The organism is Rothia sp. HMSC062H08 (genome assembly GCF_001810775.1).
Lineage (GTDB): Bacteria > Actinomycetota > Actinomycetes > Actinomycetales > Micrococcaceae > Rothia.
This window is the reverse complement of sequence record NZ_KV802665.1, coordinates 63,419-121,089: the sequence shown is the minus strand read 5'-3', so window position 1 is coordinate 121,089 and position 57,671 is coordinate 63,419. Positions and strand designations below refer to the sequence as shown.

General features: G+C 60.4%; 37 protein-coding genes (1 of these 37 cut by a window edge). 18 read left to right on the top strand and 19 right to left on the bottom strand.

The annotated features are described in order from the left end of the window. Together HMPREF2765_RS03215 and HMPREF2765_RS03210 are read left to right on the top strand one after the other, a co-directional pair. A protein-coding gene (locus HMPREF2765_RS03215; protein WP_070604243.1) for a DEAD/DEAH box helicase crosses the window boundary here: on the top strand, positions 1-1,220 show its end. The gene continues 1,381 nt to the left of window position 1, outside the view; only the last 1,220 of its 2,601 coding nucleotides appear in the window; the start codon falls outside the window, past its left edge; the stop codon is at positions 1,218-1,220. A 93-nt stretch (positions 1,221-1,313) separates the two neighbouring features. Next, a complete protein-coding gene (locus HMPREF2765_RS03210; protein ID WP_070604242.1) occupies positions 1,314-2,765 on the top strand; it encodes an alpha/beta fold hydrolase in 1,452 nt (483 codons plus the stop codon). 112 nt (positions 2,766-2,877) lie between these two features. Here the strand turns inward: HMPREF2765_RS03210 and HMPREF2765_RS03205 are convergent, their stop codons facing one another. From HMPREF2765_RS03205 to uvrB, 3 genes are all read right to left on the bottom strand, one after another. After that, the gene (locus HMPREF2765_RS03205; RefSeq protein ID WP_070604241.1) at positions 2,878-4,083 is read right to left on the bottom strand and encodes a TerC family protein; all 1,206 of its coding nucleotides are present in this window, start codon (positions 4,081-4,083) and stop codon (positions 2,878-2,880) included. A gap of 434 nt (positions 4,084-4,517) precedes the next feature. Continuing rightward, on the bottom strand, positions 4,518-5,297 hold the full coding sequence (locus HMPREF2765_RS03200; RefSeq protein WP_246824912.1) for an ornithinee aminotransferase: 780 nt from the start codon (positions 5,295-5,297) through the stop codon (positions 4,518-4,520). Positions 5,298-5,472: 175 nt separating this feature from the next. Then, positions 5,473-7,641: an excinuclease ABC subunit UvrB gene (uvrB, locus tag HMPREF2765_RS03195; RefSeq protein ID WP_070604239.1), complete on the bottom strand. Its 2,169-nt coding sequence runs from the start codon at positions 7,639-7,641 to the stop codon at positions 5,473-5,475. Positions 7,642-8,028: 387 nt separating this feature from the next. Here uvrB and HMPREF2765_RS03190 point away from each other — a divergent pair, with 387 nt between their 5' ends. The 3 genes from HMPREF2765_RS03190 (at position 8,029) to HMPREF2765_RS03180 (ending at position 11,388) form a co-directional block, all read left to right on the top strand. After that, positions 8,029-9,123 (top strand): FecCD family ABC transporter permease, encoded by a 1,095-nt coding sequence (locus HMPREF2765_RS03190; protein ID WP_080975265.1) that lies wholly within the window; start codon positions 8,029-8,031, stop codon positions 9,121-9,123. A gap of 3 nt (positions 9,124-9,126) precedes the next feature. Beyond that, the gene (locus HMPREF2765_RS03185; RefSeq protein ID WP_053090096.1) at positions 9,127-10,074 is read left to right on the top strand and encodes an ABC transporter ATP-binding protein; all 948 of its coding nucleotides are present in this window, start codon (positions 9,127-9,129) and stop codon (positions 10,072-10,074) included. 171 nt (positions 10,075-10,245) lie between these two features. Beyond that, positions 10,246-11,388 (top strand): ABC transporter substrate-binding protein, encoded by a 1,143-nt coding sequence (locus HMPREF2765_RS03180; protein ID WP_083303608.1) that lies wholly within the window; start codon positions 10,246-10,248, stop codon positions 11,386-11,388. 250 nt (positions 11,389-11,638) lie between these two features. On the opposite strand, the gene HMPREF2765_RS03175 is transcribed toward HMPREF2765_RS03180, so the two are convergent. Together HMPREF2765_RS03175 and HMPREF2765_RS03170 are read right to left on the bottom strand one after the other, a co-directional pair. Next, positions 11,639-12,892 carry a 2-oxoglutarate dehydrogenase gene (locus HMPREF2765_RS03175; RefSeq protein WP_070604238.1) on the bottom strand — a complete coding sequence of 418 codons (1,254 nt, stop codon included), beginning with the start codon at positions 12,890-12,892 and terminating at the stop codon, positions 11,639-11,641. A gap of 182 nt (positions 12,893-13,074) precedes the next feature. Further along, a complete protein-coding gene (locus HMPREF2765_RS03170; RefSeq protein ID WP_049342862.1) occupies positions 13,075-13,761 on the bottom strand; it encodes an IMPACT family protein in 687 nt (228 codons plus the stop codon). 58 nt (positions 13,762-13,819) lie between these two features. Here HMPREF2765_RS03170 and coaE point away from each other — a divergent pair, with 58 nt between their 5' ends. Next, the gene (coaE, locus tag HMPREF2765_RS03165) at positions 13,820-14,455 is read left to right on the top strand and encodes a dephospho-CoA kinase (RefSeq protein ID WP_070604237.1); all 636 of its coding nucleotides are present in this window, start codon (positions 13,820-13,822) and stop codon (positions 14,453-14,455) included. Between the two features lie 223 nt (positions 14,456-14,678). Here the strand turns inward: coaE and rpsA are convergent, their stop codons facing one another. The 10 genes from rpsA to HMPREF2765_RS03115 form a co-directional block, all read right to left on the bottom strand. Beyond that, complete coding sequence (gene rpsA, locus HMPREF2765_RS03160) at positions 14,679-16,133, bottom strand: 30S ribosomal protein S1 (RefSeq protein ID WP_005506223.1); 1,455 nt, start codon at positions 16,131-16,133, stop codon at positions 14,679-14,681. 778 nt (positions 16,134-16,911) lie between these two features. Then, on the bottom strand, positions 16,912-18,417 hold the full coding sequence (gene gatB / locus HMPREF2765_RS03155) for an Asp-tRNA(Asn)/Glu-tRNA(Gln) amidotransferase subunit GatB (RefSeq protein ID WP_005507019.1): 1,506 nt from the start codon (positions 18,415-18,417) through the stop codon (positions 16,912-16,914). Further along, the gene (gene gatA / locus HMPREF2765_RS03150; protein ID WP_070604236.1) at positions 18,417-20,021 is read right to left on the bottom strand and encodes an Asp-tRNA(Asn)/Glu-tRNA(Gln) amidotransferase subunit GatA; all 1,605 of its coding nucleotides are present in this window, start codon (positions 20,019-20,021) and stop codon (positions 18,417-18,419) included. Before gatA ends, gatB begins: the two co-directional genes overlap by 1 nt. A 15-nt stretch (positions 20,022-20,036) precedes the next feature. After that, complete coding sequence (gene gatC / locus HMPREF2765_RS03145) at positions 20,037-20,333, bottom strand: Asp-tRNA(Asn)/Glu-tRNA(Gln) amidotransferase subunit GatC (protein WP_005507016.1); 297 nt, start codon at positions 20,331-20,333, stop codon at positions 20,037-20,039. Between the two features lie 215 nt (positions 20,334-20,548). Beyond that, on the bottom strand, positions 20,549-21,313 hold the full coding sequence (locus tag HMPREF2765_RS03140; protein ID WP_070604235.1) for a transglycosylase family protein: 765 nt from the start codon (positions 21,311-21,313) through the stop codon (positions 20,549-20,551). A gap of 697 nt (positions 21,314-22,010) precedes the next feature. Next, positions 22,011-24,254, bottom strand: a complete 2,244-nt coding sequence (ligA, locus tag HMPREF2765_RS03135) for an NAD-dependent DNA ligase LigA (protein WP_049355978.1) — start codon at positions 24,252-24,254, stop codon at positions 22,011-22,013. A gap of 223 nt (positions 24,255-24,477) precedes the next feature. Beyond that, positions 24,478-25,371, bottom strand: a complete 894-nt coding sequence (locus HMPREF2765_RS03130; protein WP_012903977.1) for a PP2C family protein-serine/threonine phosphatase — start codon at positions 25,369-25,371, stop codon at positions 24,478-24,480. Next, positions 25,368-26,519 carry an adenylate/guanylate cyclase domain-containing protein gene (locus tag HMPREF2765_RS03125; protein WP_049345199.1) on the bottom strand — a complete coding sequence of 384 codons (1,152 nt, stop codon included), beginning with the start codon at positions 26,517-26,519 and terminating at the stop codon, positions 25,368-25,370. Before HMPREF2765_RS03125 ends, HMPREF2765_RS03130 begins: the two co-directional genes overlap by 4 nt. 290 nt (positions 26,520-26,809) lie before the next feature. Next, on the bottom strand, positions 26,810-27,298 hold the full coding sequence (locus HMPREF2765_RS03120; RefSeq protein ID WP_005508853.1) for a hypothetical protein: 489 nt from the start codon (positions 27,296-27,298) through the stop codon (positions 26,810-26,812). 107 nt (positions 27,299-27,405) lie between these two features. Continuing rightward, entirely contained in the window at positions 27,406-28,362 is a 957-nt protein-coding gene (locus tag HMPREF2765_RS03115; RefSeq protein WP_070604234.1) for a biotin--[acetyl-CoA-carboxylase] ligase, read from the bottom strand. Positions 28,363-28,582: 220 nt separating this feature from the next. Here HMPREF2765_RS03115 and HMPREF2765_RS03110 point away from each other — a divergent pair, with 220 nt between their 5' ends. From HMPREF2765_RS03110 to HMPREF2765_RS03085, 6 genes are all read left to right on the top strand, one after another. Continuing rightward, entirely contained in the window at positions 28,583-28,864 is a 282-nt protein-coding gene (locus HMPREF2765_RS03110) for a YciI family protein (RefSeq protein ID WP_005507003.1), read from the top strand. A gap of 317 nt (positions 28,865-29,181) precedes the next feature. Next, positions 29,182-30,783, top strand: a complete 1,602-nt coding sequence (locus tag HMPREF2765_RS03105) for an acyl-CoA carboxylase subunit beta (RefSeq protein ID WP_070604233.1) — start codon at positions 29,182-29,184, stop codon at positions 30,781-30,783. A gap of 66 nt (positions 30,784-30,849) precedes the next feature. Beyond that, entirely contained in the window at positions 30,850-31,245 is a 396-nt protein-coding gene (locus HMPREF2765_RS03100; protein ID WP_371326374.1) for an acyl-CoA carboxylase subunit epsilon, read from the top strand. A 299-nt stretch (positions 31,246-31,544) separates the two neighbouring features. Then, complete coding sequence (locus HMPREF2765_RS03095) at positions 31,545-32,633, top strand: restriction endonuclease (RefSeq protein WP_246824911.1); 1,089 nt, start codon at positions 31,545-31,547, stop codon at positions 32,631-32,633. A 477-nt stretch (positions 32,634-33,110) separates the two neighbouring features. Continuing rightward, entirely contained in the window at positions 33,111-35,564 is a 2,454-nt protein-coding gene (locus HMPREF2765_RS03090) for a restriction endonuclease (RefSeq protein ID WP_070604232.1), read from the top strand. Positions 35,565-35,796: 232 nt separating this feature from the next. Next, entirely contained in the window at positions 35,797-37,557 is a 1,761-nt protein-coding gene (locus HMPREF2765_RS03085; RefSeq protein ID WP_049358767.1) for a DUF885 domain-containing protein, read from the top strand. Between the two features lie 139 nt (positions 37,558-37,696). Here the strand turns inward: HMPREF2765_RS03085 and HMPREF2765_RS03080 are convergent, their stop codons facing one another. Both HMPREF2765_RS03080 and HMPREF2765_RS03075 read right to left on the bottom strand, forming a co-directional pair. Then, positions 37,697-38,989 (bottom strand): glutathionylspermidine synthase family protein, encoded by a 1,293-nt coding sequence (locus HMPREF2765_RS03080; RefSeq protein WP_070507805.1) that lies wholly within the window; start codon positions 38,987-38,989, stop codon positions 37,697-37,699. Positions 38,990-39,089: 100 nt separating this feature from the next. After that, positions 39,090-40,031, bottom strand: coding sequence for a hypothetical protein (locus HMPREF2765_RS03075; RefSeq protein ID WP_070604231.1), 942 nt, complete (start codon positions 40,029-40,031; stop codon positions 39,090-39,092). 482 nt (positions 40,032-40,513) lie between these two features. Here HMPREF2765_RS03075 and HMPREF2765_RS03070 point away from each other — a divergent pair, with 482 nt between their 5' ends. The 4 genes from HMPREF2765_RS03070 to HMPREF2765_RS03055 all read left to right on the top strand — a co-directional run bounded on the left by HMPREF2765_RS03070 (position 40,514) and on the right by HMPREF2765_RS03055 (position 46,827). Next, positions 40,514-41,923, top strand: coding sequence for a dicarboxylate/amino acid:cation symporter (locus HMPREF2765_RS03070; protein WP_044150697.1), 1,410 nt, complete (start codon positions 40,514-40,516; stop codon positions 41,921-41,923). A gap of 423 nt (positions 41,924-42,346) precedes the next feature. Then, positions 42,347-43,060: a Maf family protein gene (locus tag HMPREF2765_RS03065; protein WP_070604230.1), complete on the top strand. Its 714-nt coding sequence runs from the start codon at positions 42,347-42,349 to the stop codon at positions 43,058-43,060. 150 nt (positions 43,061-43,210) lie between these two features. Next, on the top strand, positions 43,211-45,031 hold the full coding sequence (locus HMPREF2765_RS03060) for an acetyl/propionyl/methylcrotonyl-CoA carboxylase subunit alpha (protein ID WP_070604229.1): 1,821 nt from the start codon (positions 43,211-43,213) through the stop codon (positions 45,029-45,031). A gap of 395 nt (positions 45,032-45,426) precedes the next feature. Continuing rightward, complete coding sequence (locus HMPREF2765_RS03055) at positions 45,427-46,827, top strand: MFS transporter (RefSeq protein WP_070604228.1); 1,401 nt, start codon at positions 45,427-45,429, stop codon at positions 46,825-46,827. 143 nt (positions 46,828-46,970) lie between these two features. On the opposite strand, the gene HMPREF2765_RS03050 is transcribed toward HMPREF2765_RS03055, so the two are convergent. Both HMPREF2765_RS03050 and mfd read right to left on the bottom strand, forming a co-directional pair. Beyond that, on the bottom strand, positions 46,971-48,389 hold the full coding sequence (locus HMPREF2765_RS03050; RefSeq protein ID WP_070604227.1) for an NAD(P)H-quinone dehydrogenase: 1,419 nt from the start codon (positions 48,387-48,389) through the stop codon (positions 46,971-46,973). A gap of 154 nt (positions 48,390-48,543) precedes the next feature. Next, complete coding sequence (gene mfd / locus HMPREF2765_RS03045) at positions 48,544-52,290, bottom strand: transcription-repair coupling factor (protein ID WP_070604226.1); 3,747 nt, start codon at positions 52,288-52,290, stop codon at positions 48,544-48,546. Between the two features lie 557 nt (positions 52,291-52,847). Between mfd and HMPREF2765_RS03040 the strand changes: the two genes are divergently transcribed. Both HMPREF2765_RS03040 and HMPREF2765_RS03035 read left to right on the top strand, forming a co-directional pair. Next, positions 52,848-55,214 (top strand): fibrinogen-like YCDxxxxGGGW domain-containing protein, encoded by a 2,367-nt coding sequence (locus HMPREF2765_RS03040; RefSeq protein ID WP_049352018.1) that lies wholly within the window; start codon positions 52,848-52,850, stop codon positions 55,212-55,214. 528 nt (positions 55,215-55,742) lie between these two features. Next, positions 55,743-57,671: fibrinogen-like YCDxxxxGGGW domain-containing protein (locus HMPREF2765_RS03035; RefSeq protein ID WP_070604225.1), on the top strand; the 1,929-nt coding region annotated here is incomplete at its 3' end.

The window sequence follows — 57,671 nt, the reverse complement described above, 5'->3', positions numbered from 1 at the left end:
TGCTGAACCTGATGCACCGCCCGGAGAACCCGGTCATTGCCGCATACCGCATCATTCAGGAGAATCACGAGAGCCCCGCGCGCCGCCGCGAGCTGCTGCGCAAGGCAATCGGCATCTACAAGGAGCTGCTGACCGGCGGCGTGATTGAGCGAACCAACACCCCGGACGAGCACGGCTCCTACCTGCGCCTGACCGAGGACCTGCAGGATAACTTTGCCCTGAACCAGCCGCTGTCCGCTTTTGCGGTCGCCGCGCTGGAATTGCTCGACCCCGAATCCCCCAGCTACGCACTGGACGCGCTCTCCCTCATCGAGGCGACCCTGGAATCACCGAACCAGGTGCTGTACGCGCAGGAACGCAAGGCGAAGAACGAGCTGTCGGCACAGTTGAAGGCGGACGGTGTGGACTACACCGAACGCATGAACGAGCTGGACAAGGTCACCTACCCGCAGCCTCTGGCGGAGCTCATTGATCAGGCGTACACGACCTACAAGCAGTCCGCGCCGTGGGTTGCACGTTTTGAGCCGCGCCCCAAGTCGATTGTGCGTGACATGTACGAACGCGCGATGGGCTTCAACGACTTCGTGCAGTACTACTCGCTGGAACGTGCCGAGGGCGTGCTTCTGCGTTACCTCTCTGACGCGTACAAGGCGCTGCGCCACACCATCCCCGATTCTGCCGTGACCGACGAGCTTGACGACATTATCGAGTGGCTCGGCGAGCTCGTGCGCCAGACCGACTCCTCCCTGGTGGACGAGTGGGAGAAGCTGGCTGCCGGCGAAGACACCGCGACCATTGCCGCCGAGCACGCCTCCATCGAGGAGGAAGAGCCTCCCGCCGTGACGAAGAACCTGCGCGCCTTCCGCGTGATGGTGCGCAACGCCCTGTTCCGCCGAGTGGAGCTCTTCGCCGACGAACGCGACCGTGCCCTGGGTGCCCTGGATGAGTGGTGCGGCTGGGATGCCGACCGCTGGGCGGACGCCATGGACGACTACTTCGACGTCTACGACGACATCTACACGGACGCCGACGCGCGCTCGCCTCGCCTGGTCAGCATGGATGAGGACACCGCCGCGCATCCGGGCGTGTGGAAGGTTCAGCAGAGCTTCGCCGACCCCGAAGATAACTTTGACTTCGGTATTCGTGCCGAGGTTGATTTGGCGGCATCCGATGAGGCGGGGTACCCGGTGCTGAAGATTCTGAGCGTGGGCGAGTTCTAAGGCTCCAACTGAGACTCCGATTGAGACTCCGCCCGAGGCTCTGCCACGATGTTGCCCGTAGTGGGCTAGAATACAGAGTATCTATCTATTTGAATGAAAGAAGGTTCACCGTTGACCGTTTCTTCGCTTCCCAAGGTTGAGTACCGCAAGGGTTCGGTCGTCAAGCACGACGGCTACGAGATTACCGACCACTGGTTCCAGGTTCCCCTGACCCACGGTCTGATTTTCTCCAAGGGCAAGGATGCCGCTCTCTCCTCCCGTTTCGCGGACCAGACCATCACCGTGTTCGCCCGCGAGGTTGTGAACACCAACGAGACTCTGACCGTTTCGGCTGATAAGCGTCCTTACATTGTGTACCTGCAGGGCGGCCCCGGTTTCGGTTCGCCGAAGACCGGCTCCATTGGCGGCTGGATTGCTGAGCTGGCGAAGACTCACCGCGTGGTTCTTCTGGATCAGCGCGGTACCGGTATGTCTTCCCCGCTGTCTGCTCGCAACATCACCGCTGTGGGTGACGCGCAGGTTCAGGCTGAGTACACTGAGCTGTTCCGTGCGGACTCCATCATCGCTGACGCGGAGGCTGTCCGCGAGGTGCTGCTGGCTGACCGTGCAGACAAGCGCTGGTCCACCATTGGTCAGTCCTTCGGTGGCTTCCTGACCCTGTCGTACCTGTCGTTCGCGCCTCAGTCGCTGCGTGACTGCCGCATCACCGCGGGCCTGGCGCCGATTCGTACCTCCGTGGACAACGTCTACCAGCACACCTTCGACCGCATGAAGGAACGTAACGAGGAGTACTACAGCTGGTTCCCCGAGGACGCTGAGCTCGCTACCCGCATTGCTGAGCACCTGCGCACCCACAAGGAGTACCTGCCCACCGGTGAGCGTCTGACCGATCACCGCTTCCAGATGGCTGGTCACTTCCTGGGTGGCCGCTGGCGCGAGCGCGGTCTGCACTACTTCCTGGAGACCGCTTTCGCTGAGGGTAACGACCACCTGTCCGATCAGTTCCTGACCGCTATGGGTGCCGAGGTGACCTTCCAGGCGAACCCGCTGTACGCCCTGATGCACGAGACCATTTACGCTGACGGCCCCGCTGACGGCGTTCTGCCCGGCATCCCCGGCTACGAGCTGTCCCCCTCCCCCGCGCCGACCAACTGGTCTGCTGCTCGCGTGGCGGCTTCCCGTCCCGAGTTCGCACCGGATGCGGACCGTCTGCTCTTCACCGGCGAGCACATCTTCCCCTGGTACTACGAGGAGGATCCCTCGCTGCGTCCGCTGGCTGAGGTTGCAAACATCCTGGCTGAGAAGAAGGACTGGGGCCGCCTGTACGACCACGCACAGCTGCACAAGAACGAGGTTCCCGTGGTGGCTGCGGCGTACAACCCGGACGTGTACGTGGACTTTGAGCACTCCATGGAGACCGCTCGCTGGGTCGGCAACACTCAGGTGTGGACCTCGAAGACCCACCACCACGACGGTTTCGGTTCTGACTCGCTGACCATTCTGGGTCACCTGAAGAACATGCTGGCTGAGGTTCACAACCAGTAATTCTTCTGAAATATCTCTGATATAGCTAAAGCCCCTCACCCCGGTTGATCCGGTGTGAGGGGCTTTCGTGTGAGCGCTTAGCCTGGTGAGGCTGCACGCTCAGTAGCTCAAACTACTTCGAGGAGGAAGCGTGCGCATCCTGTGCGGTGCGGGCACGCATCACGAGGGCGTGGTATTCGTCTTCCTTCTCAATCAGCTCTTCACGCAGCTTGGCGGGAATGGCGTTGAGCTTCTCGGTTTCTCGCTGCCAGCGGGCGGTGATGTCCGCACGCTCGGCGGCGGATGCATCCTCGGGCAGTGCCAGGTACTTCTCGGAGAGCGCCTGAACACGCTGGATGGTCTGCAGTGCGCGGCCCTTGGGGCTGAGCAGCGAGGCAAGCACGGTAATAATCAGAACGCCCACAATAACCATCAGCGACATTTCGGTGGTAATCTCCACAACGTGCACGGGCTCGCCGTGGTTGATGAACGGCAGGTTGTTCTCGTGCATTGCGTGCAGGATGAGCTTCACACCAATGAACGCAAGGATGGTTGCCAGGCCGTAGGAGAGGTAGACGAGGCGGTCCAGCAGGCCGTCAATGAGGAAGTACAGCTGGCGCAGACCCATGAGGGAGAACGCGGTCGCGGTGAACACAATGTAGACGGACTGGGTGAGGCCGAAGATCGCGGGGATCGAGTCGAGCGCGAAGAGCAGGTCGGAACCGGCGATTGCGACCATGACGAGCATCATGGGGGTCATGACGCGCTTGCCGTTTTCGATGGTGAAGAGCTTGTCGCCGTCGAAGTGGTCGCTGGTCTTCAGGTACTTCTTGGCGAGGCGGACCATGATGTTGTCTGCTTCGTCGTCGCCGTCACCTTCGGTGAGTTCGTCCTTGAGCAGGTTACCTGCGGTCATGAGCAGGACCAGACCAAAGATGTAGAACACCCAAGCGAAGGAGTTGATGATTGCCGCGCCGGCGAAGATGAAGGAGCCGCGCGCCAGGATCGCGAAGACGATACCGAAGAGCAGGACCTTCTGCTGATTCTCACGGGCAACGCGGAAGGTGCCCATAATAATCATGAAGACGAAGAGGTTATCAACCGAGAGAGCTTCTTCGGTGATGTAGCCTGCATAGAATTCGGTGGCAGCGGAGGGGCCGTTCGTCACGAAAATATACAGACCGAACAGCATCGCGATGCCGATGTAAATACTCGACCAGATGGCCGCTTCCTTGACGGAAGGTTCGTGCGCCTTACGAACGTGGAACACGAAATCGAAGGCCAACAGACCCGCGATGATGAGAATAGTAACCAACCATTGCAACCCGGTAACTTCCATGGGGAGCCTTTCTTGTGGTGTGCGTACAGGACCACAAGTCTCTCCCGCCGGCCTGAATGGAGGTCGGCTCGATTCACCGGTTAGGCGCCTTCGGCTAACGTGCTGACGATGAGTCGATTGGTGGGATACTCCCTTGCTCGGTGAACGATTATACAGCAGGTTGTGGTTTTCGCACAGGAGCCCCTCCGGGAGGACTTTCAGGAGCGAGGTGTGCCGAAACGCCGCATCCGGCAGGGTTAACCTGTCGGATGCGGCGTTTCGGGTGATGAATACGCGCTGTCTAGTTGGGGGTCTAGCTGGCGACGCTATGAGTTTGACAACATGTAGAGCGGCACGGTGTAGATCGGCACCGCACAGATCAACACCGCGCAGCAAGCCCACATCAAAGTAGCCCTCCCCGTGAACTATTACGGGGAGGGCTACTTTTCATTCAGTTAGGAGACCATGTTGAAGGTCGGCGGGGTGAACGCAATCGCATTGACCTGCTTGTTCGTATCAAGCGTGCCGTTCTCCTGAATCGTCGGGACGGTAATAACCACCTCGAACTGGTACATGCCTTCCATGAGCGTATTGCCACGCAACGCAAAACGCGCGGAGATGCCGGTCGCCTTATCATTCACGCTCGACGCGAAGGGAATGACCTGACCCTGAACGGTCTGAGTCTTGCCGTTGCGGGTCATGACGGTTGCCTTGCCGGTCGGGTCAGTCGTGAAGACCTGACGGTCAATGATTTCACCCTCGGGCGAGAAAAGGTAAATGTCCATGGACGGGTGCAGGTGCGTGGTGCCGGTCGTCGCCTCCAGGGCGGAGACGTTGTAGGTCATCACGAACTCACCGCAGTTCAGGTTGAGGTCGCCCTCGGGGCCGTGAGTCGCCTCGTACACGGACATGAGACGGATCGTTGCGGGATTCGGTGAGGTTGCATTCTCCATGGACCACCACGCCTGACCGGTCTCCGGCGCAGTCACGGGCTTGTTCTTGGTGCGCGACTGCAGGGCGCCACTGGCGGGGTTGGTAATCATCCAGCCGCCGACCTGGGTGAAGTCCGGGCCGTGTACCGTCTTGCAATCATCAGCCGAGGCAGCGAATGCGGGCACCGCCGTGGAGGCGGCAATAGCGGGCACAGCCCAAAGCGCGCCGCGGGTGAGGTTGCGGCGGGTAACGGAACGAGCTCCCGTAGTGTGTGCGTCTGAAGAGTTATTCGAAATAGTCACAGATTTTTCTTTATCGTTCGGAAGCATCAAGGTGTTATTTGACACGTAAAACACCTTGATAGTGTACAGCATGTATCTGCACTCAGTAGAACTTCATGAACAATGAGTTACCTCATGGCGAAAAACCCACGTCGGCCCCTAAACGCTGGGTTTAGAACACCTTAGAACACCGGGTTTAGGCGTGACCCGCCTCCTTCATCAGACGCAGCTCCTTCTTCAGGTCGGCCAGCTCGTCGCGCAGGCGCGCCGCCAACTCAAACTGCAGGTTCTCCGCGGCCAGGCGCATCTGCTCGTTCATTTCCTCGATGAGGTCCAGCAGGTCCTCGGCGGGTGCCGCCGCCAGGCCGTCGGCACGAACGCGCGCCTCCGCACGGGCGAGAAGCTCCTCCGACTCCGGGGTGCTCGTGGCAATCTTCGAGGAGGTCGCAGAACCGGTCTTTACCCCCGCACTCACCGTGCGGGCACCCTTCTTACCGCTCTTACGCTGCTGCAGAAGCTCGCGGGTATCCTCTTCCTCGCGGGCGAGAACATCCGTAATATCGGCAATCTTCTTACGCAGCGGCTGCGGGTCGATGCCGTGCTCGCGGTTGTACGCCTGCTGAATCTCGCGGCGGCGGTTCGTCTCATCAATCGCCACGCGCATAGAATCCGTAATCTTATCGGCGTACATGTGCACCTGGCCGGACACGTTACGCGCCGCACGACCAATCGTCTGAATCAACGAAGTGGTCGAACGCAGGAAGCCTTCCTTATCGGCATCCAGAATCGCAACCAAGGACACCTCGGGCAGGTCCAGGCCCTCACGCAGCAGGTTAATACCGACCAGCACATCGAAGGTGCCCAGGCGCAGCTCACACAGAAGCTCCACACGGCGCAGAGTGTCAACGTCAGAATGCAGGTACTGCACCTTCACGCCGTGCTGTAGCAGGTACTCGGTCAGATCCTCCGCCATGCGCTTGGTGAGGGTCGTGACCAGCACACGCTCATCACGCTCAACGCGCACGCGAATCTCCTCAAGCAAATCATCAATCTGCCCCTTGGTCGGCTTGACCACAATCTCCGGGTCAATCAGGCCGGTCGGGCGAATAATCTGCTCCACATAACCATCAGCCTGCGACAGCTCATACTTACCGGGGGTCGCCGAAAGGTAAATCGTCTGACCGATACGCTCCAGGAACTCCTCCCACTTCAGCGGGCGGTTATCCATCGCCGACGGCAGACGGAAACCGTGCTCGACCAGGGTGCGCTTACGGGACATATCGCCCTCATACATGGCACCAATCTGCGGGACCGTCACGTGCGACTCGTCAATAATCAGCAGGAAGTCATCCGGGAAATAATCCAGCAGACAGTTCGGGGCGCTACCGGGGGCACGACCGTCAATATGGCGCGAGTAGTTCTCAATGCCATTGCAGAAGCCCATCTGCTCCATCATTTCCAGGTCGTAGGTGGTGCGCATACGCAGACGCTGCGCCTCCAGCAGCTTGCCCTGGGATTCGAGGGTCTGCAGGCGATCGCGCAGCTCATCCTCAATGGAGGTAATAGCCTTCGCCATGCGCTCCGGGCCAGCAACGTAGTGACTTGCGGGGAAGACATACATTTCTTCTTCCTCGCGAATTACCTCGCCGGTCAGCGGGTGCAGGGTGTAAATCGCCTCAATCTCATCACCGAAGAACTCAACGCGGATCGCGTTCTCCTCGTACATGGGGATGATTTCGACGGTATCGCCGCGCACACGGAACGTGCCACGGTGAAAGTCCATGTCGTTACGCGCGTACTGCATCGCCACGAACTGGCGCAGCAGCTCGTCGCGGTCAATCTCCTCACCGCGACGCAAGGTCACCATCTGCTCAATGTACTCCTCGGGCGTGCCCAAACCATAAATGCAGGACACGGTCGCAACCACCACCACGTCGCGGCGAGTCAGCAGGGAGTTCGTTGCCGAGTGGCGCAAACGCTCCACCTCCTCATTGATGGAGGAGTCCTTCTCAATGAACGTATCGGTCTGCGGCACATACGCCTCAGGCTGGTAGTAGTCGTAGTACGAGACGAAATACTCCACCGCGTTATTTGGCAGCAGCTCGCGCAGCTCATTCGCCAGCTGCGCCGCCAGGGTCTTATTCTGCACGAGCACCAGGGTAGGACGTTGCACCGCCTCAATCAGCCAGGCTGCGGTCGCGGACTTACCGGTACCGGTAGCGCCCATCAGCACAATATCCTTCTCGCCGTTCTGCACGCGCTCGGTGAGCTCGGCGATAGCCTTCGGCTGGTCGCCTGCGGGCTGGAAGGGGCTGACCACCTCAAAGGGGGCGACGACGCGGTTAATCTGGGGTGCGTAACTCATGTATCCATCCTAATGGAGGGCTCAGTTTCAGGCTTCGAGTAAGGTCATTCTTTTCTTCCAGCGCAACGTGAGGGAGTGTTTATCAAGATAAACCAACCCCAGAAAACGTAGTCAAAATCACAAAAATCGAACACCAAAAGATAAGGGGTGGAACATATCGGTTAATTACACAGCGCTGAAGACATTGCATACCTAAATTCTGCCCCCGGCATGCCGAAATAGCGTCTGTCGCCCCTTTCACAATCATCCCGCTCAAGATAAGAACCCTAATACAACGACTCACTAGCTGCCCAACCACCCCAGTCCTTTGCCTCTCTTTGAGGCACACTACTATGTTTAGAACACACGACACACAACATATCGCATCTTCAGGAGCACCAGGAATCTATGAGTAGCACTCCGGACGTGCCCACCACGCCCTCTGTTTCCGAGGCCCGCGCCGCGGAACGGAAGACTCGTAACTCCCTCTACCGGTCTACCTACCCCATCGTCATGCTGGTCGCCCTCGTCATTCTTGTGGGCGTCACCTATCTCTCACTTATCACCGGCAGGTACCCGCTCGAACTGGACGAGCTGTTCCGAATCCTCGGCAAGAACTGGTTCGGCATGGACCTGAAGGTCTACAAGCCCGCAGAAAACATGCTGCTCACCGTGCGTATTCCGCGCCTGCTGGCAGCCGGCCTGATCGGTGCCGCCCTGGCTATTGCCGGTGCCACCTTCCAGGCGGTCTTCCGCAACCCCCTGGTTTCCCCCTACCTTCTGGGTGTTTCTCAGGGGGCGTCCGTCGGTGCCGCAACCGCCATTCTGCTGGGAGTGGGCACCACCATCGCCATTCAGGGTTCCGCCCTGGCCGGCGGCCTGATTGCCGTACTGCTGACCGTCACCATCCCGCGCCTGCTGCGCAACGAATCCACCCTGATGCTCGTGCTCTCGGGCGTGATCGTGGGCGGCTTCGGTACCGCGGCCCTGGGCGCGCTGAAGTTCATCGCAAACCCCGAAACCCAGCTGGCTCAGATTGTGTTCTGGCAGATGGGCTCCCTGCAGGACGTACGCGTCGATACGCTCACCCAGTTCGCCCTCGTGGCCGGCCCCTGCATCCTGCTGCTGCTGGCGATGCGCTGGCGCGTGAACATCCTGTCGCTCGGCGACGATGAGGCACGCACCCTCGGCATCAACCTGAGCCGTACCCGTGGCGTCACCATCCTGCTGGCCACCCTGATTACCGCGACCAGCGTGTGCATCGGCGGCCCGATTTCCTGGGTTGGCCTGGTTATTCCGCACCTGTGCCGCCTGCTGGTCGGTAGCGACACCACCAAGCTCATGCCGCTGTCCATCCTGATGGGTGCTTCGTTCATGATGTTCGTCGATACCCTGGCTCGTAGCCTCACCAGCGCCGAGGTTCCGCTGAGCGTTCTGACCGGTTTCATCGGCACGCCGCTGTACGTGGCACTGCTGCTGCTCGGAAAGGTTCGAGTGAAGTAACCCATGTCTACCGCACAGAACTCCGCTAACGCAGCTAACACCGCGCATGTAGCTAACGCCCAGCCCGCTCAGGCGCTCCTCGAGCTGAAGGGCGCGGGCTTCCACTACGGCCACCAGGGCGAGCGCATCAAGCACACCCGCGCGGGCCGCCGCTCCGACCGCTGGATTTTCCGCAACGTGAACCTGACGGTGCACCGCGGCGAGGTCCTCGCCATTCTGGGCCGCAACGGCGTGGGTAAATCCACCCTGCTGAACTCCCTGATTGGTCTGCTTTCTCTGACCGAGGGCACCGTTCACCTGGGCGGTGATCCGCTGGATTCACTGACCGCGACCGAGCGTGCCCGCCGCATCGCCTACCTTCCGCAGATGGAGGGTAGCGGCATCTCCTACACCGTGACCGAGTACCTACTTATGGGTCGCGCGCCCTACATCGGCCTGTTCTCCTCCCCCTCGCGCCAGGACCGCGACAAGGTACAGGAAATGATGGAGGAACTGGGTCTTATCGACTTGGCGTACTCCCCGCTGGATCAGCTCTCCGGCGGGCAGCGTCAGCAGGTGGGTATTGCCCGAACCCTGGTTCAGGATGCTCCCCTCATCGTGCTGGACGAACCGACCAGCGCCCTTGACGTGGCGAATCAGGCCAAGGTTTTGCGCAAGATCCGCCAGCTCCGCGATGCCGGGTACGGTGTGATTTTCACGACCCACAACCCCGACCACGCCCTCATGCTAGATGCGACCATCGCCCTGCTCGGTGCGCATGACGAACCTGACGCACAGGCTTCGAAGGATTCATCAGTTTCGGGGGATACACCGGCTCACCTGTTGATTGGTCAGGCTTCGGAGGTGCTGACGAGCGAGGTTCTCTCGCGCACCTTCAACACCGATCTGACGGTGACCTACTCCCCCGAGCTGGACCGCTCCAGCGTTCACATGACGAGCCTCGATACCTGAGAGAATCCGCAGCCCCTAATCTTCCGGTGGCGGTGCGGGCCAGGCCCCGTCGGGGATGCGGTAGAGGTGCCGCATCCGCGACGGTGGCGTACCCCTAGCACGCTTGTCCTCTCTCGTGCCGCCTCCGGTTTATTCATCAACTATCCGTTGTACGACAAAGAAAGACACACCATGAAGATTACGAAGTTCCACTCGGGCCTTGCGCTGACCACCTCCCTGCTGCTGGCAGCCCTGACCGGTTGCGGTGCCGCTAACACCGCTTCTTCTTCCTCCTCCGCTGCCGCTTCCTCCTCGGCTTCGGCATCGAGCAGCTCCGAGCAGAAGCACACCAGCTTCTTCGTGAAGGACAACGGTGACGGCACCAAGGTCATCAAGGATATTGATGGCAAGGAGGTCACCGTCCCGACCCACCCCGAGCGTATCGCTGACCTGTGGCACGCTAACAACCAGATTATTCTGCTGTTGGGCGGCGCCGACAAGCTGTCCGCTACCACCACCGCTGTGAAGTCCCTCGAATGGTTCAAGCAGGTTTACCCCGGTATTGAAAAGGTCGACGCCCCCGTGAAGGGCACCGACGTGAACATGGAACAGCTGCTGGCTGACAAGCCCGATGTCGTGTTGGCTTCCTCGAAGGACCAGATTTCCAAGACCTCCGCAGCCGACATCCCCTCCGTGCACGTTGAGTTCCAGAACTTCGCAGACCTGAAGCGTACCGTTGAGCTGACCGCCGAGGTTATCGGCACCAACGACGCCATCGACCGCGCGAACAAGTACCTGGTGTACCTGGAGAAGAACGAGAACCTGATCAAGGAACGCCTGAAGGACGTCAAGGAGAACCCGAAGGTTCTGCACATCTCCGGCGGCTCCGACCTGACCAAGGTGGACGGCTCAAAGTCCCTGATTGGTGAGTGGATGAAGCTGGCGGGCGCCACCAACTCCCTCGACGGTGTGGAGAACCTGAAGAACGTCTCGATCGAGCAGATTATCGCTTCTCAGCCCGACATCATCATCATTGGTGGCTCGGACGCTCAGAAGGGTGTCGACGCCATCAAGGCTGACGCGGCGTGGGCTGACGTTCCCGCCGTCAAGAACGGCAAGATCATCAAGAACCCCGTGGGTACCTTCAACTGGGACCGCTACTCCGCTGAGGAGGCTCTGCAGATTCTGTGGGCCGCAAAGCAGTTCCACCCCGAGCAGTTCCAGGACGTTGATCTGGTCAAGGAGACCCGCGAGTTCTACTCGACCTTTTACGGCTACAACCTGACCGAGGATGAGGCTCAGCGCATCATCAACGGCGAGGGCCCCGCAAAGTAGCCCTGTAGCTCGCTAGTTTTGTAGCTACCCCCGCCGGCTCTGCTTGCCCAGGTTCTTCTACCGAGGCTCTTCATCTGGAGCTCTTGTGGAGCCTCTGGACTCTCAGCGGAACCGGCGGGACCCCAAGATTTTCACTCTTCTTCTCTCTATTAATTCCTGTGTGCGAATACCGCCCGGTATCGCGGCTACGGCCGTGATACCGGGCGGTATTTTATGGTCTTGATACGAGGGTCTTCTGCGAGGAACGTGGTTAACGGATTTCCACGGTGGCGCCGGCGAGGCTCATCAGCGCCCGGTTCGTCAGCGGCAGGTAGCCGTTCAGGGTGCTCAGGATCAGCTGCATTGTGCGTTCTTCGTCTTCCACGCTCAGGCCCGCGGGAATACCCACCCCCGGGGTGTTAATGCGGTGCTTGTACAGGTCGATCACCGCGCATACGGTGCGGCCGGGGGCGCGCAAGACCGGAAGCATGCCGCTGTGGGTGAGGGTCCGCAGGCCTCCGGCGGAGGTCACCTCTGCCGTGCGTACATCGGGCAGGACGAAGCGTCCACCCACGAAGGGGCTCAGGGAGGCCGCGTCCGAAGGCTCAGGAACATCCAGCGAGGTTGGGAGGGGTTCTCCCGTTTTCGCGGTCACGGCCACGTAGCGCACCTGCCGGTCCATGGCGTTCAGGTAGTCCAGCTCGGCAAACTCCTCGATGCGGTAGTTCTCGGTGACCCCGGAGGCATCCACGGTGCGGCTGGTCAGCTCCTCGTCGTAGAAGCTGGCCACGCATACCTGCGGGGCGCCTCGCTCCACGCGGGCACGGCATCGGTAGTCGTCGTCGAGGAGCCAGAGGGACAGCTCGTAGCCGTCGGGGATATCGCGCACGCCGGAAGCGAGCAAAACATCGCTGCCGTCTAGGGAGAAAGGCTCCCACCCAATCGGTTCAAAGGCGTTGAGGGCACCGTTCAGGGCGGGGTTGCAGGAGCCGAGGCTCGAGGATTGTTCGGCCGGAGCAAACGCCTCGGTGGAGGGCATGGAGACGGTCAGGCCGCGCAGGCGACCGGCCATGCAGAGTTCGATGGCCATAAGCAGGTGCCCGGCCCCCTCACGGTTGAGCGCCGGAGCCTGGATGAGGTGCAGCACCCGCGAGTTGTCGAGGCTGAGCTTCTCCCCCACCCCGCGGGCGGCGTTTGAGTAGCGGTTGTGCAGGCGCACGAGCTCGTCAAGGGGTAGCGTTCGGCCCACGGAGACGAAGGCCTCGGCGATGGCCGCCACGTGCTGGGGGAAGAGGCGGCTGAGCCGGCCTAGCTGGCGGGCGAACTCGCCGGGGCGGCGGGTGAGCACGCCCAGGAGGGTGCCGAGGTTCTGCTGACGGTAGGCGTCGAGGAGCTGCGCGACGGTTGCCGGCTCAAGCTGGGCGGCAGCTCCCGCGCTCCCCTGCCGACGGGTGAGGGTTGCCGCCCCTCCCATTGCGTTAGCGGGTTCCTCTACTCCATTGGGGATGATGCCCTGCTGCGCCACACTATCACGACCTCAGATATTGGATGAGTTTTTAGCACTCCCTCTACCCTATCAACAACGACGGGCAATTACTAGGGCTAGAGTAACCATTAACTAAGGTTTGGCTATCTTTTGGGTTTTGAGGGCTTTATACGGGCGCTCTAGCTCGGAAATCTAAGACCGGGAATCTAGGGAGCGGCAACCTAGACCGGCAGATTCACCCACTGCGTGTCACCCCAGGTCACGCTCGCCGCACCCGAGCTGAGGCTCACCACCAGCTCCTCCGCACGCGACAGCTCCTCAGCGCGGTCAAACACGCCCACCGAGATGACCGCGCCCTCCGCACCGTACTCGGTACCCAACACGTTCAGGCCCGCGGCGCGCATCTCGTTCTCCAAGCGGCCCGCCTCCGCGTGCGAGCTAGGAACCTCACCCACGCGCAGACGCTCACGCGAATCGAATAGCGCACCATCCAGGGTCTGTACTACTGAATCGGTGTAGGCACGCACCAAACCGCCCGCGCCAAGCTTAATGCCACCGAAATAGCGCACGACCACGGCCACCACGTCGGAGAGGTCGGTCGTGCCGTCCTCGCGGGTCTGGCGCGCCAGCAGCGCCTGCATCATGGGCACACCCGCGGTACCGGCGGGCTCGCCGTCATCCGAGGAACGCTGCACGTCGCGGTCGGCACCAATCACGAACGCCGAGCACACGTGGCGGGCGTCGTGGTAGGTCTTGCGCACCGACTCAATGTAGGCGCGGGCCTCCTCGACGGTGCTCACGCGCTTGATGTGACCAATAAATTCGCTACGCTTAATCTCGAGGAGGCTCTCGTAGGGCTCATCGCCGCGCGGCACAAGGTAGCGGTTGGCGCGAGTTTCTTCCTGCATGTGTCCTCCTCTAATCAGTACCTATCTATTGTGGCACAGCCCGTCAGGAGCACCGTCCATGTCCCAGTCTTCTCCCCCCGCCTCTACTGCCCTGCGCCGTTACGCCCTGACCGGCGGTATCGGCAGCGGCAAGAGCACGGTCGCCTCCCTCTTCGTTGAGTGGGGCGCATTCCTGGTGGATGCGGACGCCATCTCCCGCTCCCTCATGGAGCCCGGCGAGGCGGTGCTCGCCCGCACGGTCGCGGAGTTTGGCGAGCACCTGCTCGACGAGGACGGCCGTCTCAACCGTCCCGCCCTGGCGCGCATCGTGTTCCATGATGAGCAGGCGCGCCTGCGCCTAAACGCAATCGTGCATCCGGCCATTCGTGAGCGCGCCGCGCAGCTGGTGGAGCAGGCGCAGTCCGCACCCGAGTTCAGCGGCGTGGTGCTGGAGGATATTCCCCTGCTCGTGGAGACCGGCGACCCGTCCGCCTTTGAGGGCGTGGTCGTGGTGCACGCTCCCCTGGCGACTCGCCTGCAGCGCCTCGTGTCTTCGCGCGGCATGAGTGAGGAGGATGCGCGCGCCCGCATCGCCGCGCAGGCTACCGACGAGCAGCGTGAGGCGGTCGCAACCTGGATCATTGATAATGGCGGCTCGCTGGAGGAAACCGCCGAGCAGGTGCGCGCCGTCTGGGAGCAGATGACCGCCGCCTAAGATCCTCCCCAGCAACACGGGGCACAGCAACAGCGGGCATAGCAACACCGGGCGCGTACTCCGGATCCCAACGCCCCCAACCCTGACTCACCTAAACCCCCAATAACGCAAAGAACCCCCTCCCCTCCCAAACGGGAGATGAGGGGGTTCCTCTGCTCTAGGCACCCCACGCGGGGTTACCTATCGGCTATTACGCCTGATGAGTGCTCATCTGAGCGGCAGATTAGTTGCCGGTCAGCTTCTTGCGGAGCTCAGCCAGTGCCTCATCCGATGCGAGGGTACCTGCGGAAGCGGGCTCCTCGGAGGAGTAAGAGGTCGGTGCGGGCTCAGCTGCTGCGGGAGCTGCTGCTGCAGCCTCTGCGTCAGCCTCGAGAGCCTTAGCAACCTGAACCTTGTGAGCCTCGAAGCGAGCCTGTGCCTCTGCGTACTGTGCTTCCCAAGCCTCGCGCTGTGCGTCGAAGCCTTCCAGCCACTCGTTAGCCTCGGGGTCGAAGCCCTCGGGGTACTTGTAGTTGCCAGCCTCGTCGTACTCTGCAGCCATGCCGTACAGAGCGGGGTCAAACTCGGTAGCGTTGGGGTCAACGCCCTCGTTTGCCTGCTTGAGGGACAGGGAGATGCGGCGGCGGTCCATGTCGATGTCGATGATCTTAACGAAGACCTCTTCACCAACGGAGACGACCTGCTCAGCCAGGTCAACGTGGCGGGTTGCCAGCTCGGAGATGTGGACGAGGCCCTCGATGCCGTCCTCAACGCGCACGAATGCACCGAAGGGAACGAGCTTGGTGACCTTGCCGGGAACGATCTGACCCAGAGCGTGGGTGCGAGCAAATGCCTGCCACGGATCTTCCTGGGTTGCCTTGAGGGACAGGGACACGCGCTCGCGGTCCAGGTCCACCTCGAGAACCTCGACGGTAACGGGCTGGCCAACCTCGACAACCTCGGACGGGTGGTCGATGTGCTTCCAGGACAGCTCGGAAACGTGAACCAGACCGTCCACGCCACCCAGGTCCACGAATGCACCGAAGTTGACGATGGAGGAGACAACGCCCTCGCGGACCTGACCCTTCTCCAGCTCGTTGAGGAAGGAGGAGCGAACAGCGGACTGAGTCTCTTCCAGGTATGCACGGCGGGACAGAACAACGTTGTTGCGGTTCTTGTCCAGCTCGATGATCTTAGCTTCGATCTGCTGACCGATGTAAGGTGCGAGGTCGCGGACGCGGCGCATCTCAACGAGGGATGCGGGCAGGAAGCCACGCAGACCGATGTCGAGGATAAGGCCACCCTTGACAACCTCGATAACGGTACCGGTAACGACGCCGTCGTTTTCCTTGACCTTCTCGATGTCGCCCCATGCACGCTCGTACTGTGCGCGCTTCTTGGAGAGGATCAGGCGACCTTCCTTGTCCTCCTTGGTGAGGACGAGTGCCTCAACCTCGGAGCCGAGCTCGACAACCTCAGAGGGGTCGATGTCGTGCTTGATGGACAGCTCGCGGGAGGGGATGACGCCTTCGGTCTTGTAACCGATGTCGAGCAGAACCTCATCGTGGTCGATCTTAACAACCTGGCCGGAGACGAGATCGCCGTCGTTGAAGACCTTGATGGTCTTCTCGACTGCCTCGAGGAATGCCTGCTCGTCGCCGATGTCGTTGATTGCGACCTGAGGGATGTTGGTGCTCATGTAGTGAGGGCTCCAATTGGATTTCTAATAGGTCGACGCTGCCGGTTCACCGTTCAACACCTCCGGGTGGAGGCGCCGACCGGCTCACTGTTTCACCCCGGCGCGCACGGCATAGGGCCGCTAACGCCTTTGAACGAGGTGAGGAAACGTCGAGCTGACGGATACTTACAATGTGTACCACCCACCGGAAGCAGATGCTTTTAGCAGGGTGTGCGAGCGGTCTGTGCCCGTTTTCTCCCCGTTTTCTTAAGGAGAAAAAAGAGCATAGAAAACCCGTACGTTGGTACACGCGATTAATAGTGTACGGGAATCCCGGGCGTGTCGTCAATGGTTACGCGCCCGGGATTCCCGTACTTATTTGCGGTTTTAGTAACGCTGGGATGCGAGGGGCTGTGCTCGTCCTCGTTCCTACAGGGGCACCCGCCCTCGCTTCGCTTCGGGCACCCTGATGTCACTTTCGGACGACACCGCCCCTCCACGCGACGTGCCAAACCTAGCCGGAGCGGGGTAGCTATACCCTCCGGAAGCGACATCAGGGTACCCTCTCGGGTGCTCTCCGCAGCGAAGCAAGGAGAGGGCGGAGCGCCCGAGAGGGTGGGTTCCCCTGCAGGAGCGGAGGAAGGGTATAGCGTACCCACCCGCCCTGTAGGAACGAGGACGATAGCCGCTTTCCGCGCGGAACCGCGCATCTCGTGCAGAACAAGAGAGTACGAAAGAGGCGCGCCTCCCACACGGGGAGACGACGCCTCTTTCGTTAGAGCCGGGTCAGCAGAAAAGCTTAGCCTTCCACGCCGCACTCAGCCAGAATCAGCTCACGCACGCGGGCGGCGTCAGCCTGACCGCGGGTAGCCTTCATGACCTGACCGACGATAGCGCCGGCAGCCTGAACCTTGCCGGCACGGATCTTGTCGGCAACGTCGGGCATTGCTGCCAGTGCTTCCTGAACGGCTGCGGTGAGCGCGCCGTCGTCGGAGACTACGGCGAGGCCGCGTGCCTCAACGATTTCGGCGGGGGTGCCTTCACCGGCGAGGACAAACTCGAGCACCTGGCGGGCAATCTTGTCGTTGATCTTGCCTTCGGAGATGAGCGCTTCGAGGGCGACCACGGTTGCGGGCTCCACGCCGAGGGCGGTGAGCTCAACTTCAGCCTGCTTTGCGCGGCGGGCGATCTCGCCCATCCACCACTTGCGGGCGGCTGCTGCGGTTGCGCCTGCGGCGACGGTCTCTTCGATAACGTCGAGTGCGCCAGCGTTGACGACGTCGCGGAACTCTTCGTCGGAGTAGCCCCACTCGCCCTTGAGGCGGCGGCGGCGTTCTGCCGGGGGTTCGGGCAGTTCGGCGCGCAGACGCTCAATCCATTCGCTGTTGGTGACGACCGGTACGAGGTCCGGTTCGGGGAAGTAACGGTAGTCGTCAGCGTCGGACTTGGGGCGGCCCGAGGAGGTTTCGCGGGTGTCTTCGTGCCAGTGGCGGGTCTCCTGGGTGACCTTTTCGCCGCGTTCGAGGATTGCTGCGTGGCGGCGAATCTCGTAGCGGACGGCGCGCTCAACGGAACGGAGGGAGTTCACGTTCTTGGTTTCGGAGCGGGTGCCGAACTTCTCTGCGCCCTTGGGCATGAGGGAGACGTTGGCGTCGCATCGGACGTTACCGCGTTCCATGCGGGCGTCGGAGATGCCGAGGGAGCGTACGATGTCGCGGATTGCGGCAACGTAGGCGCGTGCCAGTTCGGGTGCGCGCTCGCCGGCACCGACGATGGGTCGGGTGACGATCTCGATCAGGGGCACGCCTGCGCGGTTGTAGTCGACCAGGGAGGAGGTTGCACCCTGGATTCGGCCGTCTGCGCCGCCGACGTGGGTGAGCTTGCCTGCGTCTTCTTCCATGTGGGCGCGCTCAATTTCGACGGTGAAGATGGTGCCGTCTTCGAGCTCAACGTCCAGAGAGCCGTTTTCCGCGATGGGGCCGCCAGCCTGGGAGGTCTGGAAGTTCTTCGGGGAGTCCGGGTAGAAGTAGTTCTTGCGGGCGAAGTAGGACTTGTCTGCAATGTCGCAGCCCAGTGCCAGGCCGAGCTTGATGGCGGACTCAACAGCAGTCTTGTTCACCATGGGCAGCGCGCCGGGCAGGCCGAGCGATACGGGGGTGACGTTGGTGTTGGGTTCGTCGCCGAACTCGTTGGGTGCGGAGTCGAACATCTTGGTCTTGGTGTTCAGTTCGACGTGCACCTCGAAGCCGAGGACCGGGTCGTACTTTTCGATGGCTTCTTCGAAGCTGAGGACTTCTTCACTCATTACTTGGTTCCCCCAAAGTCAAAGTCGCGGATCAGAGTTTCGGTGTCGGGCAGGCTCTTGTAGAGCGGTGCGCCCCATTTTGCGGTGAGCAGTTCTTCCAGTGCTGCGCCGACGCGGTACAGGCGTGCGTCTTCGCGTGCGGGTGCGGTGAACTGGATGCCGACGGGCAGGTTGTTCTCTTCGGAGAGGCCGCCGGGCAGGGAGAGCGCCGGGACGCCTGCCAGGTTGACGGGCACGGTTGCGACGTCGCCCAGGTACATTGCCATGGGGTCGCCTTCGGTTTTCTCGCCGAGCTTGAACGCGGTGGAGGGCGCGGTCGGGGAGATGAGCACGTCGCACTTTTCGAATGCTGCTGCATAGTCGCGCTGGATGAGGGTGCGTACGCGCAGTGCGGCGCCGTAGTAGGCGTCGAAGTTACCTGCGGACAGTGCGTAGGTGCCGAGGATGATGCGGCGCTTGACCTCGTGGCCGAAACCTGCGGAGCGGGTTGCGGACATGACGCGTTCGATGGTGACGGGGCCGTCTTCGGGTACGACGCGCAGGCCGTAGCGGACGCCGTCGTAGCGTGCCAGGTTGGAGGACACCTCGGAGGACATAATCATGTAGTAGGCGCTGATGGCTTCGGTGACGGAGGGCAGGGAGACCTCGATGATCTCTGCGCCTGCGGCACGCAGCTCTTCGACGGATTCGCGGAAGCGTGCGAGGACGCCTGCTTCGAAGCCTTCGCCGTTGCCGCCGCCGAGTTCCTTGATGACGCCGATGCGCAGGCCGGACAGGTCGCCCTTGCGTGCGGCTTCGGCACCTGCCTTGGCTTCTTCAACGAAGTTGCCGGGTTCATCGGGCAGGGAGGTTGCGTCGAGCGGGTCGTGGCCTGCGATTGCTTCGTGGAGCAGTGCGGTGTCCAGGACGGTGCGTGCGACGGGGCCTACCTGGTCGAGGGAGGATGCCATGGCGATGACGCCGTAGCGGGAGACGGAGCCGTAGGTGGGCTTGACGCCGACGCTACCGGTCAGTGCTGCGGGCTGGCGGATGGAGCCGCCGGTGTCGGTGCCGAGCGCCAGGGGTGCCTGGAAGGCGGTGACGGCTGCTGCGGAGCCGCCGCCGGAGCCACCGGGTGCGCGGTCGAGTGCCCAGGGGTTGCGGACTACGCCGAATGCGGAGTGCTCATTGGAGGAGCCCATTGCGAATTCGTCGAGGTTGGTCTTGCCGAGGATGGGCATGCGTGCTTCGCGGACCTTGCGGGTGACGGTGCCGTCGTAGGGGCTCATCCAGCCTTCGAGCATGCGCGATGCTGCGGTGGTGGGCTGGCCCTTGGTAACGATGAGGTCCTTGACGGCGATGGGTACGCCTGCGAGCGGGGGCAGTTCCTTGCCTGCTGCGCGGTCTGCGTCCACTGCTGCTGCGGTGGCGAGTGCTTCTTCGGCGTTGATGTGCAGGAAGGCGTTGAGGCCGCTCTTACCGTCTGCTCGGTTGTCGCTCAGGGGTGCGCCTTCGGTGGCTGCGATGCGGTCCAGGTGTGCCTGGGTGAGCTCGACGGAGGTGATTTCGCCGGATGCGAGCTTTTCTGCTGCTTCTGCGGCGGTGAGCTGGATCAGTTCGTTCACTTGGTTGTTCTCCTCTTAGTCTTCGTCGAGGATTGCCGGCACGCGGAACTTGCCGTCCTGTGCGTCGGGGGCGCCGGAGAGCGCCTCTTCCTGGGTGAGGGTGGTGACGGGTACGTCTTCGCGGAAGACGTTCTCGAGGGGGATGGGGTGGCTGGTCGCGGGGATGTCGGCAGTTGCTTTCTGCGACATGGTCTCAACGGATGCGACGATGACGTCCAGCTCAGACGCCATCGCGGTGAGTTCTTCATCGGTCATCTCAATGAGTGCCAGCGATGCCAGGTGCTTTACCTGTTCAAAGGTGATGGCAGACATGGTTCTCCCGTAGTTTGTTTTCTTGTCTCTTCTCTAGTGTAGTGGAGGTTGCGTTTTCCGTCTCATTGGGGGTTGGAGGGTTTACCTGCTGGTTTGTGTGATTATGCGGTGATCCTCTCCCCTGTTTTCGGGTTAAATGCTCAACGCCCCGCTCCTCGTGTGAGGTGCGGGGCGTTGGGCTACAACGTGTCCACGTTACGCTTGGGGGTTAATCCTTAGGCGGGGATGGTCAGAACCTGGCCGGGGAAGATCAGGTCAACGTTGTAGATGATGTCGGTGTTCGCAGCTGCGATTGCCTGGTAGCCACCTGCAACGCCGAGCTTTGCAGCGATCAGCGAGAGGGAGTCACCGGGAACCACGGTGTAGGTGCCTGCTGCAGCCTTGGGAGCTGCAACAGGAGCTGCTGCTACGGGAGCCTCAACTGCCGGTGCTGCTGCGGGAGCTGCGGGAGCCTCAACTGCGGGTGCAGCGGGAGCTGCCGGTGCAGCGGGTGCTGCTGCGGGAGCCTCAACTGCTGCGGGTGCAGCCTGAGCTGCAGGAGCTGCGGGTGCAGCCTGTGCCGCGGGTGCGGTGTAGGTCTGCTGGGTCTGCGACTGTGCAGCCACGGTGGTGGTGGGCTCGGTGTAGGTGGGAGCTGCGCCGGTCTTGCCGTAGAGGCCAAGCTTAGCGGAGCATGCGGGCCATGCGCCCCAGCCCTGGATAGCGAGCAGACGCTCGCCAGCCTCGATCTGCTGTGCACGGGTAGCGGTCGCGGGGGAGCCGGACATGCCGACGCCGTTCCAGGACTGCTGGGTGAACTGCAGACCGCCGTAGAAGCCGTTACCGGTGTTGATGGACCAGTTGCCACCGGACTCGCACTGTGCCAGTGCGTCCCAGGTAGCACCGTCTACTGCGTTTGCAGCGGGCATCGACATGGTAGCTGCTACAGCGCCACCGATGGCGAGAGCTGCTGCGGTACGACGAATGGAAGTGTTCTTCATAATGCTCCTTGGGGCCGTCCCCGCTCGTTCCGTCCCCGGAACTCTAGCGCGCCGCCGCTCACCCTTTGATAACGAAGTAGGTTACTCATATTCTGGCTCTACCATGTGAGCGGCTCTCCACCGATTTCATGTCACCGTGAGCGATTCTGCACTTGTGTGCGGAATCCGGGTGGCACTTCCTCGATGGGGACGTGCGGTAGAACCGGGCATCGTTTCAAGCATTCCAAGCTTGAAACCACACAGGTGATTCTCTTGCGAGAATCCATCTGGTCTCAAAGATAGCCGAGGTTTTTTATGATTCCAACCCGATTTCAAGTTCACAGCGAACGTCCCGGGTTCTCCCAGGGTTCTTTCAGGTTAAAAGTGCAGGAAACATTAATCAAGACCTAGAACCCCGCGTATCTTAAGGGTTTCACCCCGGAATTTCGGGGTTTTCTAGGGACTTAACCCCGAGTGCACTCCCCCACTGAGCTTTCCGAATCGGGGTGAATGAGCACCACCTTTAAGGGTTTTGAACGGCGTGTAAATATTTTTTAAATATTTCTTCGCTTTGGGAGTGTTTTAAGGCGCTTCCACCTTAAAAGCTGTGGTAATTACAAATACCAAAAATTGGCATTCAGGCTCTGAACCACGCGCTTCAGAGCCTGAATGCTCTATATATTGCAGGGGTCAGATTCAGATGACCCCGCTACCGGGTCTACTCGGCGGTAGCCTCAACCGCCTCCGGGCCACCCTCGAGCAGGGCGGTAAAGCCCTCCTCATCCAGCACCTTCAGACCCAGCTGCTGAGCCTTATCCAGCTTTGAGCCGGCGTTCGCGCCAGCGACCACAAAGTGGGTCCTCTTAGATACAGAACCGGATGCCTTACCGCCGCGAGAAATAATGGCTTCCTTCGCACCGTCACGGGTGTAACCGTTCAGCGTGCCGGTCACGACCACGGTCAGGCCCTCCAGGGTGCGCTCTACGGACTCGTCACGAGTATCTTCCATGCGCACACCGGCGGCAGCCCAGGAGTCCACCACCTCGGCGTGCCAGTCCTCAGCAAACCATTCAATAATCGAGTCGGCAATCGTGGTGCCCACACCGTCCACAGCGGCAAGGCGTTCACGGTCAGCCTCGCGGATCGCCTGCATCGAACCGAACTCCGCGGCGAGCGCGCGGGCAGCGGTCGGGCCCACGTGGCGAATCGAGAGGGCAACCAGTACGCGCCACAGCGGCTGTTGTTTTGCCTTCTCCAACTCGGCGAAGAGGTTCAGCGTATTCTTCGTGGGCTTCGGCTCGGGGCGTGCCTTGGTCGGCTTGGTGTAGAAGTAGGGCACACGCTCCATCTTTCCGGTGCCCACACCCTTGACCTTCTTCTCACGCTCGATGGTGACCTCGCGCAGGTCCTCAATGTTGAGGCTAAACAGGTGCGCCTCGGTGGTTAGCGGAGGGGTGTCCGGGGTTGCCGGGCTGGTGAGTGCCTTTGCTGCTTCGAAGCCGAGCGCCTCAATATCGAAGGCGCCGCGGCTTGCGGCATAGTACACGCGCTCGGTCAGCTGTGCCGGGCAGGAGCGAGGGTTAGTGCAACGCAGGTCCACGTCGCCTTCCTTGCCGGGGGCAAGGGGCGAGCCGCAGGAGGGGCATTCGCTGGGCATGACGAACTCGCGTTCGGTGCCGTCACGTAGGGCAACCACGGGGGCGACGATCTCGGGGATCACGTCGCCTGCCTTGCGCAGCACCACGGTGTCACCGATGAGCACGCCCTTAGCCTTGACCACGTCCTGGTTGTGCAGGGTGGCACGTTCCACGGTCGAGCCGGAGACGAACACGGGCTCCATGACGCCGTAGGGGGTCACGCGGCCGGTGCGTCCCACATCCACGCGAATGTCCAGTAGCTTGGTGTGCACCTCTTCGGGCGGGTACTTGTACGCGACCGCCCAGCGCGGCACGCGGGAGGTGTAGCCCAGCTGAGCCTGGGTCGCGAAGTCGTTGACCTTAATGACGATGCCGTCGATTTCGTGCACCAGGGAGTGGCGCTGCTCGCCGTACTTATTAATGAAGTCGAAGACCGCCTCAGTGTTATCGGCGATTTCGCTGTAGGGGCTCACGGGCAGACCCCAGGAGGCGAGCAGGTCGTAAGTCTCGTACTGAGTGGCAATGTCCAGGCCGGTGCGCGAACCGATGCCGTGCACGTACATGCTCAGCGGGCGCGAGGCGGTAATCGCCGCATCCTTCTGGCGCAGCGAGCCTGCCGCGGCGTTACGCGGGTTCGCAAAGGGGTTCTTACCTGCGGCAATCATGGACTCGTTGAGCTTCTCAAAATCAGCGGAAGAGATGAACACTTCGCCGCGGATTTCAATCTCCTCGGGGTGGTTCTCGCCGGTCAACTGCGGCGGGATGCTCGCAATGGTGCGCACATTGTGGGTGACGTCTTCACCGGTGGTGCCGTCGCCGCGGGTTGCCGCGCGTACGAGGGTACCGTTGCGGTAGAGCAGATTCACCGCCAGGCCGTCAATCTTCAGCTCGGTCAGCCACTGCGGTGCGCTACCGGTGAGGTTCCGGGTGCTCTCTTCGGTCTTGGTCAGCCAGGTGCGCAACTCTTCGAAGGAGAAGACGTCCTCGAGGGAGTACATGCGCTGCAGGTGGGTGACGGGCGCGAAAGCCTCAATTGCCTCACCACCGACTTCCTGGGTGGGCGAGTCGTTGGCGATGATGAGCGGGTGCTCCGCTTCGATGATTTCGAGGCGGCGGTAGAGCGCATCGTACTCGGCGTCAGAGAGGAAGGGCGCGTCCTCGTTGTAGTAGGCGCGGCGGGCGGCACGAATCTTATCGGTCAGTTCCGCGTACTCGGCGCGCAGGGCCTCGGTAATCTCCGCAGTGTTTTCTGCGGCGTTTTCTGCGGGGCTCTCTGCTCGAGTCTCGGCGGGGGCAGTCTGCTGGGTGGTGTTGTTCTCAGTCACCCGTCCAGTCTAGCGTTTTTGCTCCGCCTCTCCCCTATCGCTCGTCATATTGGCAGGTTCCGCGAGCGCGAACGATGAGGCAAACGATGAGGCAAGCGTGCCGTAGCCACTTACCGGATTGCGCTTCCTTAGTTTCTGTGCGCGGATACAGTTCACCCCCGCCTCCTGCAGGCGCTCAATCGAGCACCCGAAGGAAACGGGGGTGAATCACAAGGTATGAAGTTTAGGCTTCGACAGCGTCGGCAACAATCACGGTAATGTTGTCGCGACCGCCGGAACGCAGCGCCTCGTGCTGGAGCACGTCAGCGGCGTCCTGCGGGTGGCGGATCGAGGTGAGTACGCGTGCCATGTATTCGTGCGAAAGCTCACCGGAAAGACCATCGGAGCAGAGCATCAGGCGGTCACCGGCGCGGGCGGGCAGAACCCAGAAGTCCGGTTCCCAGTAGTTGCCGGTACCCAGCGCGCGGGTAATCACGTTGCGGCGCGGGTGGGTCAGCGCCTCCAGGGCGGTAATCTGACCCTCGTCAACCAGGTACTGCACCTCGGAGTGGTCAGTGGTGACCTGCTCCAGCGAGGCGGCCCCTTCAGCGCCGGGCAGCTTCTCCATGGCGGAGTGGTGAATACCCTCGTCCTCACGCAGCAGGCGGTAGGTTCGGGAGTCACCCACGTTGAAAATAACCCACAGGTTACGGTCACCGATGCTGGTCAGCCAGGCGCCGGTGACGGTCGTGCCGCCGGCGCGGGAGAGCGCCTGCTTAATTTCTTCGTTGGTTTCGCCAAGGATATCGTGCAGGCGGTTCAGGGTGCCCACGATTTCATTGTTAAGCAGGGTGTTTGCGCGGCGACGGCGCTTGGCGGGGTCGGATTCGTCAATGGCGGCGAGGCGTTCAGCGTAGGCCTGCTGCTCCTCTTCGCTACGGCCACCGGGCATGGTGAAGAAGGGCGAGTAGGCAAGCTGACGCACGCACAGACGCGATGCTACTTCGCCGGCTTCGTGGCCTCCCATGCCGTCCGCGACCACGCAAAGGGAACCGGCGACGACCATCGAATCTTCGTTATTTTCTCGATGTGCGCCGCGGTGCGTTGCACCACCGGTACGTAGTTTCAGTTCAGTCATGAGAGGTCTATCTCCATTGTGTAGTTCGCGCGACGAGTCACCGCCACGGGGTCTACGTTACCAAAGCTTCTAACGTTTCGCGTCCCTTGAGAGGTGAGAGTATAGCGATTTCCCACCTGTCGGAGCGTGTTTGCTGTCTCATTATCGGTCAGCACGGTACCCGGTTCAGCGAGGGAGACCAGGCGCGCAGCCAGGTTCACGCTGGAGCCGTACACGTCGCCGCGGTTAGCCAGAACCTCGCCCCAAATGAAGGCGACGCGGGCTTCCGGTAGCTGCGGGTCGGCGCCGATCTTTTCGGAGAGCTGCAGGCTAATTTCTGCGATAGTGTCCGGGGTTTCGGTGAGGAAGAAGACTTCGTCACCGAGGGTCTTGATAATGCGACCGCCCAGGGGTGCGATGACGTCCAGGCAGCTCTGCTCAAAGTGGTTGATGAGCTGAGAAAGAGCCGCGGCGTCCAGGTTACGCACCAGGGAGGTATAGGAAACCAGGTCAACGAACCCTACGCCTCGCACCAGGGGCAGGCGGGAAAGTCCGGAGGTGGTCACGTTGTTTTCGCGCAATCCCAGGCGCAGGATTCCGGCGTACATCTGGCGACGGTATGCGTAGAGCGCCAGACGCTCGAGAACCTCGAGGTAACGCGGGAAGTCTTTGAGGAGCTTGCGGCGGGCATCATTATCGCTGAGGTTTTCGGTGACCATAATGTTGTGCACGAGCGCCTCAATCTGCCAGGCGACGGTACGGTCGGTCAGTTGACCTTCAGCGCGCACGAGGGATGCCACATATTCCATGCGAATGTCGCCGTCTGCGTCCAACTTCTGCAGGTCGGCGAGCATCTGCACGTCTGTTTCAGTGAAGTAGGGCGAGTGGTTGGCAATTGTCGGGAAGCCTATATTGTGCCAGATACGCTGGGCGGTTTCGAGGGGAAGTCCGGCGCATTCTGCGGCTTCTACGGGGGTGTAGCGGCGCCCCTGTCCCAGGAGCGACTTTTCGAGGGCTCGGATTCCCGCCTTGGATTCCTCGTCGCGGTAGATATTGTTCTGGGCGAGGTTCTGCAGAATTTTGAGGTTCAGCATTTGGGTTTCGGGGCCCATGGTGGCGCCGGTACCCTGCGGAGAGTGCGCAGGTTCATGGTGGTCTGCCGTGCTCATTGCCGCTGCCGCTCCTTTCATATCTGCCGGATCATCTGTTCTGTCGTGCGGATGCGCTGGCGTGTGCCGTGCGTCGATTGTGCACTGCTTCACTGTATAGCGCCTTGTTAATATACCCCCCACTGCGGTGTTTTGGGCGTCAAAGCGCCCGCACCCAAAGATATTTTAGTGGAGTAATTCACATTTAAGAATACTCTAGTCCGCATTTTTTCGGCAGATTTAGCAGCGAGTTTAGGCTCTGAGCCACTCCGACGGTTCCCTCCCAACTCGGTCGCAGAGGCGATGAAGCCCTAAATATAGCGAGCGCGCAGGGCGTAGTAGTCGCGTCGGGCGGCTTTAATTTCTTTTTCAAAGCGCTTGGGATCGGGCACGTAGGTCAGGCGGTGGTGCACCCCGCGACACACCACGTACACCGACCCGTACCCCAGCCAGGCTCCCGGACCGGGTTGTTTTGCCCAGCGCTCCCCCATGGAGTCCAGGTAGAGCGACTCATCTCCGCTGCGGGTCATGATGCCGCGGCGCACCACGAGCCGGTGGGTGGTCAGCAGGTAGTAGGTGGTTGCCCAACGCCAGGCGGTGCGCACGGCACCGAGCAGGGTACCTACCGCACAGATTGTGCCGAGAGTCCACAGAATCGGTGAGGACCGTGCCGTGGAGGCGAAGGTTGATGCGGCGATTGCAACCAGCAGGTAGGCAAGCGTGGGCAGCAGGGCACCGTAGTGCTGTCGGGTCGCAATGATGACATGCTCACCGGGGTTGAGTTTTCCGCGCAAACGCATGGTGTTCCTTAGCTGTGCTGGTTGTTGTATTCCGACTAGAGGCGCCGGTTGAGGTGGTGTGGGTTGAGGGATGTTGCCGTGCCGGGCTGAAATTTTAGGGGCTGCTTCTAGTGTGCCTGCTGAAAATCTCCGTAGCTACCGTTGGCGGGGCGAAGATGCTCAATATCGCCCACCGCGTAGGGCTCTATGGTTCCGTCCTCGCGGCGGATGAGGATGCGCCCCTGCGCGTCGAGGTCTTCGGCAACGCCTTCTACGGTGCTTCCGTCGGGCAGGCTCATGCGCACGCTGGCTCCAAGGGTGGCGGTGGTGGCGCGTGCCTGGTCGAGCAGGCTGATGCTCTGTGGGTTGAGGGGGTCGGGGTTGAGGGGGTCGGGGCGTTCGGGGTCACCGCCGGCGCGCACGAAGGCGCGGTAGCGGCGGGCGAAGATGCTCAAGAGTCGGGTGAGCACCTCGGAGGAGTCAACCACGGCACCGGTGCACAGGCTCAGGCTCGTGGCGGTGGGTACGGGCAGCTGCTCGGCGGACATATTCGTGTTCTGGCCGATGCCCACAATGATGCTGCGCTGCCCCTCGGTAGCGCCGCTTTCAGGGACGAGCTGGGCGAGGATTCCACAGCCTTTGGCTCCCTGCGCGATGACGTCATTGGGCCATTTGAGGGCGGCATCGACGCCGTAGCTACGCCAAATATCGACCACACTGAGCCCGGCGATGAGGGTCATCCAGTGGTAGCTGCCTTCGGGTAGCTCTCGGGCGAGCGGGTCTGCGGAGGCATGCGGGCGCACTACAATGCTTGCGGCGAGGCAGGCCCCGGGAGGGGCAGTCCAGGCGCGGGCGAGGCGGCCGCGTCCGGCGCTTTGGTAGAGGCTGGCGTAGACGGAGAGTTCACCGAGCTGTTCACGTTCGGGGTCGGTGCCGTCCATGAGCAGTTCGCGGGCACGGGTAGTGGTGGAATCCACCTGATCGTAGAGGTTCACGCTGGAGTACCCGGTTTCCATTGCAATGGTGCGGATGCGTGGCGCATCCAAAACCGAATGATCGCTCTCGGTGTACATATTCTCCTCCATAGCTTGTACCTTTCTGTCCTGCCCGAAATTACTCTGCAGTACTCCGACCCGCCGCCAAAACCTGCCGGTTTCTACCGAGTCGCACTGGTTTCTCACCATATCAATTTCTTGCCGCCGGTGATGCCCGCCCGGCGCCCGAGACGGTACATTAGACAATGAGGGTGCATGAAGCACCGACCGGCTGCGGAGGTTCCTCCGCCCTGCTCGAAAGAAGACCGCTATGGCTTATTACGCAATTACTTACGTTTACGCTGCTCCCGAGGAGCAGGCGAAGTACCGTCCGGCTCACCGCGAGTACCTTGGTTCGCAGATTGAGGCGGGCAACCTGATCGTTTCCGGTCCCCTGCTGGACGGCGAGACCCCCGCTGGCGCTCTGCTGATTGCAAAGGTTGATTCCGCTGAGGCAGCTGAAAAGATCGTGGCTAACGACCCGATGAACGTTGGTGGCGCGGTTCTGTCTCACACCGTGACCGAGTGGAACCCGGTTCTGGGCACCATCTAAGCGTCATTTCACGCTGAAAGTTTGAACGCAAACCCCCTTTCCGCCGGCAAGGATTGCCTGCGCGAGAGGGGGTTTTCTGTGCTCTTTTGAGCCGCTCTTTCGCACTTTTCGTTTACTATATACACCTTCTTGGGTACTGAGTGCATAAAAGTGTATCTAGTGTTGATATTCTGGCTTCTCACCTGGCATATGTGCCCTAGTTCGCACTATAGTTGAGGGATATGCACATTGTTCAAGAGCGCTCTTCGGGGCTTTCTGAACAACCATCACCGCAACCACTGGCTCCCGACAATCGGGTGGAGCAGGAACGAGGAATAATGTCCGAGAACCTCCAGCAGGAATTTGATTTGAGCACCACCGCCGGTAAGCTCGCTGATTTTTATGCACGTCGAGAGCGCAGCTTCGCGCCCAGCGGTGAGGCAGCTATCGAGAAGCAGCACGCACGCGGCAAGAACACCGCCCGCGAGCGCATCGATATGCTTCTGGACGAGGGTTCTTTCGTTGAGTTTGATGCCCTCGCCCGCCACCGCACCACCGCGTTCGGTATGGAGGCGAAGAAGCCTCTGGGTGACGGCCTGGTGTCCGGTTACGGTACCGTGGATGGCCGCCTGGTTGCTGTGTATTCGCAGGACTTCACCGTCTACGGTGGTTCCCTCTCGCAGGTGAACGGCGAGAAGATTGTGAAGGTGCAGAAGTTCGCTCTGAAGAACGGCTGCCCGGTTATCGGCATTAACGATGGTGGTGGCGCCCGCATTCAGGAGGGCGTGGCTTCCCTGGCGATGTTTGCTGACATTTTCCGCATGAACGTGCGTGCGTCCGGCGTGGTTCCGCAGATTTCTGTCATTATGGGCCCCTGCGCTGGCGGTGCCGCTTACTCCCCCGCTCTGACTGACTACATCATCATGGTGGATAAGACCTCGCACATGTTCATTACCGGCCCGGACGTCATTAAGACCGTGACCGGTGAGGATGTGGACATGGAGACCCTCGGTGGTGCGCGTCAGCACAACTCGGTGACCGGTACCAGCACCTACCTGGCTGAGGACGAGGAAGACGCTTTTGACTTTGTGCGTGAGCTTCTGGAGTTCTTGCCGTCGAACAACCTTGCCGAGCCCCTGCCCCTGGAGCACGACCAGGAGCCCGTGGTAACGGTAGACGATCTGGACCTGGACACCCTGATTCCGGATTCGGCGAACCAGCCTTACGATATGCGCGCGGTCATTGAGTCCGTGGTCGATGACGGCCACTTCCTGGAGATGCAGGCGCTGTACGCCCCGAACGTGATGATTGGTTACGCCCGCGTTGAGGGCCGCACGGTCGGCATTGTGGCGAACCAGCCGATGCAGTTCGCCGGCTGCCTGGACATTTCTGCATCCGAGAAGGCTGCCCGCTTCGTGCGCCATTGCGATGCGTTCAACATTCCGATTCTGACTTTTGTGGATGTTCCCGGCTTCCTACCCGGCACCGATCAGGAGTTCAACGGCATTATTCGCCGCGGCGCTAAGCTGCTCTACGCTTACGCGGAGGCGACCGTTCCGCTGGTTACCGTCATTACCCGTAAGGCATACGGCGGCGCGTACATTGTGATGGGCTCGAAGAAGCTGGGTGCCGATATTAACCTGGCGTGGCCCACCGCTCAGATTGGCGTGATGGGCGCTCAGGGTGCGGTGAATATTCTGTACCGTCGTGAGCTGGCTGCTCTGGCGGCTGAAGGTGGCGATGTTGAGGCTCGCCGCGCTGAGCTGATCACCAAGTATGAGGAAGAGCTGTTGAACCCGTACCAGGCTGCTGAGCTGGGTTACATTGACGAGGTTATTGCCCCGAGTGAGACTCGCGTGCGCATTATTTCTTCGCTGCGTGCCCTGCACGATAAGCGTGCGGCTACCCCGGCGAAGAAGCACGGCAACATCCCACTGTAGGCTTCCGCTGTGCCCACGCCGCTTGTGGCGCAGGCATCCCCAGGATTTTAGGTTTTCTAAGGAGGCGTGCCTTTGGCAGGCTACAACCCGCTGAGTTATTTCTCATTCGGTAAAAAGAAGGATAGTTCGGAGGTTGCTGAGAGCCCCGAGCAGCTTGAGCGTAGCTCCGCACGTTCTTCTGCGCACGCGGATACCGCATCCAGCGCCGCGAAGGATTCTGCTCAGTCTTCGGTAGATACTGACGCTGAACAGGAGCCGCTGCTGAAGGTGGTCAAGGGCTCCCCCACCCCGGAGGAGATTGCCGCGCTGACCGCCGTGGTGGCGATGATGCAGGCGAGCGCCGCGAAGCAGGAGCAGAACTCGCTGGTGGGTGCCGCTTCACGTATCCTGAACCGCGGTCAGCGCCTGGGTGTTTCGTTGCGTCCCGGCCCCGGTTCGTGGAGGCGCGCTCGCCCCATGTAATGCGGGTGGCTCTCATCTGACGGATAGATTCCCGTTACACCGGCTGGTGTGACGGGAATTTATTGTTTTGCCCCAAATTCAAGATTTATATTGCGTTATTCAATATCTAATACACTGATTCTTATGATTTCGTCACATTAGAGCCAATAAAGTCATGATGATATGTGCTGATGCTAGGATGTATATACCATCACAATAGTGTTAGTAAATTGGCAGGGACCATGGCAAAGATGCTGAATAAAAACCATAGGCCCCCACCGGATGTCTATATCGCGCTTCTGTTGCCGACGCTACGGCGCTTGTCGAAGACTGTGCCCCGCACCGCCGCCTATGTTAGCGAGCAGTTGCGGCAGCAGACTAAGGCGCTGGGGTCGAAGAAGAACCTACCGGCTCTTGAATCCACCGATTTTGCGGTGGCTGTGCGCACCACCTTGAAAATCTTGGTGGCACTTCGTTATGCCCAGCTGATGCCTCGTATAACCCCGTGGGAGAAGAGGAAGTACCTGCTCACTCCTCTGGGCGCCGAGCTAACCTGCACCCCGCATCTGCACGGTTCGGTGCCGCCGCGTGTGGTGAAGCAGGTGCAGGCGTTGTGCTCTCAGAGTTTGACGGCGAAAAGCGTGAAGAAGCTCAAGAAGCAGGCGAACGCGCTACTAGAGAATGCCGAGGAGGAGCATCGCCTCATTTTTGGCACTCCTGATACCGGCGTCCTTCATGCTCTGCCGCATTTCTCAGGCGCTGATCATGCTGATGCCGCCACCGCTGCTTATGAGGCAACCGGCGCGGCGCATCTTGCGCATGCTTTGAATTCTGCGGGTACTGCCGAGACCTGGCCTGCCGGTCAGTCTCCGCTGGATATTATTTTGCGTGCCAGCGATTCGCCGGTGATTCACGCTCAGGCTGAGTTCGCGGAGCATTTTACGCAGGATTTGATTCAGCATATTCACGCGGTGACGCCAGAATATTTTGAGCAGATTGTTGCCGATATTTTTACGGCTCTTGGTTTTAACACCGAGGTAACCGGCGGTGCTGATGATAAGGGTGTTGACGTTATTGCCCGCTATTCTGATGGCCTGGATTTCGCGCCGATTTATATTCAGGTGAAGCATTATTGCGGAACTATGAAGGTCACCCCCAACGAGATTCAGAAGCTTGCCGGTGCAGTGCTTCTGCACGGCGGCCTGCAGGGTGTTTTGGTGACCTGCGGTGCTTTTGCGCATCCGGTTCCCGAGTATTTGCAGGGTTTGCCCGGCGCTCGCAATATTGCGCTGGTTGATCGACACCAGTTGGTGGAGCTGATGATTCGTCACCGTGTGGGTGTTCTTGATGGTGAGGGCGAGTGCGGTTACCGCATTGACGAGGAGTATTTTGCCCGCGGCTTGGAGTAGCCGGGGTGTTTCTGGGGCGAGTTATTTCTCTCCGAATATCTCTGGCCTTCATGCATTTCCCACGTCATTTCACTTAATGTATTTTCACTTTTCCTTGAGGATATTTTTCACATATCGGCTGGTTTTAGAAATCTAGGTTATTTCTCGAACCAGCCGATACAATAATGAAGGTAATGCGTTATATATTCTTCGCATTATTTCACGAAGTGAATATACCCGTGACGGTCTAGACACTTCACCCCAATTTATAGCGTTCTTTTCTGAAGTGTTCGTCGTTGAAGACGGTGCGTAAGCGGGACGGGTTGAGAAAAAACTACCTACCCTGCTTCTCTTCGCTTCTCTTCACTGCGGGATTTCAAAGTGCCGGCCCAAAAATAAAGATGGTGCCGCTCACTTTCGTGATTATTTTCCCGTTCGCATGACTGCACTTTATGAAGAACGCCTGCACGATAAATAACACTAGATAAGGAGCCCGGCGTGGCTTTTGTGAATAAAACAATGCTCCATATCGATCATTCCGAATTGCACTCTTTGCAGCAGGAAACCTCGTGGGAGGCTCTACCCGAGGAAGCACGCACTCTCAGCGTTGCGGCGGCTTTCTCTCTGCTCCGCCATTTTGAGCGCGCGCAGGATCGTGGCGAGAAGGTTTTCTTCCCCGATATGTACACCCCGGTTGGCGTGGACCTGGGTTTCAACATGACTCAGCGTTTCATTGCGGTCGGTGACAATGTCCTCTTCCGTGAGGCACTCAATAAGCTGATTGCGGCGCTGGTCAATGCTGATTATCTTGAGGTGTCCCTCAGCCAGTTGCATCCGGGCAATCTGCACTACACTCTGAGCGAAGCGGGCCGCGAGCTTCTGGGCACCGCGAAGGAGCAGCAGGCGCAGGCTCTTCTGCCGGTTCTGCCTCTGCAGAGCGGCGTGTACCTGCACTATCTGAAGCAGTTCTACCCGGTTCTGCTCTCGCACATTACGGTGCGTGAGCTTCTGCCCATTGTCCTGAGCGTTACCCCGTCCTACCCTGCGGCGGCGCCCGTGAAGATTCGCGAGCTGGTGCTGCGTGAGTGCGGTTTTGTGCAGGGCTGGTACGGTCTGTCGTACCTGGAGCAGCGCATTGTTGAGCCGGTGATTGCTCAGGCGTTGAGCCTGCTGACCCGTGAGGGCTACCTGCGCACCAAGACCATTCACGAGCACACGGATTCTCCGCTGACGCTGTACTCGCTGTCGCCTTCGGCGAAGGATCTGGTGGCACGCCACGGGGAGACTGGCGTGCCCGCAAGCGAGCTGAGCTCCGTACTGGCGCTGGTGAAGGATGAGGGCGCCTCCATTACGGCTGAGGATATTGCCGCAACTGACGCTCTGCTGACTCATATGGGCGTTCTTCTGCTCGACACCCTCAACGACCACGGCGCCGATGTGGAGCTGAGCCTTCCGAGCCTGGAGCAGGTCTTTGACCGCGACGAGCGCATTCAGCAGGCGTCCTCGAACCCCTATTTTGTGCAGATTGACGCGCAGGATTACCTCTACGATGTGCTGATTGCCCACCACTACCTCTCCGAGCGTGAGACCGTCTACTCGCTGGGTCCTGCGTTTGCACCGGCTTTGGCGCAGATGGTTGAGCCGAGCGTTCAGAAGCTGGTGGCTTCGGCTCTGCTGGATCCTGCAGCGGTGGATGCTCTGCCGTACCCGCATCAGTTGCTGTACCCGATTCTGAAGCTCGTGGAGGAGAACCCGCGTATCTCCTACTACGACATCTACGATGAGTTGAAGCTCGCCCTGGATATCCCGTACCTGCAGGGTGAGATTGCTCCGCACCGTTATAAGCTGACCCCGCGTCTGCGTAACCGCTATTCGGTGGCGATGCACGTGCTGAAGGGCGAGCGCTACCTGAATGCTCTGCGTGAGGGTACCGGTCGTACTTCCCGCAAGAACCCGGAGCGTTACGAGCTGAGCGAGGCGGGTAAGGAGCTGCTCAAGCGATTCCCGGAGGGTGCTCCGGAGGCGGTGACCGCCCGCATGGCGCCGCTACCGCCGCAGTCGCTCAAGCACAAGCTGCCTCAGGATATTGCCGCTGAACTGCAGGCTCGTGAGGAGGCTCTTCAGGCTGCTAAGGAGGCGCGCGCGACGGAGCGTCAGGCTCGTCTGGCGGCCCGTGAGGGTCGTGAGCCGTTGGCTCCGGTGCCGGGTGCTTCTCCGGCGCTGTTGGCGCGTCCTGCCGGTTCGCCGGTGGCGGCTACTACCCAGGCTCCCGCTGAGGTTCCGGCGCCGGTCGCTGCGGCTACCGCCCAGCCTGCCGTGCCCGCTCCTGCTGTTTCTGCGCCCGCTGTTTCTACACCCGCCGCGGCTCCTGCCCAGCCGGTTGTTTCCGCTCCGGCTGTTTCGGCTGCTGAGTCCTCGACCGCGCTGCAGGTGGCTGCCGCGCAGGTGCGTGAGGCTCTGAAGCGTTACCGTCAGGTCTTCCGCCGCGAGGCGCTGGCTCCGGCGCTGGCTCAGGTGTCTGAGGAGCGTTTCCGCAGCATTGGTTTCGATCTGTTCCTGATGCGCGGCTACACGGTGGAGGCTCTGGAGGCTCAGGGCGTAGATGGTGTGGCAACTCCCGCCACCGGTGAAAAAGAACGCGCATTCTACGTGCGTACTCTGCGCCCGGTAGCGAACGGTGTGCTGTCCGCGAGCGTTCAGCCGCAGGATATTACCGCGTTCTTCCTGGCGATTCACGCCCGCGGCGGTCAGCTCGGCACCTTCATCACGAACGCGGCGTTCAGCGATGAGGCGTACGACGAGTTCATCCGCTGCTCGACCAAGTACCCGAACATTCTGGTGGATTTGGTGTCCGGCGATGAGCTGCAGGACCGCCTCATTGCGCACCGCCTCGGCGTGGTCGAGAGCGCAAACGGTCTGCTGGAGCTGAACGGTGAATACTTCGCCGGCTAAGTCACCAGCTAGCAGCTTTTAGCCCATCTTGGGTATGCCCCGGTTTTCTCTCTCCTGCACGTTCAGGTGGGAGAAAGCCGGGGCATTTTCGCGCCTGCGCCCCGGTGAGTTGTCCACAGGTGAGCCCTTTTCGTCGTGTTCGGTGCCGCTCAGCCCGTAATATTGCCGGTTTAAGCGAGCTAAATCACCGAAAATCGTGGTTGGAGGCACACCCCTGCGTTAGGATATGAACATGAGCACTTACCAGGAACTTCCCAGCATCTACCGATTGAAGCGCTCGCTGACCGACGTCGATCAGATTGCTAACGAATACTTTGAAAAGGTCCTCGACCTGAACCCCGTCCATGCAACCGAGCTTGGTCGTAAGGGCGTAGAGACCCTGTACCCCGATTACTCGCCCGCCGGCGAGAAGGCTTTTGCGCGCCTTGCGAAGAAGACTTTGAAGAAGGTCGATAACGTCCTGCCTATTGATGACGTTGACCTGGTCACCCTGGATGCTCTGCAGGAGCGTCTGAGCCTGTACCGCAAGCAGTACAAGGCTGGTTTTGGCGGCTGGCAGCTGAACAATATTGCGTCCGTCCCGCAGGAAGTGCGCTCGGTCTTCGACCTGATGAAGCGCAACACCCAGCAGGATTGGGAGCATATTGTTGGGCGTATGCACCGCGTCACCGAGGCACTGGAGGGATACATCCAGACTCTTGAGGCGGCTCGTGAAGAGGGTAAGGTTGCCCCGCGCCGCCAGGTGGATATTGTCATTGAGCAGACCGCCGCGTACTACGCTCCCGGTGGTTTCTTTGATGATTTGGCGGCTGAGGTCGCCGAGGCTGTCCCCGCCCTGAAGGATGAGGCTGCCGCCGGTGCCGAGGCTGCGAAGGAAGGCTACCGCCGCCTCAACAGCTACCTGGTGGAGAAGCTGCAGCCGGTCGCTCCCTCCCGCGACGCTGTGGGCCGTAAGGCGTACAGCCTGCACTCCCGTTCGTTCCTGGGCACCACCATTGACCTGGACGAGACCTACGCCTGGGGCGTGAAGGAGCTGGAGAGCATTATTGCTCGTCAGCGTGAGGTTGCCGAGGAGATTGAGCCGGGCGCAAGCATTGAGCGTGCGAAGCAGCTGCTCGATGAGGATCCGGCACGTCAGCTGCACGGCACCGATGAGCTGAAGGCGTGGATGCAGAAGCTCGCCGACGCCGCGGTGGAGAACCTGGCGGATACTCACTTTGAAATTGGCGGCCCCATGCGCCGCATTGAGTGTTGCATTGCGCCCACGAACGAGGGTGGTATTTACTACACCGGCCCCTCCCCCGATTTCTCGCGTCCGGGCCGCATGTGGTGGTCGGTTCCCGAGGGTGAGGACACGTTCACTACCTGGCGTGAAACCTCCACCGTGTACCACGAGGGTGTTCCGGGCCACCACCTGCAGATTGCTATCGCCACGGCTCTGAAGGGCACCATGAACTCCTGGCGCACGAACATGCTGTGGGTTTCCGGTCACGGTGAGGGCTGGGCGCTGTACGCCGAGCGCCTCATGGAGGAACTGGGCTACCTGAAGGATCCGGGTGACCGCATGGGTATGCTGAACGCTCAGCGTATGCGCGCCGCCCGCGTGGTCTTCGATATTGGTGTTCACTGCGAGATGCCGATTCCCGCCGAGTGGGCTGAGCAGTTGGGCGTTGAGCCGGGCACCATCTGGACTTCTGAGCTGGGTTACGAGTTCTTGAAGCTGAACCTGGACGAGTCCGAGGGCCACTTGCGTTTCGAGTTCCTGCGTTACCTGGGTTGGCCGGGTCAGGCTCCGAGCTACAAGATTGGTGAGCGCCTCTGGCTGGAGTTGCGCGATCAGGCTCTGCGCCGCGGCGATGACATGCGTGCGTTCCACACGCGTGCGCTTCTGCTCGGTTCGGTGGGCCTGGATACTCTGCGTCGCGCCCTGACCGATGAGATGATGCTTCCTCTGGATACTGAGGATGACGACGATGAGGACGATGACGAGTAGCCTCTAGTCTGTTCGCTCCTCGTTGAGTGGTTTTCTAGAGTCTCTGATTAGGAGCTCTAGGGATGAAGCCCCCGCTTCAGCTTTGGCTGAGGCGGGGGCTTCGTCTTTTCGTGCGAGGTTTATCTATCGGGATTCCGGGCTATCCGAAGTTTGCGGTGCCGGGGTCGGTGGTGCCGAATCCCATGCCGGTGGAGTCGTTCAGATCCACCAGATGCGGGGCGAAGCGGCACCAGTAGTCGGTGAGCGCGCCGTTCGATTCGCGGATGCCCACGCCTACGGTGCGTCCGTCGACCACCCACACGCCGAGGATGGGGTGGCTGACCGGGTTGATAATGCCTTCGTAGCGCGGTGCCGGGATGTACTCCTGGTAGATGAATTCGCTTTCGGGGGCGTTGGCGAAGAAGTCGTCGTCTTCGGGCTTGATGAAGACGTCGTAGTCGGGGGCGTAGATTTCTACGCCGTCGCCTTCGCGTCCGAAGATGGGTTTGCGAACCCAGTTGCGCATGCCGCCGCGGTGGCCCGCGTAGGTGGGTACGAGGTTCGGGTGGCCGGGGTACTTATCCCAGAGCGCGGCAAGCAGCAGCTTATTGGAGAGGAACATCTTCCACGCCGGCTCAATCCAGCGCTGCATGGAGTCATGGTAGGCGAAGAGGAGCTTGTCGTAGCCTGCTTCGCTGTCGGTGACCAGGTCTTCCCAGGGGTAGAGCTTGAAGAGGTTGGTGATGGCGCGTCCGTAGGCGTCTTCCCAGCTCTTGGTGTCCTCGTTGAAGATGACTTCGTCGATGGGAATCATGTGGGTTTTGATGCCCGCCTGCTGCGCCGAGTAGGCGATGAGCCAGAGGTTGTTGTAGTCCTCGTTGTTCTCGTCAATCTCGGGGCTCACGTGCGCCAGGTGCAGTACGGGCTGCACGCCAGCGGCAATTTCGGCTGCGAAGATGTGGCGCCAACGGTTGGTGAAGGCTTCGCCGATTTCACCCCAGTGGGCGTAGCCGCGGGTATCGAGGCGTTGGTCTTTCGCCCAGGTTTTCTGGCTGACTGCCGCCTCCACGATGCCGGTGGGGGTGTCTGCATTGTATTCGAGCAGCTTCATCGGGTCGCCGGGCACCCCCGAGTAGGTGAAGTCGAAGCGGCCGTAGAAGTCGGCGTCGCGGCGGTTCCAGGATTCAACCGCGAGGTTGAACGCCGCCTGGGGCAACCCGAGGGTACCAAACGCACCGGAGGCAATGTACTCGACGGTTTCCAGGCACATGCGGTGCATTTCTTCCGCCTGGGCGCGCACAGAGTCCATTTCTTGCGGGCTGAAAATGTAGGCGGCGTATTCGTTCCAATAGTGGTCGGTGTCGTGGGGGCCGTCCACGCTGTAGGTGAGGCCTTCCTCAATGATGACGTTCTCCCAGTCGGGTCGGCCGACGGGAAATTCTTCACGGCGCATGAGGGGCTAGGCTCCTTCGAAGTAGTGATTGGAAAATAGTGAGGAAAATGCGGGCGGGACCGTTCAGTCCCTGCCCGCATTTAGTGTGATGGCTTATGGCTTAGCCGCCGGAGGTACCGCCACCGGACTTGGAGCCGCCACCGAAACCGCCCTTGCTGCCTGACTTCGAGGAAGAGCCAGACTTGGACGAGGAACCCGACTTAGACGAGGAACCGGACTTCGAGGACGAACCCGACTTAGAAGTGTTCGACTTGCTGTACGTTCCGGTGCTACCGCTATTGCTGGTGCCCTGCTTACCGCTGGAGACCGAGCCGGTGGTCTTATTACGCACCGAAGAGGTCTTACCGGAGTTATTGGTGCTGGTCACCTTACCCGAGGAGACGGTGGAGGACTTCTTCGCACTACGGTAGGAGTCTTCGAAACTACCGCCCTTGGAGGACACGCCGCTGTAGACGGTGCCGTTGCTGGGGCGAGTGGTGCTGCCTCCGGAGAGCTTGGTACCCACACCGGGAACCGTGGGGGTGCCGGTGGAATTCGCGGCGCTTTGGCGACCCAGGTAGTACCAGAGGAACGCATTCGACGTGTTGTGGGTGGTGGTCGAGCCAGAAGTGCCCGACGACCCAGAAGAGCCCGAGGAGCTGGAGGAACCCGACGAGTTCGAGGAGCCCGAGGAATCGCTGCTGGATGAGTCGGTCGGCTCCTGAACGCCTGCCTTCTCACATTCGCTATCTTCCACGCGCAGGCCGGTCTTCGCGTCCTGGCAGACGCGGGCGTACTCTTCGCCCTGCGACAGGAACGCGTTCTCTTCCTGGTGCATGGAGTTGTAGGCGAAGATGCCACCGCCAACCAGCAGCACGCCAGCGCCCGCTACGGCAATCATCTTGGCGATGCCGGGGCGGGTCGCGCCCAGGTTCAGGGTCTGCTGGGCAGAGGTCTGTGCGGCGCGGGTAGCAAAGTTGGCGACTGCTTCCATGCGGTTGCCGGGCTTCTTCGGGCCGTTGGGGGTGGTGGTTCCGCCGGGGTATTGGGGAGCAGAACTCATGCATCTCTCCTTGAAAGGTGGTGCGTGGCGTATTGCTCAACGCGTACATGAAGCTGAGTGGGTACAGCATCATCCGGCGACTTTCGCCGGACTATCGGTGTGATTCCAGCATATCAAGCTCTAGCTTTCGGCTTATTAGCTGACGGCAAAATCTCAGCAAGCTTCCCCGCATGTTGCGCAGTTGTTTCCTTTCTGTTTGCTTTTGCGGCAATTCCTAATTAACTATCAGCCGATTTAACCGCCTATGTGGGGGGCTGCTGGCGGCACTGGTGGCGGCGTTGCTGGTTGGGCTACTCTGCTGGTTGGGCAGCGGGGTTGGGCAGCGGGGTTGGGCTGTGTTGCTGGTTGGGCTGCGGGATGTACAGCCGAAAGGTGCCGCCGGAAGGTCACGATTCGTCACATCTGCCCTGCCCTGCGCCTGGTTGAAACACTTCTTCACACAAACTCGCGCCCGAGTGCACAAAAGTTTTAGAGTATGCCACATGTCTACACCGCATGCATCATCTCGTTCACGTCTGCCCAAGTGGGCTACTTCTTTTGGCAACCAAATCATTGCCTCCCTCATTCTGGGTATTGTTCTCGGCGCGCTCGCCCTCGCATTGGGCGGGGACGCGAAGAGCAACCCCAACTGGCTCATGGTGACCTTAGATACCATCGGCTCCTCCTACGTCACCCTGCTGAAGGCGGCTGTTGTTCCGCTGATTTTCACCGCCGTGGTCGCCTCCATCTCTAACCTGTCGCAGGTAACTAACGCGGCGCGTCTGGCGGTTAACACGCTCATCTGGTTTGCGATTACCGCGTTCTTCGCGGTGCTCATCGGTATTGCGATGGGCCTGATTGTTCAGCCGGGCGTGGGTGCGCAGGTGCAGGGTAAGGCGTACACCGGCTCGACCGGTTCGTGGACCGCGTTCCTGACCGGTCTGATTCCGGTGAACTTCCTGGGTCTGGGTGTCAGCGCTAAGTCCGGCGATTCCGGCATTACCGCCTCGGCATCCTTCAACGTGCTGCAGATCCTGGTCATTTCCGGCGCAGTCGGTATTGCCGCGCTGAAGGTCGGTGAGGCAGCCAAGCCGTTCATTGACGTAGTCAAGAGCGCTCTGGCGATTATTCAGAAGATTCTGTGGTGGATTATTCGCCTGGCACCGCTGGGTACCGTGGGTCTAATCGCTAAGGCAGTGTTCGCCTACGGTTGGGCGTCGATGGGTTCGCTGGTCGCGTTCGTCATCGCGCTCTACATTGGCCTGCTGCTGGTCTTCCTCGTGGTCTACCCGATTATTGTTCGCGCGAATGGTCTGTCGGTCCGCCAGTACTTCTCTGGCGTGTGGCCGGCGCTCCAGCTGGGCTTCGTGTCCCGCTCTTCGATGGGTTCGATGCCGATGACCCAGACCGTTGCAGAACGTAACCTGGGTGTTCCCCGCGCCTACGCGTCCTTTGCCGTTCCGCTGGGTGCAACCACTAAGATGGACGGCTGCGCTTCGGTTTACCCGGCTCTTGCCGCAATCTTTGTAGCTCAGTTCTACGGTATTCAGCTGGACTTCACCCAGTACCTGCTGATTGTGATGGTGTCCGTGCTCGGTTCGGCAGCGACCGCCGGTACGACCGGCGCTATCGTGATGCTGACCCTGACCCTTTCCACTCTGGGTCTGCCGCTGGACGGTGTGGGTCTGCTCCTGGCGATTGACCCGATCGTTGATATGGGCCGTACCGCTCTGAACGTTGCCGGTCAAGCTCTGGTTCCCGCGATTGTGGCTCGCCGCGAGGGCATCCTGGATGAGGAGCTTTACAACGCTCCCCGTTCGGAGGGCGGCTTCGTGGCTCAGGAATTCTACGATGAGCGCATCGCCGGTGAGGCGCAGCGTCTGCACGAGGTGGAGGAGACGGCACGCCGCTAATCTGGCAAGCTAATCTGGCGAAGGCTCACGCACACGGCGCTAGGCGGTACTGCTTAGCGCCGTGCAGCTTCTCTCTCTCCCCCCCCCATGCCCCCAGCATGGGCGAAGTATATTTGTCAAACGTCATAAAAACGTCACGATTGATTCTTCTTTTCTTTAATTCTTGAGAAGAGTTATGATTTTGAACGGCGTGTTCCATCTCCTACGTGGTTGAGGGGGATGGGACACGCTCTTTTTTATGCCCGCCGGTTTTATGCCTTTCGAGCTCGATGCTCCGCCCCCAGGTTACGCCCCCCAGATTAGGCCAAGGACCCGTGTTCAACGCTGACGCACCGGCGGAGGCTTCCACCCAGTGACCCTCAATCTGCACCCCAGAGTAAAACCCGAAAGTAAAACTCTCCGGCAACGCTTAAAATAGAACCCATGACTACCAGCGCTTCATCGACCCGACTGATTCTTGCCTCCGCCTCCCCGGCTCGCCGCAAGCTCCTGGAGGACTCCCGCATCGCGTTCACGGTGCGCGTCTCCTCCGTAGATGAGGACGCCGCGCTCGCTACCGCCAACGAACAGGCGCGAGCGCAGGGACGTGCGGGACTCACCCCGGCTGAAACCGCCTCCCTGCTGGCGCAGTTGAAGGCGCAGGCAGTTGCCGCTGAACTTGCCGCCGAGGGTGTGCGCGATGCGCTGGTTCTGGGATGCGATTCGGTCTTCGAGTTTGAGGGAGTCGCCTACGGCAAGCCCCACACGGCGGAGGCGGCACGCGAGCGCATCAGTGCGATGAGCGGCAACTACGGCGTACTGCATACCGGTCACGCGCTCGTGGATTTACGCGGTATTGAGCCGGGCGCCGCACTGCCTGTTGCTTCCGACCTGCCTACCGTTTCCGAACTGCGCAGCGCCACCGTCCACTTTGATGAGCTCAGCCCCGAAGAAATCGAGGCGTACATTGCTACCGGTGAGCCGCTCTGGGTGGCGGGATCCTTCACCCTGGACGGTTACGGTTCGGCGTTTATTCGCGGTATTGAGGGTGAGTTCCACACGGTGGTGGGCCTGTCCATCCACGCACTACGCGATATGCTGCGCCGCCGCGAAGTAGCGGTGACCGAGTTGTGGCTACCGCCCGAGGAAGAGAATTAGAACCAACCCACAGTATAAATCTGTCTCAAAGCGCGCCCTGAAATACACATTGTTGAACACCAATCGATAAGATAGAACAGTATGATGCGCGTTATATTCGCCAATCCTGCCGATGTATCCTTGGAGCAGGAGATTAAAGGAGAGCTTTAAGTGACTCAGCACCAGGCAGAAGCCGCCAAGAAATTTACTGCAGTCCCCGGCCGTCACACCGGCCCGGTCAGCAAGATTCTGATCGCTAACCGCGGTGAAATTGCTGTCCGCGTGATTCGCGCAGCCCGCGATGAGGGTCTGCAGACCGTCGCCGTCTACGCTGACCCGGACCGCGACGCCCAGCACGTGAAGCTTGCCGATGAAGCCTACGCTCTCGGCGGTGCCACTGCGGCGCAGTCCTACCTGGTGATGGATAAGCTCATTGAGATTGCTATCCGCTCCGGCGCTGACGCCGTGCACCCCGGTTACGGTTTCCTGTCTGAGAACGCGCAGTTCGCTCAGAAGTGCATCGACGCGGGTCTGACCTGGATTGGCCCCTCCCCCGAGTCCATTACCCAGCTGGGCGATAAGGTGGCGGCACGCCACATCGCGCAGAAGGTGGGCGCTCCCCTGGTGCCCGGCACCAAGGATCCGGTCAAGTCCGCCGATGAGGTTGTTGCCTTCGCGGATGAGCACGGTCTGCCCATTGCGGTGAAGGCCGCATTCGGTGGTGGTGGCCGCGGCATTAAGGTTGCCCGTGACCGCGAGAGCATCGTCGAGATGTACGAGTCCGCTGTTCGCGAGGCTACCGCGGCGTTCGGTCGCGGCGAGTGCTTCATCGAGCGTTTCTTGGATTCGCCCCGCCACGTTGAGACCCAGTGCCTGGCGGATGCGCACGGCAACGTTGTGGTGGTTTCCACCCGTGACTGCTCCCTGCAGCGCCGCAACCAGAAGCTCATTGAGGAGGCACCTGCCCCCTACCTGAGCGATGAGCAGAACGAGCGCCTGTATGAGGCGTCCCGCGCGATTCTGCGCGAGGCTGGCTACCAGGGTGCCGGCACCTGTGAGTTCCTGGTCGGCACCGACGGCACCATTTCCTTCCTTGAGGTCAACACTCGTCTGCAGGTGGAGCACCCCGTCTCCGAGGAGATTTCGGGTATTGACCTGGTACGTGAGCAGTTCCGTATTGCCCGCGGCGAGAAGATTGAGGAGAAGGACCCGGTTCTGCGTGGTCACTCCTTCGAGTTCCGTATTAACGGTGAGGATGCGGGCCGTTCCTTCATGCCCGCCCCCGGCACCATCGAGAAGCTGACCGTGCCCACCGGCCCCGGTGTTCGATGGGATTCTGGCTTCGTGGCTGGCGACGTTATCGGCGGCAACTTCGACTCCATGCTGGCTAAGCTCATTGTTACCGGCGCAGATCGTGAGCAGGCTCTGCAGCGTGCCCGCCGTGCCCTGGCTGAGCTGACCATTGAGGGTATGCCCACCGTCATCCCGTTCCACCGCGTCGTGCTGGATGATCCCGCCTTCGCGCCGGCTGAGGGCGGCGAGTTCAAGGTGCACACCCGCTGGATTGAGACCGAGTTCAACAACACCATCCCCATGTACTCCGGCGCGCCCGGTAGCGTGGACTCCGATGAGGACGAGCGCACCACCGTGGTCGTTGAGGTCAACGGCAAGCGTATGGAGGTGTCCCTGCCCGATCTGGGCGGTGGTGCTAAGCCTGCCGCTAAGCCCGCATCCAAGACCCGCAAGTCCCGTTCGGCACGTAGCGCGGCAAAGGGTGGCGGCGACGAGCTGACCAGCCCCATGCAGGGCACCATCGTGAAGGTTGCCGCATCTGACGGAGACACCGTCGCTGAGGGCGACCTGATTCTGGTGCTGGAGGCGATGAAGATGGAGCAGCCCATTACCGCGCATAAGGCGGGTAAGGTTTCGGATCTGTCCGCTAAGGCCGGCGATACCGTCACCTCCGGTGCGGTGCTGGCGACCATTAAGTAACGCTTCGCCTCGATACTGAGGTCTCGATACCGCGGTCTCGCGACTGCGAGCGCCATAGGCTATACGAATCCCCCGGGAGGGCATGAGGTAATGTCTCATCTCTTTCCGGGGGATTTTCTATGTCCGCTCTTGCCTGTTTAAGTGGGATTTACGCCGCTAACCCTTGTGTTCGCGTCCAGATAGTGGCTGTATTTGTTTGGGTTTTTCTGAACAGAGTTATAATGTTGCACTTTAGAGGAGCCTTTCAGAATCCGACGCCTGCCGCACCCCACCCGGTGCGGTCACGGCACCCAGTACGCGCCTACGGCACACCCGCCTCCCGCGCTGACCGGCAACGGAACACCTACCTCAGGCTCCACCTGTACACACAGTTCACCATTTCGGGAGTTTTCCTTATGAGCACCTCTGCACCCGACACGAAAGTGTCTGCTGCATCGGTGAAGAATACGACTCCTCGCAGTCGAGTTATTCTCGCCTCGCTCGTTGGTACCACCATCGAGTTCTACGATTTCTACATTTACGCCACCGCAGCAGTGGCGGTGTTCCCTGTGCTGTTCTTCCCCGCGAAGGACGCAACCACCGAGCTTCTGGCTTCCTTCGCTACCTTCGGCGTCGCATTCATCGCGCGCCCCCTCGGTTCCGTGATCTTCGGCCACTTCGGCGACAAGATCGGTCGTAAGGCTACCCTCGTCGGTGCACTGCTCACCATGGGTCTGGCAACCTTCATCATCGGTCTGCTGCCCACCTATCACCAGATTGGTCTGTGGGCACCGACCATGCTGACCATTATGCGTTTCTGCCAGGGCTTGGGCCTGGGCGGCGAATGGTCCGGTGCGGCGCTGCTCGCGAGCGAATACGCTGAGGATGGCAAGCGCGCCCGCGCCGCGATGTGGCCTCAGCTGGGTGCACCCATCGGCTTCGTGCTTGCGAACGGCTTCATGCTGTTGCTGACCAGCTGGATTACCTTCAACTCCGCAACCGACGCGAAGAACCTCGAGCACCCCTTCCTCATTTGGGGTTGGCGTATTCCGTTCCTGCTGTCCATCGTGATGGTCGCCGTTGGTCTGTACGTGCGTTTCAAGCTGGAGGAGACCCCCGTCTTCGCCAAGGCTGCCGCTAACAACGAGAAGGTGAAGACCCCGCTCGTTGAGGCGTTCAAGGTCGCTTGGTGGCCCATGATTCAGGGCACCTTCATCATGGTTGCCTGCTATGTGCTGTTCTACCTGATGACCGCTTGGGTCCTCTCCTACGGTATCGGCAAGGCGGATAAGGGCGGCCTGGCTATCCCCTACCGCGAGTTCCTGATCATTCAGCTGATCTCCATTACTGGCTTCGCGATCTTCATCCCGATCTCGGGTTGGCTAGCTGATAAGTACGGCCGCCGCACCCAGCAGCTGTGGACCACCATCGCGATGGCTGTCTTCGGTCTGTCCTTCGGTCTGTTCATCTCCCCCTCCGTTGTTGGTACCGGCGCGAACGCAAACGCCGCTGTGGTTACCCTCTTCATCTTTATCGGTATGTGCCTGATGGGTCTGTCCTTCGGTTCCATGTCCGCATACCTGCCGGAGCTGTACCCCACCAACGTGCGTTACACCGCCAGCGGTATCGCCTACAACGTGGCGTCCATCCTCGGTGCGGCGCTGACCCCGTTCGTGGCTGTGTGGCTGAACACCTCCTACGGTGTGGCTGCAGTGGGCGGCTACCTGGCATTCGCCTCGATCCTGAGTGTTGTCTTCATTCTGCTCACTCACGAAACCCGTGACGTGGACATGAACGCTGTCAGCACCACGAAGTAAAACTTCGCAGGGGCTAAGGCGTCTCTACAGCAAAGCGGTGGGGGTCGCCTCCTGAATCTAAGGAATTCAGGAGGCGACCCCCACCGCTTTTGTGCGTTTCAGAGATACCGGCTCTCTACAAGCCCAGGGTATCTATACGCGGCTTACAGGCCGCGAGTGTGCAGCTTGCGCGCAGCCTCAGCAATCGAGCCAGAGAGCGAGGGGTAAACCGTGAAGGTGTCCGCCAGGTCGTCCACCGCGAGCTTCTTCTCCACCGCCAGAGCAATGGGGTAAATCAGCTCGGAAGCACGCTGACCAACCACCACACCACCGATGACGGTGCCGGAGTGGCGGCGAGCAAAAATCTTCACGAAGCCGTCGCGCATCGCCATCATCTTCGCACGCGGGTTCGTGCTCAGCTGCAGGGTCACCGCGTCGCCACGGTAGGCGCCCTCGGCAAGGTCCTTCTCGCTCACGCCCACGGTCGCAATCTCCGGGGAGGTGAAGATGTTCGCCGCGACCTTATCGGTACGCAACGGACGCACCGCATCACCAAGGATGTGCGCCATAGCGATACGACCCTGCATCGCGGCCACGGAAGCCAGCGGGTACACGCCCGTGCAGTCACCGGCGGCGTAAATGCTGTTCACGCTCGTGCGGGACACACCGTCCACCTTAATGTGACCGCTCGGGGTCTGCTCCACACCGGCTGCTTCCAGACCCAAATCTTCAGTGTTCGGAATCGAACCAATAGCCACCAGGCAGTGAGTGCCGGACACCTTACGACCATCCGACAGGGTCACGATGACGCCGGCGCCATCCTCGGTGCGCTCAACAGCAACCGCACGGGAACGCGGCATCACTCGCACGCCGCGACGCTCGAAGACGTCCTCCAGCACGCGAGCTGCGTCCTCATCCTCACCGGGAAGCACACGGTCACGCGAAGACACCAGGGTCACCTTAGAACCCAGACCGTTATACGCCGAAGCGAACTCGGCACCGGTCACACCCGAACCAATCACAATCAGTTCCTCGGGAACCTCGGAGAGGTTGTACAGCTGAGTCCAGGTCAGGATGCGTTCGCCGTCAGGCATACCGGTCGCCATTTCACGCGGATGCGTACCCACCGACAACAGCACAAAGTCCGCGTGCAGGGGGTAGACCAGACCCGCCTCATCAGTCACCTGCACGGTGTGGCGGTCCAGGAGCTTACCGGTACCGTGAATAATCTTCACACCAGCAGAGGCCAGGGCACGCTTAATGTCGGCAGACTGCTGCTGGGCCAGGTCGCGGACTCGGCGGTTCACGCGGTCCATATCAACACGAAGCTGCGGCGCCTTACCCTTCGTGTTTTCAATGCCCAAGCTACCCGCCTCGGAGAAGCGGGTCATCATATCCGCCGTAGCGATCAGCGTCTTAGAGGGCACAACGTCAGTCAGAACGGCGGCGCCACCAATGGCGTTGCGTTCGATCAAAGTCACGTCCGCGTTGGATGCGGCAGCCACCATCGCTGCCTCATAGCCGCCGGGGCCACCACCAATAATTACAATTCGCTGAGATGCGTAGTTCACCTTTGAAGTCATGCCTTAATTGTGAGCTATGCCGCCCCTACGGGGCAAACGCACTCGCCGTGCAGATATGCCATATTGTGGCAACCTGCACGGCGAGCATCTTCATGGTTCGGCATCATGGTTCGGCCGCCCGATATGACAGGGCGACACCTACCCCTGTAGGTCTCTACTCCTCGAGAGCCTGCGGCTTCTCGGCATAAATCGAGTTGATGAACTTCTCAGCCCACTGCAGCATCGCGCCGTCCACCAGGTCCTTGCCGCCCACCGGCATGGTCTTCGGGCGCGGAACCAGCGTCAGCCAGGTGTCCATACCCTTCGGCTGGGCGTGCGTGGAGCCAGGGTACACGCGCTTCAGGCGCATCTGGCGGGACTCCGGCAGCGGCGTAGCGGTTACCACGCGAACCTTCGGACCCAACACCACCAGCTCATGAATACCGGCGGCACGGGCGTGCATACGCACCGTCGCCACGGCAAGCAGGTTCTCGACCGCCTCCGGCAACTCGCCGTAACGGTCAACCAGTTCCTCGCGTGCCTCCGCAATCTTCTCTTCGGTATCGGCGGCGGCAATCTGACGGTATGCCTGCAGGCGCAGACGCTCCGAGTCAATGTAGGTGTGCGGAATATGCGCGTTGACGGGCAGGTCAATCTTCGTTTCGACCTCGCGTTCTTCCTTCTCGCCGCGGTAGTTCGCCACCGCCTCGCCCACCAGACGCAGGTACAGGTCAAAACCGACACCGGCAATATGGCCGGACTGTTCGCCACCGAGCAGGTTGCCGGCACCGCGAATCTCCAGATCCTTCATCGCAAGCTGCAGGCCCGCACCCAGCTCGTTATGGGTCGCCACCGCCTTCAGACGCTCATGCGCAATCTCGCCGAGAGTCTTATCCACAGGGTACAGGAAGTAGGCGTAGGCGCGCTCGCGGCCACGACCCACACGTCCACGCAGCTGATGCAACTGGCTCAGACCGTAGTTCTGGGCGTGGTCGACAATGAGGGTGTTCGCGTTCGAAATATCCAGGCCGGTCTCCACGATGGTGGTGCACACCAGCACGTCAAAGCGGCGCTCCCAGAAGTCCACAATAATCTGCTCCAGGCGCGATTCACTCATGCGGCCGTGGGCGGTGGCGATGCGCGCCTCCGGCACGAGCTTGCCGATTTCCGCAGCAACATCGTCGATGTCAGCCACGCGGTTGTGCACGAAAAACACCTGCCCTTCACGCATGAGCTCGCGGCGGATTGCGGCGGTAATCTGGCTGTCGGTTCGCGGACCCACGAAGGTCAGCACAGGGTGGCGTTCCTCCGGCGCAGTCGCCAAGGTGGAGGTCTCACGAATACCGGTTAGCGACATTTCCAGGGTGCGCGGAATCGGGGTTGCGCTCATGGCCAGCACGTCCACGTTGGTGCGCATCTGCTTGAGCTTTTCCTTGTGCTCCACGCCAAAGCGTTGTTCCTCGTCAATAATGACCAGGCCCAGGTCCTTGAACACCACGCTGTCCGAGAGGATGCGGTGCGTACCAATCACCACATCCACCGCGCCGGATGCGATTTCTTCGGTAATCTGGCGGGTTTCCTTCGCCTTCTGGAAGCGGGATAGCACGCGAATCTTCACGGGGAATCCCGAGAAGCGCTCGCTAAACGTCTCGTAGTGCTGTTGCGCGAGCAGGGTCGTGGGTACGAGCACGGCAACCTGTTTGCCGTCCTGTACCGCCTTGAATGCGGCACGTACAGCGACCTCGGTTTTGCCGAAGCCCACATCGCCGGAGATGAGGCGGTCCATGGGGATTTCTTTCTCCATGTCCTCCTTCACCTCGTGGATGGCGGTGAGCTGGTCGGGAGTCTCGTTGTAGGGGAAGGATTCTTCCAGCTCTCGTTGCCAGGGGGTGTCTGGGGCGAAGGCGTGACCGCGCGATGCCTGGCGTGCCGAATAGAGTTTCACCAGGTCGGCGGCGATTTCCTTGACTGCCTTGCGAGCGCGGGACTTGGTCTTAGCCCAGTCGCTGCCGCCCATCTTGGACAGGCTCGGGTTCTCGCCACCCACGTAATTGGAGATGAGGTCCAGCTGGTCGGAGGGCACGAAGAGGCGGTCGGGTGCGCCGCCGCGCTTGGCGGGGGCGTACTCGATGACCAGGTATTCCTTCATGGGCTGCACGCCGTTGACCGGGGATGCACCAGCCACCGGGCGGGAGGTCATCTCGACGAACCTGCCGATGCCGTGGCGTTCGTGTACCACGTAGTCGCCGGGGTTCAGCGCGAGCGGGTCGACGGCGTTGCGGCGGCGGCGTGTCTTGAATTTTTGTCCGGCGGCGCCTCGGGGTGCGTAGGTTCCGCGGCGGCCGAGCAGTTCGGCTTCGGTGAAGACGGCGAGCTTCGCCTCCTCAACGAGGATGCCTGCGGAGGCGGGCGCCTCGCACACCTCGACGATGCCGTGTTCGAGTTTGCCAGCGGGGTCGGCTTCGAGGCTGGTTCGGCGGGCTGCGGGTACGGCGGGTGCCCCTTCGCCGGAGTGGAAGAGGTCGATGAGTCGGTCAGTGGAGCCGCGGCCGTTGGTGAGGGCGAGGACGGTCCACTGTTGACGGATGAGGTCGCCGACCTGGCTGAGCATGCGTTCGACGGAACCGTTGAATGCGGTTGCGGGGGTGGCGTTGACGGTGTAGGTGTCGATTCCGTCTTCGATGGCGTCGGCAATGTTCTGGTTCTGGAGCGCCCCGGCGGCGTCTTCGAGTAGGTCTGCGTCGGTGACGAGTTCGGTGATTTCCCACCAGCTGAGCTTGGCTTCGAGTGCCTGTGCGGTGGTTTGGTCGATGGTGCGGAATCCACTGTCGCTCATGCGGAGCTGGCCGAGGTCGATGGGTGCTACTGCGTCGGCTTCTGCAGAGGTGTCCCATGCTGCGGCGAGGAATTCTTCGTTGGTGGCGACGAGGTCTTCGGCGCGGGCGCGCACGCGCTCGGGTTCGACGTTAATGATCATGGACCCTGCCGGCAGCAGCTCGGTGAGGGTGTTCATGGATTCGATGAGCAGCGGGGTGAGCGATTCCATGCCTTCGACGTAGATTCCGCCGGCAATCTTCTCAAGCATGGCTGCGGCTGCCGGGTAGTCGGCTTTCAGTCGTGCGGCGCGGCTCATGACCTCGGGGGTGATGAGCAGTTCGCGGCAGGGCAACAGGGTGAGTTCGGTAAGCTCTTCTCCCCCACTGAGGGTGCGCTGGTCGGCGACGGAGAAGTGGCGCATTTCGTCGAGTTCGTCGCCGAAGAATTCGAGGCGGACGGGGGTAGTTGCGGTGGGCGGGAAGACGTCGATAATGCCGCCTCGTACGGCGTATTCGCCGCGCTTGGCAACCAGGTCTACGCGGGAGTATGCGGCATCGTTGAGGCCTCGTACTACGTCTTTGAAGGGGTATTCTTCGCCGCGAACCAGGTGTACGGGTTCAAGTTTTTCGATGCCGGTGACGATGGGCTGGATGACGGCGCGTACGGGTGCGATAACGACTTGGGGGCGTTTAGCCGCGTCCCCGGTCATGGCGCGCAGTACCTGCAGGCGGCGGCCTACGGTGTCGGAGCGCGGTGAGAGGCGTTCGTGGGGCAGGGTTTCCCAGGCGGGGAAGAGTGCAATGTCGGCGGCGGGCAGGTAGGAGCGCAGGGCTGCGGCGAGGTCTTCTGCTTGGCGGTCGGTGGGGGCGATGATGAGGCTGAGCGCTTCGGGGGTGGTTGCGCGTACGGCGGCGGAGATGTCAGCAATGAGCGCGGCGTGTGTTCCTCCGACGGCACCGATGAGGGTGCGTGCGCTACGTTCGGTGGGGTGCACGGAGGCAGCGGTGCGGATTGCGGCCCAGTTGCTGAGTTGGTTGAGGGTGTTCAGGAGGGGGTGCAGGGGTGCTTCGAGGGGCTGTGCGGTAGCTTTTCGGGTGGTGCTCACGGGTTCTCCTGAGTCTGGGGTCTTCGCTTGCGGCGGTTGAGCTGGTGGAGGGCTGCTATGGATGGTCGGTATAGGGCGGTACCGGTTTGGGGCGTCCGAGTGAATTTGCCTTTATTTCATGGTGCTTTTTGTGCGTTTTGGGGTGTTTTTTTTGCGGCTTTTCCATTGTAGGACTTGTCCGCTTTTTCTGGCATTTTTCTCTTGTATTCTCTGTGATGGAATATATTCCTTTTTGCACTCGGTTGTCGCTTTCGTGGGTGATATTTGAGTATGGTTTTCTTCCGTGTCTGTTCCTGTGCCACAACGTTCATCACATGGGGCGCAAATCACACATCCACAGACATCTTTGCACTTTGTGCACCATTATTTTCACAGCTTAATCCTGTACCCTAATCATTAACGCTTACAGAAAAACCAGACAGTATATCCCCTTCCGGATTCTGTTTACCTCTTCCAACCAACCTCAGGTTTTCAGTATTTACTGCGGTTTTTCTAGTGCGCTAAATTCACCGTATCTTTCGATGTTTCTTCCGGAACGTCGCATCAGAAAGACGCATATGACAACCACATACACGAACAAACCCACTGAAAAGCCCCATGTCCGTTCATGGTCTGCTAAAAAGTGGGCCGCTTTCGCACTCGCTTTTGGTACCGCTTTCACTGCGGCACCTCTTACTCCTACTACTCCCGCCTCGGCTGCGACCGGAACCCATGATGGTTCCAGCAGCGATAAGGCGGCTGCCTCTTGCTACGAGGTCAAGCAGGTTAATCCTTCTGCCTCCTCTGGCACTTACTGGCTGTACACCCCGCAGATGAGCGGCCCGGCGCAGTTCTACTGCGATCAGGAAACTGATGGCGGCGGCTGGGTCATGATTGGTCGCGGTCGTGAGGGTTGGACCGAGTCTTACAACGGCACCGGCGACCCGAATCAGCTGCACCAGAACCCCACCGGCCCTTCCGCTTTTACTCCGGTCCAGCTTCCCGCAAACACTGTCGATGCGCTGCTGAACGGCATTAAGCCTCAGGACCTTCCCGACGGCATGCGTCTGCACCGTGCTCACAATGCGAGGGGCACTCAGTGGCAGAACGTTTATGTTCAGCGTCCTCAGACTGAGCAGTGGACCTGGGCGATGAGCTACGGTCAGCGTTGGGGCAACGTGAAGTTCACTGGTGCCGGCATTAACCGCACCGCTCATATGGGCGGTTCTCCCTCGGAAATGGCTCCGGGTATTACCACCAGCTCGGTTCGTTTCTTCGCGAACCCGAACCAGGGCTACCAGATTGGTTTTGCGTACGGTTCGCTGGTGAACTTCGGCAATGATCGTGCCGATTCTTATATTTATAAGAAGCGCGGTTCCGCCGGTTATTCCATCCCCTTCACCCAGGTGTTCCTGCGTCCGAAGCTGACTCAGCGTGACTTGAACTTCTCGCAGATTGGTTCTGGCTCTGCCGCTAGCAACCGTCGTGCTCTGCCCAATAGCTACACGATGCCCGTTCGTTGGCGTACCAGTGAGCAGACTGGTACCGGCAAGAAGAACGAGATGAACACCTACGTTCAGGCTATTACTCAGGTGGGCGATACTGTCTTCACCGGTGGCGACTTCAAGTATGTTGAGTCTGCTGGCGGCGAGCGCGTGAACCAGTCGTACCTGGCTGGCTACAACGTGGATTCGGGTGAGCTGGTTCGTTCCTTCCGCCCGACTTTCAACGGTCAGATTAAGGCTCTGGAGGCTCTGCCGAATAACCGCCTGGCGGTTGGTGGCGAGTTCACCGAGGTTAATGGCGAGAAGGTTGATCACTTCGTCATTCTGGACGCGACCACCGGTCAGATTGACCGCACGTGGGATGTGCAGGTTCAGCGCCGTAATGGTGCTGCCGCGCAGGTGAAGACCCTGCTGGTTCAGGATGGTTACCTCTACATTGGCGGTAACTTCACCCATGTAAAGGGCAATACGTCTAAGGCGTACGCTTACTCGCGTGGTGCCGCTCGTATTAAGCTCTCGAACGGTGCGGTGGATTGGAACTGGCGCCCGAACTTTAACGGTACGGTCAACGGTATTACCGCTGCGTCCGATAACTCGACTGTTCACGCTGCGGGTTACTTCACTGAGCTGAATAACCAGCGCGCGTTCCGCCTGGCGGCGCTGAATGGTTCTAACGCTTCGAATATTAAGTGGGAGTGGGAGCCGTCGCTGAAGCTGAACATTACTGACCGCATTGTGTACGCGTTCCAGTTCGATGTTCAGGATGCTGGTTCGACCGTGTGGACTGGCGGCGCTGACCACCTGATTGCGAACTACTCGAAGAACGGTTACGGCCGTATTTCTTCGTCTATCTCTAAGTACGGTGGCGACTGGCAGGATCTGCATCTGAGCGGTAACACCATTTACGGTGCGTGCCACTGCGGTGATGTCCTCTTCGAGGGTTCTACCGGTTACCACACCTACTGGAAGGAATCGAAGGCGGTTCACCGCATGCGCCTGGTCGCGGCGTTTGATAAGGACAGCGGCGAAGTCATCGGCGAGTTCAGCCCGGTTCTGAAGGGCGCTAGCGGCTACGGTGTTTGGGAGTCCTTCGTGGATTCTCGCGGCAACCTGTGGGTTGGTGGCGACATTAACCGTTCGCTGGGTGCTAATGGTGAGCAGCGCACTGTCGGTTTTGCTCGTTTTGCTCCTCGCGATGTGACCGCCCCGTCGACTCCGTCGAATCTGTCGGTTCAGCGTGATGGCTCGACCGATAAGCTGTCTTGGTCTGGTGTTCGTGAGAGCGGTGCTCGCTACCAGGTGCTGCGTGATGACCGTGTGATTGCTACGGTCTCGGGCACCAGCTACGAGGTTGAGCATACTGATGGCGCTCGCTACTATGTGCGTTCCATCGATGCGTCTGAGAACTTCTCGGCTTCCACGGGAGCTGCTCAGGCTTAGGTCAGATTGTTGATCTAGTTTCTTTGAGCCGCCGCCTGGTTCGGGCTCTGCAGGGTTTGCGGGGTCCGGGTCAGGCGGCGGTGCACCCGGGGTGTATGCCCTCTATAGTTTTGGTTCGGTCCGGTTTTCCCAGTTTGCTATCTCTTCGCCTCTGCGGCGGCTATGATGGGTTGGGATTCATTGCGTCGGATGGGTTGCTTCCGTCCTTTCCGATGATGGGCTGAATCTTGGTCTGTGGTGTTTCTTCGCTGTTGGTACGACAGAGGAAACTTCACAGATTTTTAGCGTTCCGCTTCGTACGGGTACGGTGCCATTGTTGGCTTCGTGCGTGAGGGGTGGGGCGTATTCATTCAATTTCCGATAACTACACTCACTGATTCCGGCTACAGACTCGCTGTTAGCGCAGTTCATAACGCTTCCCCCTTACCCCGATGCCTGGTCACTATGCTGTGCCTTGTGTGGGGTGGGTGTTGCTGTGTGAATTGCAGTTTTCTGCTGTGTGCCGGTTGAGGTCTCTAGGAGAGACAAATGAATTTTCTTCCGTTCACGCGTGGAGGGCGCGCGCAGGGTGCTGCTTCCTCCGCTTCTGAGGGCTCTCGCGTAGCTTCTCGCTCCGGGTCCCGTGCTTTGGGTGCGGCGGCTGCTTCTTTTGCGATGGTTGCGGCTTCTTTGGGTCCGATTGCTTCGGGCGCGCAGGCTGCTGATGCACGCTACTATGACGGTTCGTCGAGTGAGCGCGCGGCTGCGAGCTGCTGGGAGGTTAAGCAGAATAATCCGCGTGGCAAGAGCGGCGCGTACTGGCTGTACACCCCTGCGATGAGTGCTCCTGAGCAGTTCTATTGCGATCAGGAAACTGATGGCGGCGGCTGGGTTATGATTGGCCGCGGTCGTGAGAGCTGGACTGAGAACTACTACGGTCGCGGTAATGCCGATCAGCTGTATAAGAACCCGACCGGCTTTGATGCGGTGCAGCTCTCCGGCGTGACCGTGAACGCGCTACTGAACGGTACCCGTCCGCAGGATTTGCCCGATGGCGTGCGTTTCCATCGCGCGATGAACGTTGAGGGCACTACCTGGCAGGATTTTAAGGCTCACCGTGATTCCAGTACCGAATGGACTTGGACTTTGCGTTCAAAGATGTTCTGGTCAAATATTTCGGTCAAAAACACCTGGCAGTACAGTAACCGTTATGACTACGCCAACCGTGGTCAGGTGGCTGGTAACATCTTCACCCATGATTCTGATGATTTCCGTTCCCTGAACTTCGAAGAGAAGGCATCGCAGGGCTACAAGCTGGGCTTCACCTACGGTCGCAACGCCAAGATTACATGGTGGACCGAGACCTACCTGATGAACCGTCCTTCGGCGTATATTTACCGCCCGGCGGATGATTCGACCACTCCCCTGGTATTTACTCAGATGTTCTTGCGCCCGAAGGTGACTCAGAACGATTTGGTGGCTAAGGGTCTGCATGATTATGGCCAGCAGGGCGCTGCGGCAAGTAACCGCCGCGCGCTACCCAATAGCTACTCCGAGAAGTGGAAGTGGCGTACCAGCACTGAGACCGGTACCGGCAAGAAGGGTGAGATGAACACCCAGGTTGAGGCTATCACCGAGGTCGGTGGCGCTGTCTTTACCGGTGGCGATTTCGCGTACGTTGAGTCGGCAAGCGGTGAGAAGGTTGAGCAGGCTTTCTTGGCTGGTTACGAGGTGGGTACCGGCGAGCTGCGCCGTTCCTTCCGCCCGAAGATTAACGGTCAGGTGAAGTCGGTTGAGGCTCTGCCGAACGGCCTGCTTGCTGTGGGCGGTTCTTTCGACCAGGTGAACGGAGAGTACTACAACGGTTTTGTGATTCTGGATCCGCAGACCGGTCAGGTCGCTAAGGACTGGGATATCCGCGTGGTCAGCCGCATCGCTTCCGTACCGGTACAGATTAAGACCCTGCACGTGCGTGATGGCTACCTGTACATTGGTGGATCCTTCACTCACTTGAAGGGCCAGACCTCCCCCACCTACGCGTATGCGAGGAACCTGGCTCGCATTAAGTTGAGCAACGGTGAGGTGGACTGGAACTGGCGTCCGGTCTTTAACGGCACGGTTAACGGCGTGAGCGCTTCTGAGGGCAATGCCGATGTGTACGTCGCTGGTTACTTCACCCAGCTGAATAACCAGGAGGCGTTCCGTCTCGCTCATATGCAAGGCAGTAGCACGAACCCGGTGGCTTGGCACCACCGTCCTTCATACACCCCCAAGAATGCCCAAACCTGGGATTTGAAAAACGAGCGCAGGATGTGGGGCTTCCAGTTCGATGTTCAGGATGCTGGTTCCTCCGTCTGGGTGGGTGGCACCGAGCATATGATTACCCGTTACGAGAAGAGCTCGATGCGCCGCACCGACAGCGCAATTACTCGTGAGGGTGGTGACTTCCAGGATCTGCATCTGAGCGGTAACACCATT

What these genes read in the sequence shown, in the direction of transcription:
- HMPREF2765_RS03210 (WP_070604242.1), top strand. Translation starts at nt 1,314, where the DNA reads ATGAAAGAAGGTTCACCGTTGACCGTTTCTTCGCTTCCCAAGGTTGAG.
- HMPREF2765_RS03205 (WP_070604241.1), bottom strand. Translation starts at nt 4,083, where the DNA reads ATGGAAGTTACCGGGTTGCAATGGTTGGTTACTATTCTCATCATCGCG.
- uvrB (WP_070604239.1), bottom strand. Translation starts at nt 7,641, where the DNA reads ATGAGTTACGCACCCCAGATTAACCGCGTCGTCGCCCCCTTTGAGGTG.
- HMPREF2765_RS03190 (WP_080975265.1), top strand. Translation starts at nt 8,029, where the DNA reads ATGAGTAGCACTCCGGACGTGCCCACCACGCCCTCTGTTTCCGAGGCC.
- HMPREF2765_RS03185 (WP_053090096.1), top strand. Translation starts at nt 9,127, where the DNA reads ATGTCTACCGCACAGAACTCCGCTAACGCAGCTAACACCGCGCATGTA.
- HMPREF2765_RS03180 (WP_083303608.1), top strand. Translation starts at nt 10,246, where the DNA reads ATGAAGATTACGAAGTTCCACTCGGGCCTTGCGCTGACCACCTCCCTG.
- HMPREF2765_RS03170 (WP_049342862.1), bottom strand. Translation starts at nt 13,761, where the DNA reads ATGCAGGAAGAAACTCGCGCCAACCGCTACCTTGTGCCGCGCGGCGAT.
- coaE (WP_070604237.1), top strand. Translation starts at nt 13,820, where the DNA reads ATGTCCCAGTCTTCTCCCCCCGCCTCTACTGCCCTGCGCCGTTACGCC.
- rpsA (WP_005506223.1), bottom strand. Translation starts at nt 16,133, where the DNA reads ATGAGCACCAACATCCCTCAGGTCGCAATCAACGACATCGGCGACGAG.
- gatB (WP_005507019.1), bottom strand. Translation starts at nt 18,417, where the DNA reads ATGAGTGAAGAAGTCCTCAGCTTCGAAGAAGCCATCGAAAAGTACGAC.
- gatC (WP_005507016.1), bottom strand. Translation starts at nt 20,333, where the DNA reads ATGTCTGCCATCACCTTTGAACAGGTAAAGCACCTGGCATCGCTGGCA.
- HMPREF2765_RS03140 (WP_070604235.1), bottom strand. Translation starts at nt 21,313, where the DNA reads ATGAAGAACACTTCCATTCGTCGTACCGCAGCAGCTCTCGCCATCGGT.
- HMPREF2765_RS03130 (WP_012903977.1), bottom strand. Translation starts at nt 25,371, where the DNA reads ATGACTGAACTGAAACTACGTACCGGTGGTGCAACGCACCGCGGCGCA.
- HMPREF2765_RS03125 (WP_049345199.1), bottom strand. Translation starts at nt 26,519, where the DNA reads ATGAGCACGGCAGACCACCATGAACCTGCGCACTCTCCGCAGGGTACC.
- HMPREF2765_RS03120 (WP_005508853.1), bottom strand. Translation starts at nt 27,298, where the DNA reads ATGCGTTTGCGCGGAAAACTCAACCCCGGTGAGCATGTCATCATTGCG.
- HMPREF2765_RS03115 (WP_070604234.1), bottom strand. Translation starts at nt 28,362, where the DNA reads ATGGAGGAGAATATGTACACCGAGAGCGATCATTCGGTTTTGGATGCG.
- HMPREF2765_RS03110 (WP_005507003.1), top strand. Translation starts at nt 28,583, where the DNA reads ATGGCTTATTACGCAATTACTTACGTTTACGCTGCTCCCGAGGAGCAG.
- HMPREF2765_RS03105 (WP_070604233.1), top strand. Translation starts at nt 29,182, where the DNA reads ATGTCCGAGAACCTCCAGCAGGAATTTGATTTGAGCACCACCGCCGGT.
- HMPREF2765_RS03085 (WP_049358767.1), top strand. Translation starts at nt 35,797, where the DNA reads ATGAGCACTTACCAGGAACTTCCCAGCATCTACCGATTGAAGCGCTCG.
- HMPREF2765_RS03080 (WP_070507805.1), bottom strand. Translation starts at nt 38,989, where the DNA reads ATGCGCCGTGAAGAATTTCCCGTCGGCCGACCCGACTGGGAGAACGTC.
- HMPREF2765_RS03075 (WP_070604231.1), bottom strand. Translation starts at nt 40,031, where the DNA reads ATGAGTTCTGCTCCCCAATACCCCGGCGGAACCACCACCCCCAACGGC.
- HMPREF2765_RS03070 (WP_044150697.1), top strand. Translation starts at nt 40,514, where the DNA reads ATGTCTACACCGCATGCATCATCTCGTTCACGTCTGCCCAAGTGGGCT.
- HMPREF2765_RS03065 (WP_070604230.1), top strand. Translation starts at nt 42,347, where the DNA reads ATGACTACCAGCGCTTCATCGACCCGACTGATTCTTGCCTCCGCCTCC.
- HMPREF2765_RS03055 (WP_070604228.1), top strand. Translation starts at nt 45,427, where the DNA reads ATGAGCACCTCTGCACCCGACACGAAAGTGTCTGCTGCATCGGTGAAG.
- HMPREF2765_RS03050 (WP_070604227.1), bottom strand. Translation starts at nt 48,389, where the DNA reads ATGACTTCAAAGGTGAACTACGCATCTCAGCGAATTGTAATTATTGGT.
- HMPREF2765_RS03040 (WP_049352018.1), top strand. Translation starts at nt 52,848, where the DNA reads ATGACAACCACATACACGAACAAACCCACTGAAAAGCCCCATGTCCGT.